The 56,533-nt window shown below is 70.3% G+C and carries 54 protein-coding genes and 3 pseudogenes (1 of these 57 cut by a window edge); 40 read left to right on the top strand and 17 right to left on the bottom strand.

The annotated features are described in order from the left end of the window. Nucleotides 1-495: the 3' portion of a hypothetical protein gene (locus ABZY11_RS09265; protein ID WP_356478538.1), read on the top strand. It extends 462 nt beyond the left edge of the window; 495 of the gene's 957 nt are visible here — the last part of the coding sequence; its start codon lies beyond the left edge, outside the window; its stop codon occupies nt 493-495. Between the two features lie 37 nt (nt 496-532). Here the strand turns inward: ABZY11_RS09265 and ABZY11_RS09260 are convergent, their stop codons facing one another. Further along, nucleotides 533-988: a DUF3093 domain-containing protein gene (locus ABZY11_RS09260; RefSeq protein WP_356478537.1), complete on the bottom strand. Its 456-nt coding sequence runs from the start codon at nt 986-988 to the stop codon at nt 533-535. Between the two features lie 58 nt (nt 989-1,046). Here ABZY11_RS09260 and ABZY11_RS09255 point away from each other — a divergent pair, with 58 nt between their 5' ends. From ABZY11_RS09255 to ABZY11_RS09225, 7 genes are all read left to right on the top strand, one after another. Continuing rightward, the gene (locus ABZY11_RS09255; protein ID WP_356478536.1) at nt 1,047-1,631 is read left to right on the top strand and encodes a PaaI family thioesterase; all 585 of its coding nucleotides are present in this window, start codon (nt 1,047-1,049) and stop codon (nt 1,629-1,631) included. Beyond that, nucleotides 1,631-2,164 (top strand): dUTP diphosphatase, encoded by a 534-nt coding sequence (gene dut / locus ABZY11_RS09250; RefSeq protein ID WP_356478535.1) that lies wholly within the window; start codon nt 1,631-1,633, stop codon nt 2,162-2,164. The genes ABZY11_RS09255 and dut overlap by 1 nt, the downstream gene beginning before the upstream one ends. 1 nt (nt 2,165) lies before the next feature. Beyond that, complete coding sequence (locus ABZY11_RS09245; RefSeq protein ID WP_356478534.1) at nt 2,166-2,939, top strand: DUF3710 domain-containing protein; 774 nt, start codon at nt 2,166-2,168, stop codon at nt 2,937-2,939. Nucleotides 2,940-3,306: 367 nt separating this feature from the next. Next, nucleotides 3,307-3,396, top strand: coding sequence for a K(+)-transporting ATPase subunit F (gene kdpF, locus ABZY11_RS09240; RefSeq protein ID WP_078075662.1), 90 nt, complete (start codon nt 3,307-3,309; stop codon nt 3,394-3,396). A 7-nt stretch (nt 3,397-3,403) separates the two neighbouring features. Then, nucleotides 3,404-5,068, top strand: coding sequence for a potassium-transporting ATPase subunit KdpA (gene kdpA / locus ABZY11_RS09235; protein WP_356478533.1), 1,665 nt, complete (start codon nt 3,404-3,406; stop codon nt 5,066-5,068). Next, nucleotides 5,065-7,191: a potassium-transporting ATPase subunit KdpB gene (kdpB, locus tag ABZY11_RS09230; protein WP_356478532.1), complete on the top strand. Its 2,127-nt coding sequence runs from the start codon at nt 5,065-5,067 to the stop codon at nt 7,189-7,191. The genes kdpA and kdpB overlap by 4 nt, the downstream gene beginning before the upstream one ends. A gap of 23 nt (nt 7,192-7,214) precedes the next feature. Beyond that, the gene (locus ABZY11_RS09225; RefSeq protein ID WP_356478531.1) at nt 7,215-7,883 is read left to right on the top strand and encodes a potassium-transporting ATPase subunit C; all 669 of its coding nucleotides are present in this window, start codon (nt 7,215-7,217) and stop codon (nt 7,881-7,883) included. Nucleotides 7,884-7,938: 55 nt separating this feature from the next. Here the strand turns inward: ABZY11_RS09225 and ABZY11_RS09220 are convergent, their stop codons facing one another. After that, nucleotides 7,939-9,366 (bottom strand): M1 family metallopeptidase, encoded by a 1,428-nt coding sequence (locus ABZY11_RS09220; protein ID WP_356478530.1) that lies wholly within the window; start codon nt 9,364-9,366, stop codon nt 7,939-7,941. Nucleotides 9,367-9,389: 23 nt separating this feature from the next. Beyond that, entirely contained in the window at nt 9,390-10,292 is a 903-nt protein-coding gene (locus ABZY11_RS09215) for a M20/M25/M40 family metallo-hydrolase (protein WP_356478529.1), read from the bottom strand. A gap of 414 nt (nt 10,293-10,706) precedes the next feature. Between ABZY11_RS09215 and ABZY11_RS09210 the strand changes: the two genes are divergently transcribed. The 5 genes from ABZY11_RS09210 to ABZY11_RS09190 all read left to right on the top strand — a co-directional run bounded on the left by ABZY11_RS09210 (nt 10,707) and on the right by ABZY11_RS09190 (nt 16,319). Beyond that, the gene (locus ABZY11_RS09210; RefSeq protein ID WP_356478528.1) at nt 10,707-11,456 is read left to right on the top strand and encodes an ABC transporter ATP-binding protein; all 750 of its coding nucleotides are present in this window, start codon (nt 10,707-10,709) and stop codon (nt 11,454-11,456) included. Nucleotides 11,457-11,665: 209 nt separating this feature from the next. Continuing rightward, on the top strand, nt 11,666-14,209 hold the full coding sequence (locus ABZY11_RS09205) for a sensor histidine kinase KdpD (RefSeq protein ID WP_356478527.1): 2,544 nt from the start codon (nt 11,666-11,668) through the stop codon (nt 14,207-14,209). Between the two features lie 136 nt (nt 14,210-14,345). Further along, complete coding sequence (locus tag ABZY11_RS09200; RefSeq protein WP_356478526.1) at nt 14,346-15,038, top strand: response regulator; 693 nt, start codon at nt 14,346-14,348, stop codon at nt 15,036-15,038. Between the two features lie 99 nt (nt 15,039-15,137). Next, on the top strand, nt 15,138-15,554 hold the full coding sequence (locus tag ABZY11_RS09195; RefSeq protein WP_356478525.1) for an OB-fold nucleic acid binding domain-containing protein: 417 nt from the start codon (nt 15,138-15,140) through the stop codon (nt 15,552-15,554). A gap of 3 nt (nt 15,555-15,557) precedes the next feature. Then, nucleotides 15,558-16,319 (top strand): DUF3159 domain-containing protein, encoded by a 762-nt coding sequence (locus ABZY11_RS09190; RefSeq protein WP_356478524.1) that lies wholly within the window; start codon nt 15,558-15,560, stop codon nt 16,317-16,319. 112 nt (nt 16,320-16,431) lie between these two features. Here ABZY11_RS09190 and ABZY11_RS09185 read toward each other — a convergent pair whose 3' ends face one another. Together ABZY11_RS09185 and ABZY11_RS09180 are read right to left on the bottom strand one after the other, a co-directional pair. Further along, a complete protein-coding gene (locus ABZY11_RS09185; protein ID WP_266357069.1) occupies nt 16,432-17,109 on the bottom strand; it encodes a TrkA family potassium uptake protein in 678 nt (225 codons plus the stop codon). Next, complete coding sequence (locus ABZY11_RS09180; protein WP_072485889.1) at nt 17,109-17,777, bottom strand: TrkA family potassium uptake protein; 669 nt, start codon at nt 17,775-17,777, stop codon at nt 17,109-17,111. Before ABZY11_RS09180 ends, ABZY11_RS09185 begins: the two co-directional genes overlap by 1 nt. Nucleotides 17,778-18,050: 273 nt before the next feature. Between ABZY11_RS09180 and ABZY11_RS09175 the strand changes: the two genes are divergently transcribed. From ABZY11_RS09175 to ABZY11_RS09160, 4 genes are all read left to right on the top strand, one after another. Then, nucleotides 18,051-18,707 (top strand): GntR family transcriptional regulator, encoded by a 657-nt coding sequence (locus ABZY11_RS09175; protein ID WP_356478523.1) that lies wholly within the window; start codon nt 18,051-18,053, stop codon nt 18,705-18,707. A 56-nt stretch (nt 18,708-18,763) separates the two neighbouring features. Next, complete coding sequence (locus ABZY11_RS09170; protein WP_356478522.1) at nt 18,764-19,813, top strand: 1-aminocyclopropane-1-carboxylate deaminase; 1,050 nt, start codon at nt 18,764-18,766, stop codon at nt 19,811-19,813. A 113-nt stretch (nt 19,814-19,926) separates the two neighbouring features. After that, nucleotides 19,927-21,975, top strand: a complete 2,049-nt coding sequence (locus tag ABZY11_RS09165) for an APC family permease (RefSeq protein WP_356478521.1) — start codon at nt 19,927-19,929, stop codon at nt 21,973-21,975. A gap of 100 nt (nt 21,976-22,075) precedes the next feature. Then, a complete protein-coding gene (locus ABZY11_RS09160; RefSeq protein WP_356478520.1) occupies nt 22,076-23,404 on the top strand; it encodes a class I SAM-dependent RNA methyltransferase in 1,329 nt (442 codons plus the stop codon). A 597-nt stretch (nt 23,405-24,001) separates the two neighbouring features. Here ABZY11_RS09160 and ABZY11_RS09155 read toward each other — a convergent pair. The 3 genes and pseudogenes from ABZY11_RS09155 to ABZY11_RS09145 form a co-directional block, all read right to left on the bottom strand. Further along, nucleotides 24,002-24,210 (bottom strand): annotated as a pseudogene (locus ABZY11_RS09155) (IS5/IS1182 family transposase); the annotation flags it as partial. A 335-nt stretch (nt 24,211-24,545) separates the two neighbouring features. Further along, nucleotides 24,546-25,388: an ATP-binding cassette domain-containing protein gene (locus tag ABZY11_RS09150; RefSeq protein WP_356478519.1), complete on the bottom strand. Its 843-nt coding sequence runs from the start codon at nt 25,386-25,388 to the stop codon at nt 24,546-24,548. Then, nucleotides 25,355-25,711, bottom strand: coding sequence for an oligopeptide/dipeptide ABC transporter ATP-binding protein (locus ABZY11_RS09145; RefSeq protein WP_356478518.1), 357 nt, complete (start codon nt 25,709-25,711; stop codon nt 25,355-25,357). Before ABZY11_RS09145 ends, ABZY11_RS09150 begins: the two co-directional genes overlap by 34 nt. A 49-nt stretch (nt 25,712-25,760) precedes the next feature. Between ABZY11_RS09145 and ABZY11_RS09140 the strand changes: the two genes are divergently transcribed. Beyond that, nucleotides 25,761-26,210, top strand: a complete 450-nt coding sequence (locus ABZY11_RS09140; RefSeq protein WP_356478517.1) for a substrate-binding domain-containing protein — start codon at nt 25,761-25,763, stop codon at nt 26,208-26,210. 17 nt (nt 26,211-26,227) lie between these two features. Here the strand turns inward: ABZY11_RS09140 and ABZY11_RS09135 are convergent, their stop codons facing one another. After that, nucleotides 26,228-27,862, bottom strand: coding sequence for an amidohydrolase (locus tag ABZY11_RS09135; RefSeq protein WP_356478516.1), 1,635 nt, complete (start codon nt 27,860-27,862; stop codon nt 26,228-26,230). 93 nt (nt 27,863-27,955) lie between these two features. On the opposite strand from ABZY11_RS09135, the gene ABZY11_RS09130 reads away from it, so the two are divergent. Beyond that, entirely contained in the window at nt 27,956-28,666 is a 711-nt protein-coding gene (locus ABZY11_RS09130; protein WP_356478515.1) for a helix-turn-helix domain-containing protein, read from the top strand. Nucleotides 28,667-28,694: 28 nt separating this feature from the next. Here the strand turns inward: ABZY11_RS09130 and ABZY11_RS09125 are convergent, their stop codons facing one another. Both ABZY11_RS09125 and ABZY11_RS09120 read right to left on the bottom strand, forming a co-directional pair. Beyond that, nucleotides 28,695-28,976, bottom strand: coding sequence for an IclR family transcriptional regulator C-terminal domain-containing protein (locus tag ABZY11_RS09125; RefSeq protein ID WP_356478514.1), 282 nt, complete (start codon nt 28,974-28,976; stop codon nt 28,695-28,697). Then, on the bottom strand, nt 28,973-29,413 hold the full coding sequence (locus ABZY11_RS09120; RefSeq protein WP_356478513.1) for an IclR family transcriptional regulator C-terminal domain-containing protein: 441 nt from the start codon (nt 29,411-29,413) through the stop codon (nt 28,973-28,975). The genes ABZY11_RS09125 and ABZY11_RS09120 overlap by 4 nt, the downstream gene beginning before the upstream one ends. A gap of 24 nt (nt 29,414-29,437) precedes the next feature. Here ABZY11_RS09120 and ABZY11_RS09115 point away from each other — a divergent pair. Continuing rightward, nucleotides 29,438-30,031: pseudogene (locus ABZY11_RS09115) on the top strand (carboxylesterase family protein); the annotation flags it as partial. 164 nt (nt 30,032-30,195) lie between these two features. After that, nucleotides 30,196-30,753 carry a hypothetical protein gene (locus ABZY11_RS09110; RefSeq protein ID WP_356478512.1) on the top strand — a complete coding sequence of 186 codons (558 nt, stop codon included), beginning with the start codon at nt 30,196-30,198 and terminating at the stop codon, nt 30,751-30,753. A gap of 132 nt (nt 30,754-30,885) precedes the next feature. Here ABZY11_RS09110 and ABZY11_RS09105 read toward each other — a convergent pair whose 3' ends face one another. Beyond that, complete coding sequence (locus ABZY11_RS09105; RefSeq protein WP_356478556.1) at nt 30,886-31,089, bottom strand: DUF397 domain-containing protein; 204 nt, start codon at nt 31,087-31,089, stop codon at nt 30,886-30,888. Beyond that, entirely contained in the window at nt 31,089-31,952 is an 864-nt protein-coding gene (locus tag ABZY11_RS09100) for a helix-turn-helix transcriptional regulator (protein WP_356478555.1), read from the bottom strand. The genes ABZY11_RS09105 and ABZY11_RS09100 overlap by 1 nt, the downstream gene beginning before the upstream one ends. 160 nt (nt 31,953-32,112) lie before the next feature. Between ABZY11_RS09100 and ABZY11_RS09095 the strand changes: the two genes are divergently transcribed. The 4 genes from ABZY11_RS09095 (at nt 32,113) to ABZY11_RS09080 (ending at nt 36,224) form a co-directional block, all read left to right on the top strand. Then, complete coding sequence (locus tag ABZY11_RS09095; protein WP_356478511.1) at nt 32,113-32,589, top strand: ATP-binding protein; 477 nt, start codon at nt 32,113-32,115, stop codon at nt 32,587-32,589. 225 nt (nt 32,590-32,814) lie between these two features. Beyond that, complete coding sequence (locus tag ABZY11_RS09090; RefSeq protein ID WP_356478510.1) at nt 32,815-34,131, top strand: DUF262 domain-containing protein; 1,317 nt, start codon at nt 32,815-32,817, stop codon at nt 34,129-34,131. A 2-nt stretch (nt 34,132-34,133) separates the two neighbouring features. Further along, nucleotides 34,134-35,261: a DUF3696 domain-containing protein gene (locus tag ABZY11_RS09085; RefSeq protein ID WP_356478509.1), complete on the top strand. Its 1,128-nt coding sequence runs from the start codon at nt 34,134-34,136 to the stop codon at nt 35,259-35,261. Nucleotides 35,262-35,294: 33 nt separating this feature from the next. Next, a complete protein-coding gene (locus tag ABZY11_RS09080) occupies nt 35,295-36,224 on the top strand; it encodes a hypothetical protein (protein ID WP_356478508.1) in 930 nt (309 codons plus the stop codon). Between the two features lie 70 nt (nt 36,225-36,294). On the opposite strand, the gene ABZY11_RS09075 is transcribed toward ABZY11_RS09080, so the two are convergent. Continuing rightward, nucleotides 36,295-40,164, bottom strand: coding sequence for an AAA domain-containing protein (locus ABZY11_RS09075; protein WP_356478507.1), 3,870 nt, complete (start codon nt 40,162-40,164; stop codon nt 36,295-36,297). Beyond that, entirely contained in the window at nt 40,161-40,574 is a 414-nt protein-coding gene (locus tag ABZY11_RS09070) for a hypothetical protein (RefSeq protein ID WP_356478506.1), read from the bottom strand. The genes ABZY11_RS09075 and ABZY11_RS09070 overlap by 4 nt, the downstream gene beginning before the upstream one ends. A 1,191-nt stretch (nt 40,575-41,765) precedes the next feature. Here ABZY11_RS09070 and ABZY11_RS09065 point away from each other — a divergent pair. The 4 genes from ABZY11_RS09065 (at nt 41,766) to ABZY11_RS09050 (ending at nt 45,303) form a co-directional block, all read left to right on the top strand. Beyond that, nucleotides 41,766-42,626, top strand: coding sequence for a Gfo/Idh/MocA family oxidoreductase (locus ABZY11_RS09065; protein ID WP_356478505.1), 861 nt, complete (start codon nt 41,766-41,768; stop codon nt 42,624-42,626). A gap of 141 nt (nt 42,627-42,767) precedes the next feature. After that, complete coding sequence (locus ABZY11_RS09060; RefSeq protein ID WP_356478504.1) at nt 42,768-43,445, top strand: 4'-phosphopantetheinyl transferase superfamily protein; 678 nt, start codon at nt 42,768-42,770, stop codon at nt 43,443-43,445. A gap of 66 nt (nt 43,446-43,511) precedes the next feature. Continuing rightward, a complete protein-coding gene (locus ABZY11_RS09055) occupies nt 43,512-44,654 on the top strand; it encodes a P1 family peptidase (protein ID WP_356478503.1) in 1,143 nt (380 codons plus the stop codon). A gap of 82 nt (nt 44,655-44,736) precedes the next feature. Continuing rightward, nucleotides 44,737-45,303, top strand: a complete 567-nt coding sequence (locus ABZY11_RS09050; protein WP_356478502.1) for a hypothetical protein — start codon at nt 44,737-44,739, stop codon at nt 45,301-45,303. A gap of 55 nt (nt 45,304-45,358) precedes the next feature. Here the strand turns inward: ABZY11_RS09050 and ABZY11_RS09045 are convergent, their stop codons facing one another. Both ABZY11_RS09045 and ABZY11_RS09040 read right to left on the bottom strand, forming a co-directional pair. Next, nucleotides 45,359-46,156 (bottom strand): acyl-CoA thioester hydrolase/BAAT C-terminal domain-containing protein, encoded by a 798-nt coding sequence (locus ABZY11_RS09045; protein WP_356478501.1) that lies wholly within the window; start codon nt 46,154-46,156, stop codon nt 45,359-45,361. 151 nt (nt 46,157-46,307) lie between these two features. Next, on the bottom strand, nt 46,308-47,192 hold the full coding sequence (locus ABZY11_RS09040) for an SIS domain-containing protein (protein WP_356478500.1): 885 nt from the start codon (nt 47,190-47,192) through the stop codon (nt 46,308-46,310). 185 nt (nt 47,193-47,377) lie between these two features. Here ABZY11_RS09040 and ABZY11_RS09035 point away from each other — a divergent pair, with 185 nt between their 5' ends. From ABZY11_RS09035 to ABZY11_RS08985, 11 genes and pseudogenes are all read left to right on the top strand, one after another. Next, nucleotides 47,378-48,178, top strand: coding sequence for a DeoR/GlpR family DNA-binding transcription regulator (locus tag ABZY11_RS09035; RefSeq protein ID WP_356478499.1), 801 nt, complete (start codon nt 47,378-47,380; stop codon nt 48,176-48,178). Nucleotides 48,179-48,579: 401 nt separating this feature from the next. Continuing rightward, nucleotides 48,580-48,846, top strand: coding sequence for a hypothetical protein (locus ABZY11_RS09030; protein WP_356478498.1), 267 nt, complete (start codon nt 48,580-48,582; stop codon nt 48,844-48,846). Nucleotides 48,847-48,925: 79 nt separating this feature from the next. After that, complete coding sequence (locus tag ABZY11_RS09025; RefSeq protein WP_356478497.1) at nt 48,926-50,098, top strand: Gfo/Idh/MocA family oxidoreductase; 1,173 nt, start codon at nt 48,926-48,928, stop codon at nt 50,096-50,098. Nucleotides 50,099-50,456: 358 nt separating this feature from the next. Next, nucleotides 50,457-51,458 carry an MBL fold metallo-hydrolase gene (locus tag ABZY11_RS09020; protein ID WP_356478496.1) on the top strand — a complete coding sequence of 334 codons (1,002 nt, stop codon included), beginning with the start codon at nt 50,457-50,459 and terminating at the stop codon, nt 51,456-51,458. Nucleotides 51,459-51,520: 62 nt separating this feature from the next. Beyond that, entirely contained in the window at nt 51,521-52,891 is a 1,371-nt protein-coding gene (locus tag ABZY11_RS09015; protein WP_356478495.1) for an ATP-binding protein, read from the top strand. Further along, nucleotides 52,888-53,313 carry a roadblock/LC7 domain-containing protein gene (locus tag ABZY11_RS09010; RefSeq protein ID WP_356478494.1) on the top strand — a complete coding sequence of 142 codons (426 nt, stop codon included), beginning with the start codon at nt 52,888-52,890 and terminating at the stop codon, nt 53,311-53,313. The genes ABZY11_RS09015 and ABZY11_RS09010 overlap by 4 nt, the downstream gene beginning before the upstream one ends. Then, on the top strand, nt 53,310-53,663 hold the full coding sequence (locus ABZY11_RS09005) for a DUF742 domain-containing protein (protein WP_356478493.1): 354 nt from the start codon (nt 53,310-53,312) through the stop codon (nt 53,661-53,663). Before ABZY11_RS09010 ends, ABZY11_RS09005 begins: the two co-directional genes overlap by 4 nt. Beyond that, entirely contained in the window at nt 53,641-54,255 is a 615-nt protein-coding gene (locus ABZY11_RS09000) for an ATP/GTP-binding protein (RefSeq protein ID WP_356478492.1), read from the top strand. Before ABZY11_RS09005 ends, ABZY11_RS09000 begins: the two co-directional genes overlap by 23 nt. Further along, a complete protein-coding gene (locus ABZY11_RS08995) occupies nt 54,252-55,526 on the top strand; it encodes a cytochrome P450 (RefSeq protein WP_356478491.1) in 1,275 nt (424 codons plus the stop codon). The genes ABZY11_RS09000 and ABZY11_RS08995 overlap by 4 nt, the downstream gene beginning before the upstream one ends. Before the next feature lie 104 nt (nt 55,527-55,630). Then, nucleotides 55,631-56,029 (top strand): cell division protein SepF, encoded by a 399-nt coding sequence (gene sepF / locus ABZY11_RS08990; protein WP_356478490.1) that lies wholly within the window; start codon nt 55,631-55,633, stop codon nt 56,027-56,029. A gap of 145 nt (nt 56,030-56,174) precedes the next feature. Continuing rightward, nucleotides 56,175-56,533 (top strand): annotated as a pseudogene (locus tag ABZY11_RS08985) (ATP-binding protein); the annotation flags it as partial.

Raw genomic sequence — 56,533 nt, 5'->3', positions numbered from 1 at the left:
GTCGGCGCCGGAATCGGTGCCGCGGCGATGATGCCCGTACCGCCCGCCATGCTCGCCGAGCTGGCGGCGGAGATCACCGGTGTGGCCGCGATCGAGATGAAGCTCGTCGCCGAGCTGCACGAGGTCTACGGGCTGCGCCCGCCGGGCGGGCTCGGTCAGCGTTCCACCGCCTATCTCACGTCCTGGACGGAGGAGCGCGGGATCGATGTCGCCCGCCCCCTGACGGTCAACGCCGCGCTGGGCGGCCAGATGAAGCGTGAGCTGCGCCAGCAGATCATGAAGCGCATGGTGCGCGATGTGCCGAATCTGATCCCGTTCATGGTCGGCGCCGCCGTCGGCGCGATGATGAACCGGCGCGACACCAGAAAGCTCGCCGAGCGGGTCAGGAAGGACCTGCGCGAGCGCCAGATCCCCTGGGACCGGCTCCCCGAGCTGCCTCCGCTGACGCGGCAGGTGGGCCCGCGCAAGGACCTGCTGGGCGAGCTGGAGGCTTAGGGCGGGTCCGTGAACCCCCCGGGGCCTCTCGGCCGGATCAGGCCCGTACGGCCGTGAGCGCCGCCACCAGGGCCTTCGGCTCGCGTGTCGACAGATAGACGTACGGGGTCGGGTCCTGCGGGTCGGTGACCTCCACCCGGACCGCCGTCGGGATGTAGCTGCGCAGCAGCATGAACGCGCGGGTGTCCGCCTTGTACGAGCGCCACGCGCGCGCCTCCTCCCCGTCCAGCACCTCGGCCTCGCCGAGCGCCGTCAGCGGAATGCGCGCGTCCCCAGCGACCAGGGCGCCGGCCACGACTCGGATCCTGGCCGAGCCGTAGGAGCTCACCGCGACCGCCGACAGGGCCGTACCGCCCACCAGGCCGGCCAGCAGCGGCAGGCCGCCGAGCGGCAGCAGCATCAGCGCGCAGGCGATGCCGACCAGAAGGGCGATGAGCCACCATGAACGGGGTGCGGTCAGTCGTTCGTCGAAAGGCGGGGTGGAAGGCTGCATGCACCCAAGCTTGGCACGGCGCGACCCGCGGGTAGCCGCGCGGGTAAGGTCTGCGCCTGTGAGTGGAACATCTGCGGCTCTGAAGCCCCCGGCCGACGCGGTGAAACCGGTCCGGCACCCCGAAGCCCCGGCCCCCGGCGAACTCCTCGGCGCGCACTACGAACACTGTTTCGGTTGCGGCGACGGACAGCAGCACGGGCTGCACCTCCAGGCGCGGGCCGGTGACGGCGTCAGCGTCACCGCCGAGTTCACCGTGAAGGCCGCCCATCAGGGCGCCCCGGGGCTGGCGCACGGCGGCATCCTGACCACCGCGCTGGACGAGACGCTCGGCTCGCTGAACTGGCTCCTGCGGGTGATCGCCGTGACCGGACGGCTGGAGACCGACTTCGTGCGTCCGGTACCGGTGGACACCGTGCTGCACCTCGACGCCGAGATCACCGCGGTGCACGGCCGGAAGATCTACTCCCGGGCGACCGGCCGGATCGGCGGCCCGGACGGGCCCGTGGCGGTCCGGGCCGAGGCCCTTTTCATCGAGGTCAAGGTCGACCACTTCATCGAGAACGGCCGCCCGGCCGAGATCCGGGCGGCGATGGCCGACCCGGACCAGGTCCGGCGTGCCCGAGCCTTCGAGGTGAACCCCTGATGCGCCGGCCCGTGGACGTACTGATCCGCCGGGTCGACCCGGAAGTGCCGATTCCGGCCTATGGGCACCCGGGCGACGCCGGAGTCGATCTGGTGACCACCGAGGCCGCCGAGCTCGCCCCGGGCGAGCGGGCGGTGCTGCCCACCGGGGTGTCGATCGCGCTGCCCGACGGATACGCCGCCTTCGTGCACCCGCGCTCCGGTCTCGCCGCGCGCTGCGGAGTCGCCCTCGTGAATGCCCCGGGGACGGTTGATGCCGGGTACCGTGGAGAGATCAAGGTGATCGTCATCAATCTCGACCCGCGTGAGCCCGTGCGGTTCGAGCGGTTCGACCGGATTGCCCAACTGGTCGTCCAGCAGGTCGAGAAGGTGCGCTTCCACGAGGTGGCGGAGCTGCCCGGCTCTGCTCGCGGCGAGGGAGGCTTCGGATCCACCGGAGGGCATGCTTCCGGTGATGTTGATGGCGTCAGGAGCGGGATTACCCAGGGCGGGAACAGCTACGCTTCGGTCGTACCCGACCGGGAAGGACAGTGACGTGTTCGGACGTCGCAAGAAGAGTGGTTCCGCCGAGGACGTGGCGGACGAAGCGCGCGAGGCCGAGCAGGTCGTCGACGAGCTCGATGACACCGACGGTGCCGACAGCGGCTCGCGTCGAGTGAACCTCCCGCCGGCGCCGCGGCCGGACGGGCCGTGGGACGTCTCCGAGGTCTCCCAGCCCGGCGAGGGCCGGGTCGACCTGGGCGGCATCTTCGTGCCCGGCGTCGAGGGCATGGAGCTGCGTGTCGAGGTGGCCGGTGACGCGATCGTCGCCGCGACCGTGGTGCTGCGCGACAGCGCCGTCCAGCTCCAGGCCTTCGCCGCGCCCAAGAAGGAAGGCATCTGGGGCGAGGTCCGTCAGGAGATCGCCTCCGGCATCACCCAGCAGGGCGGGATCATCGACGAGGTCGAGGGCCCGCTGGGCTGGGAGCTGCGTGCCCAGGTCCCCGTACAGCTCCCGGACGGGACAAACGGCGTGCAGCTGGTGCGCTTCGTCGGCGTCGACGGGCCGCGCTGGTTCCTGCGCGGAGTGATCTCCGGCCAGGGCGCCGTGCAGCCGGAGGCCGCCGGACTGCTGGAGACGATCTTCCGGGACACCGTGGTCGTCCGGGGCGAGGGCCCCATGGCTCCCCGCGACCCGCTCGTCCTCAAGCTGCCCAACGACGCCCAGATGGTGCCCGAGGGGGTCCAGCAGGAGAGCCAGGAGAGCTCGAAGTTCTCCGGTGGCATGGGCCAGCTCCAGCGCGGCCCCGAGATCACCGAGGTGCGCTGAACGGGCACGGGCAGCCCCGGCACAGCTGCGGCCGGTGGGCCGTATCCCCTTCCGAGGGGGTACGGCCCACCGGCCGTTCCGCGTCACCGGCGAGTTCCGGACAGTGCGCGAGGCGGGTTCCGGGCGGCGCGCGAAGGGGGCGCGTATGGGGCGCGTATAGGGCACGTATGCGCGCCGTCAAGGGCTCACGGTTCTTCGTAAGGAAGCCATCAACGCAGGCCAGGACGCCCGTGGCGAGAGGTTTGCTCAAGAGGTCCGAGAATCCGTACCTCATCTAGGAGCACACGATGGCCGATGTGGCCTTCGTCGTCACCACGATCGCGGTCTTCGCGCTGGTGGCTCTCGTCGCCAAGGGGGTGGCGAAGCTGTGACTGCCGAGAACATCGTCGGTCTGGTAGTGGCCGTCGCCCTGCTGGGCTATCTCGTCCTCGCCCTTCTGTACCCGGAGAGGTTCTGAGCGCGATATGAGCCCCGTCCTCGCTGGTGTGCTCCAGGTCCTCGCGCTCGTCGTGGCGCTGGGGCTGGCGTACCGTCCGCTCGGCGACTACATGGCCGGTGTCTACTCCTCGACGAAGCACCTCCGCGTCGAGAAGTGGATGTACAAGGCCGTGGGCGCCGACCCCGACACGCAGATGCGCTGGCCCGCGTATCTGCGTGGAGTGCTCGCCTTCTCCGCGGTGAGCGTCCTCTTCCTCTATCTGCTGCAACGGCTCCAGGGCGCGCTGCCCGGTTCGCTCGGCTTCGCCTCGATCGATCCGGACCAGGCGTTCAACACGGCGGCGTCGTTCGTCGCCAACACCAACTGGCAGTCGTACTACGGCGAACAGGCCATGGGCCACGTCGTGCAGACCGGCGGCCTCGCGGTGCAGAACTTCGTCTCGGCCGCCGTCGGCATAGCCGTCGCGGTGGCCCTCGTACGAGGCTTCGCCCGCTCCCGCACCGGTGAGCTCGGCAATTTCTGGTCCGACCTGGTGCGTGGCACCGTACGGATCCTGCTGCCGATCGCCGTGGTCGGCGCGCTGGTGCTCGTGGCCTGCGGTGCGATCCAGAACTTCGCCGGCATCCACGAGGTCGGGCAGTTCATGGGCGGTTCGCAGCAGTGGAACGGCGGCGCCGTGGCCTCCCAGGAGGTCATCAAGGAGCTGGGCACGAACGGCGGCGGCTACTTCAACGCCAACTCGTCCCACCCGTTCGAGAACCCCAACGGGCTGTCCAACCTGTTCGAGATCTTCCTGATCCTGGTCATTCCGTTCGCCATGACGCGGACGTTCGGCCGGATGGTCGGCTCGCTCAAGCAGGGTTACGCGATCCTCGCGACGATGGGCGTCATCTGGCTGGGCTTCACCACCCTGATGATGTGGACCGAATTCGCCCACCACGGGCCCGCGTTCGACATCGCGGGCGGATCGATGGAGGGCAAGGAGACCCGGTTCGGGATCGCCGGGTCGTCGATCTTCGCGGTGGCCACGACGCTAACCTCCACCGGTGCGGTGAACTCCTTCCACTCCTCGTACACGGGCTTCGGCGGCGGGATCACCATGCTGGGCATGCAGCTCGGCGAGATCGCGCCCGGAGGTGTGGGTTCCGGTCTCTACGGCATGCTCGTCATGGCGATCATCGCGGTGTTCATCGCCGGGCTGATGGTCGGCCGTACGCCGGAGTACCTCGGCAAGAAGATCGGCACCCGTGAGATCAAGCTCGCGGCCTGCTACATCCTGATCACCCCGGCGCTGGTCCTCTGCTTCACCGCCGCGGCGATGGCGCTGCCCACCCCGCCGCACTCGATGACCAACACCGGCGCCCACGGATTCTCCGAGATCCTCTACGCCTACACCTCGGGCGCCAACAACAACGGTTCGGCGTTCGCCGGGCTCAACGCGGACACGCAGTGGTTCAACACCACGATCGGTCTCGCGATGCTGCTCGGCCGGTTCCTGCCGATGGTGTTCGTCCTCGCGCTGGCCGGCTCGCTCGCCGAGCAGCGGCCCGTGCCGGCGACCGTGGGAACCCTGGGCACGCACAGACCGCTCTTCAGCGGACTGCTGGTCGGCACGATCCTGATCATCACCGGGCTGACCTACTTCCCGGCCCTGGCGCTGGGGCCGCTGGCCGAAGGGCTGGCGTCATGACCACTCGTACGGAGCAAGAGGACTCGATGTCCACTGTCACCCCCACCCGGGCACCGCACCAGGACGCGCCCACGGGTCACCAGAGCGAAGGGCGCGTCGGCGGGGGCCTGTTCGACCCCGCGCAGCTGATCCGGTCCTTCCCCGACGCCGTACGCAAGCTCGACCCCCGGGTGATGGTCAAGTCCCCGGTGATGTTCGTCGTGCTGATCGGTTCGGTGTTCACCACCGTGCTGGCGTGCCTGAACCCGGGCGAATGGTTCGGCTGGGCGATCGCGGCCTGGCTGTGGCTGACCACGGTCTTCGCCAACCTGGCGGAGGCGGTCGCCGAGGGCCGCGGCAAGGCGCAGGCCGACACGCTGCGCAAGGCCAAGACCGACACCGTCGCGCGGCGGCTGACCGGCGGGAGCGAGGAGCGGGTGCCCGGCACCGAGCTGGGCATCGGTGACCTGGTCGTCTGCGAGGCCGGTGACATCATCCCCGGCGACGGAGATGTCGTCGAAGGCGTCGCGAGCGTCGACGAGTCCGCGATCACGGGCGAGTCCGCGCCCGTCATCCGGGAGTCCGGCGGTGACCGAAGTGCCGTCACCGGGGGTACGAAGGTGCTCTCCGACCGTATCGTCGTCAAGATCACCACCAAGCCCGGCGAGACGTTCATCGACCGGATGATCGCCCTCGTCGAGGGCGCCGCCCGGCAGAAGACACCCAACGAGATCGCGCTGAACATCCTCCTCGCGTCCCTCACCATCGTCTTCCTGCTCGCCGTCGTCACCCTCCAGCCCTTCGCGATCTACGCCGGGCAGAAGCAGTCGATGATCGTGCTGACCGCACTGCTGGTCTGCCTGATCCCGACGACCATCGGCGCACTGCTCTCCGCGATCGGAATCGCCGGCATGGACCGCCTCGTCCAGCGCAACGTCCTCGCGATGTCGGGGCGCGCCGTCGAGGCCGCCGGAGACGTGTCGACCCTGTTGCTCGACAAGACCGGCACCATCACGCTCGGCAACCGGCAGGCCGCCGAGTTCGTACCCGTGAAGGGCACGACCGAGGCCGAACTGGCGGACGCGGCCCAGCTCTCCTCGCTGGCCGACGAGACGCCGGAGGGCCGCTCGATCGTCGTGCTCGCCAAGGAGAAGTACGGGCTGCGCGAACGCCACCAGGGTGAGCTGCGGCAGGCCGAGTGGGTGGCGTTCACCGCCCAGACCCGGATGTCCGGCGTCGATGTGGACGGACGCAAGGTCCGCAAGGGCGCCACCGGTTCGGTCGTCGCCTGGGTCCAGGAGCGCGGCGGTACCGTCGCACCGGACGCGCAGGCGCTCACCGACACCATCTCCGAGGCGGGCGGCACCCCGCTGCTGGTGGCCCTGGAGGACGAGCACGGCGCCCGGGTCCTCGGCGTCATCCACCTCAAGGACGTCGTCAAGGAGGGCATGCGGGAGCGGTTCGACGAGCTGCGCCGCATGGGCATCAAGACGGTCATGATCACCGGCGACAACCCGCTGACCGCGAAGGCCATCGCCGAGGAGGCCGGTGTCGACGACTTCCTCGCCGAGGCCACGCCCGAGGACAAGATGGCCCTCATCAAGCGGGAGCAGGCGGGCGGCAAGCTCGTCGCGATGACCGGCGACGGCACGAACGACGCGCCGGCGCTCGCCCAGGCGGATGTCGGGGTGGCCATGAACACCGGCACCTCGGCCGCCAAGGAGGCCGGGAACATGGTGGACCTGGACTCCAACCCCACCAAGCTGATCGAGATCGTCGAGATCGGCAAGCAGCTGCTCATCACCCGTGGTGCGCTGACGACGTTCTCGATCGCCAACGACGTCGCGAAGTACTTCGCGATCATCCCCGCGATGTTCGCGGTGGTCTATCCCGGTCTGGACAAGCTGAACATCATGCAGCTGTCCTCGCCCCAGTCCGCGATCCTGTCGGCCGTGATCTTCAACGCGCTGATCATCGTCGCGCTGGTGCCGCTCGCTCTGAAGGGCGTGCGCTACCGGCCCAGCAGCGCCGACTCGATGCTCCGGCGCAACCTCGGGATCTACGGACTCGGCGGCCTGGTCGCCCCGTTCATCGGCATCAAGATCATCGACATGGTCATCTCCCTCGTACCCGGGCTGAACTGAATCTAGGAATCGGCTGACCTGCCATGAACAACTCCGTAGCAAACACCGCCCGGTTGCTCTGGGCCGGGCTGCGCGCCCTGCTCGTCCTGACCGTCGTCTGCGGCGTGCTCTACCCGCTCGCCGTCACGGGCGTCGCCCAGGGCCTCTTCCCCAGTCAGGCCAATGGCTCCGAGATCACCGCGAACGGCAAGGTCGTCGGCTCCGAACTCATCGGCCAGCGTTACGACCTGCCGCTGAAGAAGGGGCAGGAGACCGCGGCCCCGGACCTCAAGTGGTTCCAGCCGCGCCCCTCCAACGGCCTGGGCACCAACAGCGTCAACACCCAGTACAAGCTGATCCTCTCCGGCGCGACCAACCGCTCCGGCGACAACAAGGAACTCGTCGACTGGGTCACCGCCGCCAAGGCCGCCGTGGTCAAGGACAACTCCGTCCCCGGCCACCCGGTCAGCCCCTCGGACGTGCCGGCCGACGCCGTCACCTCCTCCGGCTCCGGCCTCGACCCGGCCATCTCCCCGGCGTACGCACAGCTCCAGGTGCGCCGGGTGGCCGAGCGGAACCACCTCGCCGTCGACCGGGTGGAGAAGCTCGTCGAGCAGCACACGGACGGCCGGATCCTCGGCTTCGTCGGAGAGCCGAGGGTCAACGTCCTCCAGCTCAACATCGCGCTCAAGCAGCTGGTGGACGGGGCTTGAGGAAGCCTGCGAGGCAAGGCGCCGGGGCCGGCCCCCCGCGCCTTGCCTCGCCCGTTCACCGACCCGGCGTGCCGAGGGTGCCCGGGTACAGGTACTGCTGCGGCGGGATCACCGTGCCGTCCACCCACGCAGCGAAGAAGCCCTTCAGGTCCTTGCCCGAGACCTTCGCCGCCAGCGCCTCGAACTGCCGGAACGAGGCATTGCCGTACGCGTGGTCGTGGGTCCAGGTCCGGAGCGTCCGGAAGAACGCCTCGTCGCCCACCGTGCGGCGCAGCGCGTGCAGCATCAGCGAGCCCTTGGAGTACAGGGCCGGGTCCAGTTCCCTGCCCGGTCCCGGGTCGTAGAGCCTGACGGACCAGAACGACGGGTCGTTCCTGGCCTCCTCCACCTCGGACCGGTAGTAGCCCCGGTCCAGATCGGCGCCCTTGTGCTCCTCCCACAACTGCCCCGCGTACTGGGCGAAGCACTCGGCGACGCAGCCGTCCCGCCAGTCCTTGAACGAGACGCTGTCACCGAACCACTGGTGGGTGTTCTCATGGACCATCGAGGCGTCGAAGAGCATGCCGCCGTAAGTGGGGCGGCTCTGCGTCTCCAGGGCGAGAGGGCCGTTCGAGGGCTCCTTCGAGGCCCCGACGACGATGGCGCCCGCGGAGGAGAAGGGGTACGGGCCGAACTTCGCGGTCAGGAAGTCCAGAATCTCCGTCTGCTGGGTCTCCGCCTCCGGGTCGATGACGGCGTCCGGGCTGTACGCCGTGATGACCGGTGTCCCGGCGGCCGTCCGTCCGCGGTGGACGGTGAACCGGTCGATGGCGACCGTGCTGAGGTACGTGGCCATCGGCCTGTCCTCGGACCAGCGGAAGGTCCTTCTGCCGTCCTTGACGCTCTGGGGGCCGGGCAGGCCGTTGCCGATGGCCGTCCAGCCGTCGGGGACCGTCGCGGTGAGGGCGAAGGTGGCCTTGTCGGACGGGTGGTCGTTGGCGGGGTACCAGGAGGTCGCGGAGTGCGGTTCGCCCGTCACGCTCGCGCCGCCGGTCCGCAGGGTGTGCCAGCCCTCGGGGTCGGGTTTGCCCGCGTATTTCACCCGGACGGTGAACGTCGTGCCCTTCGCCACCGGGCGGGCCGGGGTGATGACGAGTTCATGGGCGCCGGCCCGGGAGAACGTCTTCGCCGGGGCGCCGTTCACCTCGACCGATGCCACGGTGAAGCCCTTGAGGTCCAGGCTGAACCGGTCCAGGCCGGTCAGGGCGCGGGCGGTGACGGTGGTGTCGCCGTCGAGACGGTCGGTGCGTGCCGGGTCGTAGGCGATGCGGACGGCGTAGTGGGAGACGTCGTAGCCGGAATTGCCGTCGTCGGGGAAGTACGGGTCGCCGATCCCCGGGCCGCCGACGGCGGCCGAGGCGGGGACGGTGGTCAGTACGAGGCCGCTCACGAGGGCGGCCGCGAGGGCGGCGGCTCTGCTGCGGTGGTCGGGCAGTCTGGGCATGTCTCGATTCCTGGGGTGGCCGGTCAGTGCCGGGGTGCGGTGGCGGCGAGCTTCCAGAGCACGCCGACGATGGCGTCGGTGCTGGTCGTCTCCGTCTTCGGATCCACGTTGGAGAGGTCGTCGCACGCCTCGTGGATGCAGTCCGAGATGCCGGTGCTGAGGCCGGACGACGGGATGCCGGCGTTTCCGAACGACTCGTGGTCCGAACCGCCGACGCCGATGTCGAAGGTGGGGATGTTCCGTTCGGCGAACCACGCCTCGAACGCCTGCTGGGCCTCGGTCTCGCCGTGCTCGTCGTCGTGGATCACGAGCCACTGCCGGGTGTTCCTGCTGCCCGCCTGATCGAAGTTGAGATAGACGTCGACCCTGCGGCGATCGGCCTCGGAAAGCTTGCCGACGTAGCTCTTCGAGCCGATCAGGCCCTGCTCCTCCGCGCCCCACCAGGCGAAGCGCAGGTGCCGTTCGGGCTTCAGACCGGACTGTGCCACCTGGAGGGCGGTGGCCAGGACCGCGGCCGAACCCGAGCCGTTGTCGTTGATTCCCGGGCCCTCCTTCACGCTGTCGAGGTGGGCGCCGGTCAGCAGCACATGGTCCGGGTCGCCGCCCGGCCAGTCGGCGATCAGGTTGTTCCCGGTGGCGCCGTCATGGGTGAAGGGGACCAGTTTCGTGCGGAATCCGGCCCGGTCCAGCGCGTTCTTCACGTACGCCACGGACTGCGCGTACCCCTTCGTGCCGTGCGCGCGATTGCCGCCGTTGCGGTCCGCGATGCGCTGGAGGGCGCGCAGGTGAGGCATCACCTGCTGCTCGGAGACGGTGGGGGCGGCGGTGGGCCGCGCGGCCGCGGTGGCGGCGGGGACCGCGGACAGGGTCAGGGATATCCCGAGAACCCCGGCCGCCAGCCGGGGAAGGCTCCTGCGTGATGTCATACGCAACCTTTCAAGGACGGGGCACTCGCCCCGGTGGACCTCGGTCAGGCTGGTCAGCCGGTGTCAGGAAGTTGTCGGGAAGTTGTCGGGAAGCGGTAGCGCTTCGACGGAGAGGGGCAACTGACCGACTGTTCAGCCGAGTTGACGAGGGGTCAGGCCGGTGTCGGGCAGGGCGAGATCCCCGGAGCCGTCGTCCAGGTCGGGGCCGGGACATGGCCTCGACGGGCTGTCGCAGCACACCTGAGCCGCGTCCCGGGTACCGGCGGTACGGGCTCCGCCACCGGGTGCGGCTGACCGCCGAGGGCGGCCACATCGGCATTGGGCCGGACGCCCGACAGCCCCGGCCATTGTCCAGCCCTGTGCGCATTGCACATACTGGCGGCCGACGGGGACCGAGCACGTACGGGGAGAGACATGACCAACAGCACCGGCCGGACCGGCACCGACGGGCAGGGGGGTACCGCAGTCGTCGAGGAGCGGTCCGGCGGGCCCATGGTCCGGGTCGAGGACCTGCACCGTTCGTACGGCTCCGGCGCCGGAGCGGTGCACGCGCTGCGCGGGGTGTCCTTCGAGGTGCCGCGCGGCGAGCTGGTCGCGCTCAAGGGGCGCTCGGGCTCGGGCAAGACCACCCTTCTCAACCTGCTCGGCGGGCTCGACAGCCCCGACGCCGGCCGGATCACCGTCGACGGCACGGACCTCGCCGAGCTCGGCGAGAACGGGCTCCTGGAGCTGCGCCGGGACCGGATCGGCTTCATCTTCCAGTCGTTCGGCCTGATCCCGATCCTGACCGCGGCGGAGAACGTCGGCGTGCCCATGCGGCTGCGCAAGGCGGATCCGCGCGAGCGCGAGGACCGGGTGGCGCTGCTGCTCGCCCTGGTCGGCCTCGCCGACCACGTCGCCCAGCGTCCCGGCGAGCTCTCCGGGGGGCAGCAGCAGCGCGTCGCGATCGCCCGCGCACTCGCCAACCGGCCGGCGCTGCTGATCGCGGACGAGCCGACGGGGCAGCTCGACGCGGAGACCGGGCTCGCGGTGATGGAGCTGCTGCGGGCGGTGGTGCGCGGCGAGGGCGTCACCGCGCTGGTGGCGACGCACGACGCCCAGCTGCTGGGGCTGGCGGACCGGGTGCTGGAACTGAGCGACGGACACATCGTCGAGCACGCGTAGGGGCCGGGGCGGGGCGGGGCCGGGGGAGAGGTTCTCCGAGGAGGCGTCCGCGGGCCGACCAGGGCCGTCCCGCGTCCGTCCGAGGCGTCAGAATCCTGTCAATTCGGCCCCTCGCTCCTCCCTCAGTCCCATTTGTCGACAATCCGCGGGGTAGCTTCGAAGCGGCTGCCGCATCGGACGCAGCCGGTTCAAGAGAAGACAATGGGGCCATGGCACGCGGCAAGCTTCGGATCTACCTGGGTGCGGCACCCGGCGTCGGCAAGACGTACGCGATGCTCTCCGAGGCCCATCGACGCGTGGAGCGGGGCACCGACTGCGTCGTCGCCTTCGTGGAGCACCACGACCGGCCGCGCACCGAGGTCATGCTGCACGGCCTGGAACAGATCCGGCGCCGCGAGATCGAGTACCGCTCCGCCGTCTTCACCGAGATGGACGTCGACGCGGTCCTGGAGCGCGCCCCGGCCGTCGCCCTGGTGGACGAACTGGCGCACACCAATGTGCCGGGCTCCCGCAACGCCAAACGCTGGCAGGACGTCGAAGAACTCCTCCAGGCGGGCATCGACGTGGTGTCCACCGTCAACATCCAGCACCTGGAGTCGCTCGGTGACGTGGTCGAGGCGATAACCGGCGTGCGACAGCGCGAGACCGTCCCCGACGAGGTCGTCCGCCGGGCCGACCAGCTCGAACTCGTCGACATGTCGCCCCAGGCGCTGCGTCGCCGGATGGCCCACGGCAACATCTACAAGCCGGACCGGATCGACGCCTCGCTGTCCAACTACTTCCGCCCCGGGAACCTGACCGCCCTGCGCGAGCTGGCCCTCCTCTGGGTCGCCGACCGGGTCGACGAATACCTCCAGCAGTACCGCGGCGAGCACAACATCCGCACCACCTGGCAGGCCCGCGAACGCATCGTCGTCGGACTCACCGGCGGCCCCGAGGGCCGTACGCTCATCCGCCGCGCGTCCCGGATGGCGGCCAAGGGATCCGGCAGCGAGATCCTCGCCGTCTACATCGCCCGCAGCGACGGGCTCACCTCCGCGTCGCCCAAGGAACTCACCGTCCAGCGCACCCTCGTGGAGGACCTCGGCGGCACGTTCCACCACGTCATCGGCGACGACATACCGTCGGCCCTCCTCGAATTCGCCCGTGGGGTGAACGCCACGCAGATCGTCCTCGGCTCCAGCCGCCGCAAGGCCTGGCAGTACATCTACGGACCGGGTGTGGGCGCCACCGTCGCCCGCGACTCCGGTCCCGACCTCGACGTCCACATCGTCACCCACGAAGAGGTGGCCAAGGGCCGGGGGCTGCCCATCGCACGCAGCGCCCGGCTGGGCCGGGTCCGGATCATCTGGGGCTGGCTGGTCGGCGTGGGCGGCCCGGCCCTCCTCACGCTGCTCCTGATCCGCCTCGACAGCGGCCCCGGGCTCGCCAACGACGTCCTGCTCTTTCTCTTCCTGACCGTCGCAGCGGCCCTGATCGGCGGGCTGCTGCCCGCCCTCGCCTCGGCCGCCGTCGGCTCGCTGCTGCTGAACTACTGGTTCACCCCGCCCACCCACACCCTGACGGTGCAGGACCCGGAGAACTTCGTCGCGATCGTGATCTTCTTCGCGGTGGCGGTCTCGGTCGCCTCGGTCGTCGACCTGGCGGCCCGCCGCACCCATCAGGCGGCCCGGCTGCGCGCCGAGTCGGAGATCCTCTCCTTCCTGGCCGGGAGTGTGCTGCGCGGCGAGACGACTCTGGACGCACTCCTGGACCGGGTCCGTGAGACGTTCGGAATGGAGTCCGTCGCCCTGCTGGAGCGGCGGAGCGACGTCGATCCGTGGACGTGCGCGGGGAGTGTCGGACCGAGCCCGGTGGCCCGGCCGGAGGACGCGGATGTGGACATGCCCGTGGGCGACCACATGGCGCTCGCCCTCTCCGGCCGGGTGCTGCCCGCCGAGGACCGCCGGGTGCTCGGTGCGTTCGCCGCGCAGGCCGCCGTCGTACTGGACCGGCAGCGCCTGGTCGACGAGGCGGAGGAGGCCCGGCGGCTCGCCGAGGGCAACCGGATCAGGACGGCGCTCCTCGCCGCCGTCAGCCACGATCTGCGCACCCCGCTCGCCGCCATCAAGGCCGCCGTCAGCTCGCTGCGCTCCGATGACGTCGCCTGGTCCGACGAGGACCAGGCCGAACTCCTGGAGGGCATCGAGAACGGCGCCGACCGCCTCGATCACCTCGTGGGCAACCTCCTGGACATGTCCAGGCTCCAGACCGGCACCGTCACCCCGCTGATCCGCGAGATAGACCTCGACGAGGTGGTCCCGATGGCGCTCGGCGGTGTCCCCGAGGACAGCGTCGACCTGGAAATCCCCGAGACCCTGCCGATGGTCGCGGTCGACCCCGGGCTGCTGGAGCGGGCCGTCGCCAACATCGTCGAGAACGCCGTGAAGTACAGCCGCTACGCGGAACGCGTCACCGTGGCCGCCAGCGCGCTCGGCGAACGCGTGGAGCTACGGGTGGCCGACCGCGGCCCCGGCGTCCCCGACGATGCCAAGGAGCGCATCTTCGAGCCCTTCCAGCGCTACGGCGACGCCCCGCGCGGCGCGGGCGTCGGACTGGGGCTCGCCGTGGCCCGCGGCTTCGTGGAGTCCATGGGCGGCACGCTGGACGCCGAGGACACCCCCGGCGGCGGCCTCACCATGGTGCTGACGCTCAAGGCGGCATCGGGATACGTTCCGGCCAGCCCCGACCTGCCCGCGCGGGTCACCTCGTGATCACGCGGGACACTTCATGACTACGCGGGTCACCTCGTGACCACGCAGGTCACCTCGTGACCACGCAGGTCACCTCATGATCGCCGGTACGTCCGCGTCCCGGGCGATCGCCGTACAGCAGAAAGGCAGGGCCCCCATGACCCGGGTGCTTGTGGTCGACGACGAGCCGCAGATCGTACGCGCCCTCGTGATCAACCTGAAGGCGCGCAAGTACGAGGTGGACGCGGCGCCCGACGGCGCGACCGCCCTCCAGCTCGCCGCCGCCCGACACCCCGATGTCGTCGTCCTCGACCTCGGGCTGCCGGACATGGACGGCGTCGAGGTGATCAAGGGGCTGCGCGGCTGGACCCGGGTGCCGATCCTGGTGCTCTCCGCCCGCCACACCTCCGACGAGAAGGTGGAGGCCCTGGACGCAGGCGCGGACGACTACGTCACCAAGCCGTTCGGCATGGACGAGCTGCTGGCCCGGCTGCGCGCCTCGGTCCGCCGCGCCGAACCCGTGGGTCAGCACGGCTCCGACGACGTCGTGATCGTCGAGACCGAGCAGTTCACCGTCGACCTGGCGGCGAAGAAGGTGCACCGCGAGGGACGCGACGTGAGACTCACCCCCACCGAGTGGCATCTGCTGGAGGTCCTGGTCCGCAACAGCGGCCGGCTGGTCAGCCAGAAGCAGCTGCTCCAGGAGGTCTGGGGGCCCTCGTACGGCACCGAGACCAACTATCTGCGGGTCTACATGGCCCAGCTGAGGCGCAAACTGGAGGCCGACCCCTCGCACCCCCGGCACTTCGTCACCGAGCCGGGCATGGGATACCGCTTCGAGCGCGGCTGAACGGGCCGCCGGGCACTCTTCCGCGACCCGGCCGGTATACCCGTTCGAGTGAGACCGCGGACACCCACTCGGAGCAGCCGGGACCGGTACCCTTCGGGTATGAGTGCTGTTCCTCGATCCGACAAGCCCGGCAAGGCGGAGAAGCCGTCGGGCCGCTTCCGGCGGATGCTCGACCGGCTGTCCAGCTCCCAGGAAGACCTTGAGTCCGAGGAGCTGAAGGAGGACTCGCAGGCCTCGGGTTGCACGCGGATCTCCGAATGCACCGACCGCCAGATCGTGAAGGTGACTGGTACCTTGCGGACCGTCACCCTGCGGCCGCGCGCCGGAGTGCCCGCCCTTGAGGCCGAGCTATTCGACGGCACCGCGCCGCTGGACGTGGTCTGGCTGGGCCGGCGCTCCATCGTGGGCATAGAACCGGGCCGCAAGCTCATCGCCTCGGGCCGGATCGCCATGAGTCACGGGCGCCGGGTGCTGTTCAACCCCAAATACGAACTCCGACCGCTCGGCAAGGAGTAGCCGGTGACGTCTCTCGACAAGCCGACGTCCGACACGGACCGCACCACCCGCACCGACCAGCAGGAGGCCGACGCGAAGACGGTCACCGAGGCCGCGCTCTTCGAGGCGTTCGGCGGTGTCCGGGGCATGGTGGAGACAGTCGTCCCCGGGCTGCTGTTCGTCACCATCTTCACGATCAACAAGGATCTGCACGTCTCGGCCATCGCGGCCCTGGTGGTGTCCCTGCTCCTTGTCGCCGTACGGCTGATCCGGAGGGACACCGTCAAGCACGCCTTCAGCGGTGTCTTCGGTGTGGCCTTCGGTGTGGTCTTCGCGATGATGACGGGCAACGCCAAGGACTTCTATCTGCCGGGCATGCTCTACACACTCGGCCTGGCCCTCGCCTATCTGATCACCACCCTCGCCGGGGTGCCGCTGATCGGTCTGATCCTGGGGCCGGTGTTCAAGGAGAACCTCTCCTGGCGCACCAGGAACCCCGGCCGGAAGAAGGCGTACGCCAAGGCCAGCTACGCCTGGGGACTGATCCTGCTCGCCAAGTGCGCGATCCTCTTCCCGCTGTACTGGTGGGCCGACACCACGCAGTTCGGCTGGGTCCTGGTCGCCCTGAAGATCCCCCCGTTCCTGCTCGCGGTCTATCTGACCTGGGTCTTCCTCGCCAAGGCGCCGCCGCCCATCGACGTCTTCGCCGAGATGGAGGCCGAGGAGCAGGCGGAGAAGGAGCGCAAGGCGGCCGCGGCCGCCGCGGCGCGCAACCAGGAGTTCTGAGCTCCGGCGCAACCAGGACTTCTGAGAACCGCGTCCGTCCGACATATGGGGAGGGCCCGGAACCGTGTGACACGGTTCCGGGCCCTCCCCATATGTCCGCCCGCCCTGCGGGTCAGTCCTCCGGGTCGCCCCGGCGCACCGACAGCAGGTCCTCCAACTGCTCCTCGCGTGCCTGCGCGGCCACGAACAGCAGCTCGTCACCGGCCTCCAGGGTCTCCTCGGTGCTCGGCGTCAGCACCCGCTGCCCGCGGATGATGGTGACCAGCGAGGTGTCCTCGGGCCAGGCCACATCGCCGACCTGGGTGCCGGCCAGCGCCGACTCCGGGGGCAGCGTCAGCTCGACCAGGTTGGCGTCGCCGTGGCTGAAGCGCAGCAGCCGGACCAGATCGCCGACGCTCACCGCCTCCTCGACCAGGGCCGACATCAGACGCGGCGTCGAGACCGCCACATCGACGCCCCAGGCCTCGTTGAACAGCCACTCGTTCTTCGGGTTGTTGACCCGGGCGACGACCCTCGGCACGCCGTACTCGGTCTTGGCGAGCAGTGACACGACCAGATTCACCTTGTCGTCGCCGGTCGCGGCGATCACGACGTTGCAGCGCTGAAGCGCCGCCTCGTCGAGCGAGGTGATCTCGCAGGCGTCCGCCAGCAGCCACTCGGCCATCGGCACCCGCTCCACCGAGATGGCGGTCGGCGCCTTGTCGACGAGCAGCACCTCGTGCCCGTTCTCCAGCAGCTCGCCCGCGATGGAACGGCCCACCGCACCGGCCCCGGCAATCGCGACACGCATCAGTGACCGCCCTCCTCAGGACCCTCGGCGAAGGCCGCCTCGACCTTCGCGATCTCGTCCGTACGCATCATCACGTGGACCAGGTCGCCCTCCTGCAGCACCGTCTGCGAGGTGGGCAGTATGGCTTCGCCCAGCCGGGTGAGGAACGCCACGCGGACGCCCGTCTCCTCCTGCAGCGTGCTGATCTTGTGACCGATCCAGGACGGTGTGGTGTGCACCTCCGCGAGCTGCACACCGCCGCTCGGGTCCCGCCACAGCGGCTCGGCGCCGGACGGCAGCAGCCGCCGCAGCATCTGGTCCGCGGTCCAGCGCACGGTGGCGACCGTGGGGATGCCGAGACGCTGGTAGACCTCGGCACGCCGGGGGTCGTAGATCCGCGCCGCGACATTCTCGATGCCGAACATCTCGCGGGCCACCCGGGCGGCGATGATGTTCGAGTTGTCGCCGCTGCTCACCGCGGCGAACGCACCGGCCTCCTCGATACCCGCCTCGCGGAGGGTGTCCTGGTCGAAGCCGACACCCGTGACGCGCCGTCCGCCGAATCCGGACCCGAGGCGGCGGAACGCCGTCGGGTCCTGATCGATGACGGCGACCGTGTGCCCCTGCTGCTCCAGGGTCTGCGCGAGAGCGGCTCCTACTCGCCCGCAGCCCATGATGACGATGTGCACCTTGCGCCTACCTCGCAGTCCTGGTCGTCCGGCTGACCTGCGAAAACACCCTGCTCACACTTCTTTCTCAGCTTGCCGGGCAAACAACGGGGCAACGGTCTGTCCCGTTGCCCAGGATGAGCTTATGCGGCCCGGAGTGCGAAGCCTCATCCGAGTGGGCTTTCGCCGCGCCCCGCGCGGTGGACGGCGAAGACCGCCGATCGCCGCTGCCGAAGGACGGATCTTGGACGGACCCTTGAGTGCGAAGCTCACAGACATCTAACATGTCAGTTCATGGAGACCCTGCGCCCCGTCCGACGGACCCTGCTGCGGGACACCGCCTACGAGGCGATCCGTGACGCCATCGTCCGCGGCGACATCCCGCCCGGTGCCCCCGTCCGCGACGCCGACCTCGCCGAACGCCTCGGACTCTCCCGGGCCCCGGTCCGCGACGCGCTGTCCCGGCTCGCCGGCGAGGGCCTCGTCGAGTCCAAGCCGCAGAGCTACACCCGGGTGACCCGGCTGGTGCCGCGCGACGTCCGGGACGCGGCGGCCGTCGTACGGGCCATGCAGGAACTGGCGGCCAGGACCGCCGTACCCCGCCTCACGGATGCGGACGTCACCGCGATGCGCGCGGCCAACGACCGGTTCCGGGACGCGACCCGCCGCGGCGACGTGGCGGACGCGCTGCGCGCCGACGACCTGCTCCACGACGTCCTCGTCACCGGCTGCGGCAACCGCGCCGTGGCCGCCACCGTCGAGCGCTACACCCCCCTGATCCGGCGGCTGGAGTGGCGGCAGTTCGGCACGGCGGGCTCCGCCCACGGCTCCGCGGAGCTGCACGAGCGGCTGATCGAGGCGTGCGCCCGGCGCGACGCCGAAGCCGCGGCCGGGATCACCGCAGAGATCTGGCGGGCGCTCGAAGAGCTCGCCGACGAACCGCCCGAGTAGCCCGACGACCCTGCCTGTCACAGCACCCCACCCCACCACCGAGCCAGGGAGCTCCCGTGACCACCGAAACGCCAGCCTCCCCGTCCCTCTCCTCCTACGACCGCTACCCCCTGCTCTTCGGCCCCTCGCCCGTGCACCGGCTCGACCGGCTCACCGAGCACCTCGGCGGCGCCGCGGTGTGGGCCAAGCGGGAGGACTGCAACTCCGGCATCGCCTACGGCGGCAACAAGACCCGCAAGCTCGAATACCTCGTCGCCGACGCCCTCGCGAAGGGCTGCGACACCCTCGTATCCATCGGCGGTGTCCAGTCCAACCACACCCGCCAGGTCGCGGCGGTCGCTGCCCGCGCCGGTCTCAAGTGCGTACTCATCCAGGAGAGCTGGGTCGAGTGGCCCGACGCCGTCTACGACAAGGTCGGCAACATCCTGATCAGCCGGCTGGCCGGTGCCGACGTCCGTCTGGTGCGCGCCGGGTTCGGCATCGGGGTCAAGGAGAGCTGGGAGCAGGCGCTGCGCGAGGTGGAGGAGGGCGGCGGCAAGCCGTACGCCATCCCCGCGGGCGCGTCCGACCACCCGCTGGGCGGGCTCGGCTTCGCCAACTGGGCATACGAGGTCGCCGAGCAGGAGCGCGCACTCGGCGTGTTCTTCGACACCGTGGTGGTCTGCTCGGTGACCGGCTCCACCCAGGCCGGCATGGTCGCGGGCTTCGCCGCGCTGGAGGAGGCGGGCGCCCGTCCACGGCGCGTGCTGGGCATCGACGCCTCCGCCGAGCCCGCTCGTACCCGCGAGCAGATCGCCCGGATCGCGTCCGCCACCGCACGGCTCATCGGTGTGCGCCGGGAACTCACCGTGGACGACATCGAGCTCGACGAGCGCTACCACGCGGGTACGTACGGCATCCCCGACGACACGACCCTCGACGCCATGCGGCTCGCCGCCCGTACCGAGGGCATGGTCACCGACCCGGTGTACGAGGGGAAGTCCACGGCGGGAATGGCCGACCTCGTGGCGCGCGGCGAGATCGCCCGCGATTCCACCGTCCTATACGCACATCTCGGCGGCCAGCCCGCATTGAATGGTTACAGCGCCCTTTTCGCGGACGCCTGAGTGCAAGGATTCCGTTAAGGATTTCGTGGCTTTTTCGGCCGAGCGCAGGAGATTGCGGGGCCATGGGGGTGGTGCGTCTGCGGCTTCCATACGGAACGCTTACGATCCTCTGCGTGTCCAAACTGACCGACGTGCCCAAACGGATTCTGATCGGACGGGCGTTGCGCAGCGACAAGCTGGGAGAAACGCTCCTCCCCAAGCGCATCGCACTTCCCGTCTTCGCATCCGACCCGCTGTCCTCGGTGGCCTACGCGCCCGGAGAAGTCCTCCTGGTGCTCTCCGTCGCGGGCGTGTCGGCCTACAGCTTCAGCCCCTGGATCGCGCTCGCCGTCGTGGTGCTGATGTTCACGGTCGTCGCCTCGTACCGGCAGAACGTGCACGCCTACCCGAGCGGTGGTGGCGACTACGAGGTCGCCACCACCAACCTCGGACCGAAGGCCGGGCTGACCGTGGCGAGCGCCCTGCTCGTCGACTACGTGCTCACCGTCGCCGTGTCGATCTCCTCCGGGGTGGAGAACCTCGGGTCCGCGATCCCGTTCGTCGTCGAGCACAAGACGGCGTGCGCGATTGCCGCCATCGTGCTCCTGACGCTGATGAATCTGCGCGGCGTCAAGGAGTCCGGCAAGCTCTTCGCCATTCCCACGTACCTCTTTGTGGCCGGCGTATTCATCATGATCATCTGGGGTGCATTCCGGGGACTGGTCCTCGGTGACACCATGCACGCCCCGACCTCGGGCTACGAGATCAAGGCCGAGCACGAGGGGCTCGCCGGTTTCGCGCTGGTCTTCCTGCTGCTGCGGGCCTTCTCCTCCGGCTGTGCCGCCCTCACCGGCGTCGAGGCGATCAGCAACGGCGTGCCCGCATTCCGCAAGCCGAAGAGCAAGAACGCCGCGACCACGCTGGCGATGATGGGCCTGCTGGCCGTCACCATGTTCTGCGGCATCATCGCCTTGGCCATGGCCACCGATGTGAAGATGGCCGAGAACCCGGCCAAGGAGCTCATCAACCACGGTGTCCCGGTCGGCTCCGGTTTCGTCCAGGACCCGGTGATCTCCCAGGTCGCGGCAGCCGTCTTCGGCGACGGGACGTTCTTCTTCATCGTCCTCGCGGCGGCCACCGCACTCGTTCTGTTCCTGGCCGCCAACACCGCGTACAACGGCTTCCCGCTGCTCGGCTCGATCCTCGCGCAGGACCGCTACCTGCCCCGCCAGCTCCACACCCGCGGCGACCGGCTCGCCTTCTCCAACGGCATCGTGCTGCTGGCGGGTGCGGCGATCCTGCTGACCTGGATCTACGGGGCGGACTCGACCCGGCTCATCCAGCTCTACATCGTCGGTGTGTTCGTCTCCTTCACCCTCAGCCAGACCGGCATGGTCCGGCACTGGAACCGCCACCTGGCGACGGAGAAGGACCCGGCCAAGCGCCGTCACATGGTGCGCTCCCGCGCGATCAACACCTTCGGTGCCTTCTTCACCGGCCTGGTGCTCGTCGTCGTGCTCGCGACCAAGTTCACCCACGGCGCCTGGGTCGCACTCCTCGGCATGGTGATCTTCTACGGGACGATGACCGCGATCCGCAGGCACTACGACCGGGTCGCCGAGGAGATCGCCGCCGACGAGACCCCGTCCGACGAGACGATCCGGCCCTCCAGGGTCCACTCGATCGTCCTGGTCTCCAAGCTCCACCGGCCCACCCTGCGCGCCCTCGCCTACGCCAAGCTGATCCGCTCGGACCGGCTGGAGGCGCTCTCCATCAGCGTCGACCCGGCGGAGACCAAGGCGCTCAAGGACGACTGGGAGCGGCGCGGCATCGACATCCCGCTGAAGATCCTCGACTCCCCGTACCGCGAGGTGACCCGGCCGGTCATTGACTACGTGAAGAGCCTGCGCAGGGAGAGCCCGCGCGACGTCGTGAGCGTGTACATCCCGGAGTACGTGGTCGGCCACTGGTACGAGCACCTCCTCCACAACCAGAGCGCCCTGCGCCTCAAGGGGCGGCTGCTGTTCACCCCGGGCGTCATGGTGACCTCGGTGCCGTACCAGCTGGAGTCCTCCGAGGTGGCCAAGAAGCGCGCCAGGAAGCGCGCCGAATGGAACGCGCCGGGCTCGGTGCGCCGTGGCCCCGTGGAGAGCAGGCCCAAGGAACCCAGCAACAAGAGCTGACCGCCCCCGCCCGCTCGTGGTAAGCGGCCGGACGACACCCACGTAGACTCGTGGGTTGTTGTCCGGCCGTTTTTCCCTTGATCTCTGGAGCCACCCCCTCATGCAGAACGAACCCACGTCGTCGCTGGTCGGGGAGGAGTACGAGGTCGAGGTCGGCCCCGTCGCACACGGCGGCCACTGCATCGCCCGCACCTCGGAGGGCCGGGTCCTCTTCGTACGGCACACGCTCCCCGGCGAGAAGGTCGTCGCCAGGGTCACCGACGGCGAGAGCGACTCCCGCTTCCTGCGCGCCGACGCGGTACGGATCATCGAGGCGTCCAAGGACCGCGTCGAGGCGCCCTGCCCGTACGCCGGCCCCGGCAAGTGCGGCGGCTGCGACTGGCAGCACGCCAAGCCCGGCGCCCAGCGCCGGCTCAAGGGCGAAGTGATCGCCGAACAGCTCCAGCGCCTCGCGGGCCTCACCCCCGAGGAGGCGGGCTGGGACGGCACGGTCATGCCGGCCGAGGGCGACAAACTCCCGGCGGGCGAGGTACCCGCCTGGCGCACCCGCGTCCAGTACGCCATCGACGAGGACGGCAAGGTCGGCCTGCGCAAGCACCGCTCGCACGACGTGGAGCCCGTCGAACGCTGCCTGATCGCGGCCCCCGGCGTCACCGAGCTCGGCATCGAGAAGCGGGAGTGGCCCGGCATGGCCACGGTGGAGGCCATCGCCGCCACGGGTTCCCACGACCGCCAGGTCATCCTCACCCCGAGGCCCGGCGGCCGGCTGCCCCTGGTCGAGCTCGACAAGCCCGTCTCGGTGATGCGCGTCGACGAGCGCGACGGCGGCGTCCACCGGGTGCACGGCCGCGCCTTCGTCCGCGAGCGCGCCGACGACCGCACCTACCGGGTCGGCTCCGGCGGCTTCTGGCAGGTCCACCCGCAGGCCGCCAACACCCTGGTCCGCGCCGTCATGCAGGGCCTCCTGCCCCGCAAGAACGACATGGCCCTCGACCTCTACTGCGGCGTCGGCCTCTTCGCCGGTGCCATCGGCCAGCGCATCGGCGAAAAGGGCGCCGTCCTTGGCATCGAGTCCGGCAAGCGCGCCGTCGAGGACGCCCGCCACAACCTGAAGGACCTGGACCGGGTCCGCATCGAACACGGCAAGGTCGACCAGGTCCTCCCGCGCACCGGCATCACCGAGTGCGACCTGATCGTCCTCGACCCGCCGCGCGCAGGCGCCGGCAAGGCCACGGTCAAGCAACTGGTCGCCTTGGGCGCCCGCCGCATCGCCTACGTGGCCTGCGACCCGGCGGCCCTGGCCCGGGACCTGGCGTACTTGCGGGAGGGCGGGTACAAGGTGCGGACGCTGCGGGCGTTCGATCTGTTTCCGATGACGCATCATGTGGAGTGCGTGGCGATCCTCGAACCGGCGGCCAAGGGTTCCTGACCTGCAAGTTTGTTGCCGGAACGGGTCGCTCGACCTGTTTCCCTACGTGCACTGGATCGAGCGGACAGGCTGACCCTGGGGGTGGCTTGACCTGCGATTCCCTGGTGGATGCAGCGACAGCGGCGACGATTTCAGGGCCTCGCTTGAAGATTCTTGACGCTCGGATGACGCTTGCTCCGAGGCTCTGGCCCAGCTGCTCCGGTGCGTCACTCTTTGCGGGGTTTCGGAGCGAACGAGGGTCCAGGGGCTCGGGGGACCATTTCCGATGGGTATTTGCGGGCCTACCTGTGCGTGGGTGGAGCTGGGCCGGGTCCTGGCCATGACTGGCTGGCCATTTTTGTTCGTTGCTCTTGGAAAGCGTGCCGTGACAGCATTCGGCGCGTGTTCGCTAACGGGGATGACGTAGCGGAGCCGCCTGTTCGGCGTTCGAAGATCGCTGACTTGGTGGACTGGCCTGCTCCCGAGGCGCCGATGGCACCGTGTGAGGCACTGGAACCGGTCCCTGCCGTGGCGTCGGAGCGTGATCTGGCGGTGGTGGCTCGGCGTGAGTTTGCTGTGTTGCTGGGGGAGTTCCGGCGTACGGCGGTGCTGGTGCCGCTGCCAGGCGTGGGTGCGCTCCACGTGCCGCCTCTGGCTTGCCTGGATGGGCGCCTTCTCGCCCTTGTGCGCGATTCGACCGTGCAGGCCGCGCTCATCGAGCAGGGCGCGAGTCCTGTCGGATTCGTAGCCGGCGTCCAGGTGGACGGTGATGCTGTCGGGAGCGGTCCGAGCTCGTCCAGGCGGTCCAGGGGCGGGGCGAGCAGCGGGTGACGTGAAGACGGGCAAGGGCGGGTAGTGCGGATCGTGGGGCCCGCATTCGTGGTGCCAAGCGGTCATGCTCAGCCACATGCGCGAAGCGCCCATTGGTCTGACATACCACTGCCCGGCCCGGCGCTGCCTGCCTCACGACTTTCCGCTGCGTCAGAGCGTCTGCGACTACTTCGCCCCATGGCAGACCGGCGGAAGTCCACGTCATGTGCACGGAGCCCGGCCTCCCCGCCGAACAAGGACCACCCGACACGGGGACGGGTGGATCCTGCCGGCGTCGGGATGGGCGTCGGCCGGGCGGGAGTGCGGTGGTCGGGTTCCGTACCCGTGTCGGTCAGTCGAGCGCTCGGCGCCCCGCCACCGCCCGGTCCGGGTCCCAGCCGCGCCGGGGCACGGAGTCGAGCAGCAGACGTGTGTAAGGGTGTTCCGGGGTGTCCAGTACATGGGCGGTCGGGCCGGCCTCCACGACCCTTCCCGACCTGAGTACCAGCACCTCGTCCGCGATGTGCCGGACCACGGCGAGGTCATGGGTGACGAAGAGGTAGCCGATCCCCTCCTCACGGCGAATCGTGGTGAGAAGATCGAGGATCTGGGCCTGGATCGATACGTCGAGTGCCGCGACCGCCTCGTCGAGGACGAGAACCCGGGGCTGCACCGCGAGAGCACGCGCGATGGCCACGCGCTGACGCTGCCCGCCGGAGAGATGCCGGGGCAGGGCAGCGGCCTCGCGCTCGCCGAGGCCGACCTGTTCCAGGAGCTCGACGACCCGCGACCGCCGGGCGGCGGCGTCCAACTCGGTGTGGAGGCGGAGTACTTCGTCCACGCAGTCGGCCACCCCCACCCGCGGGTCCAGCGACAGGTACGGATCCTGGAAGACCATCTGGATCTCCCGGGCCCGGGCCAGCCGTTCGGCCCGGTTGCGAGCCCGCGCCGAACGGTCCCGGCCGTCCAGGCGGATGGTGCCGTCGTCCGGGCGTTCCAGGCCGACGAGCATGCGGACCGTCGTGGTCTTGCCGCTCCCGGACTCTCCGACCAGGGCGAGGGAGGCTCCTGGTGCAAGGGTGAACGACACGCCGTCCACGGCCGTGTGGTTCCCGTACTGCTTGCACAGGCCCTCGACCACGAGTCCGTTCAGCGTGGCGGTCACAGTGTGATCCCTTCGTCGGCACGGTGGCATGCGGCGAGACCGTCGCCGAACCGCGCAAGTGCGGGCGCCTCCTCGAAGCAGCGCGGCAGCGCGTGGGCGCACCGCGCGGCGAAGGCACACCCAGGTGGTGTCTCGGCGAGGGAGACGGGGCGGCCCGGGATCGGCCTGGGAGCCGGTGCGCCCGGTTCGACGCGCGGGGTACTGGCGAGCAACCCGGCCGTGTACGGGTGACGTGGCCGGTCGAACAGTTCGTCCGTGCCCCGGGTCTCGACGATCCGGCCCGCGTACAGTGGACGTCGACGCCGGCGCGGCGGTGCGCGAGACCCTGGGCCACCTCGGGAAGCAGGGGGCACGGCGGCCCGTGCTCGTTCTGCCCGACAGCAGCACCCGGTTCCAGAGGGGGTGCTCGCCGCCTATCGCGACTGGTGCACCGAGCACGGTCTGCCGGAGCGGGTCGTACGAGCCGAGGCCGCCGGCAACGGACCGGTCGTACGCGCCGTCGAGACGGCTCTGGCGGGGTCCGCGGCGGGTGACCGGGAGGGAGACCGCGAGCGGCCCGACGCCCTGTTCGTCGTCGCCGAGGCGAGCCCGCCCCTCGTTCTGGAGGCAGCGCGCCGCCATGGCTACGAGGTGCCCCGCGATCTGCTCCTCGTCTGTGTGAGCGAGGACATGACGGCCGAGCACACCGAGCCGCCCGTGACGACGCTGAGCCTGCAGCCCGGGAAGGTCGCGGAGGCCGGCATCGAACACCTCGTGGCCGTCCTGGAGCATGGCCGGCGGGAGTCTGCCGGGGTGCTCGTGCCGACCCGCCTCGACGTACGGGCGTCCTCGTTGCGGACGGGGCCGGCCTGATCCCCGCGGCGGCGGGCTCAGACGGAGTGCACGAGCCTGCCGCCGACATAGGTTCGCTCCACCCTGGCCTCGGCTATCTCCTCCGGGGGCGCGGTGAGGATGTCCCGGTCCAGCACGACCAGGTCGGCGAGGTGGCCGGGGCGCAGACTGCCCGTGTCGTCGAGGCCGTTCACATGGGCGGAGCCGGCCGTGTAGGCGGCCAGGGCGGAGGTGAGGTCGAGGCGCTGTTCGGGCAGGAAGACCCGCTCGTCGGTGGCCTCGGGATCCCTGCGGTTGACGGCGACGTGGATGCCTTCGAGGGGGTCCGGGCTGCTGACGGGCCAGTCGCTGCCGGCGGCCAGGGTGGCTCCGGCCCGCAGCAGATCGCCGAACGGGTACTGCCAGGCAGCGCGTTCGGGGCCGAGGAAGGGGATTGTGAGTTCGTCCATCTGGGGTTCGTGGGCGGCCCAGAGGGGCTGGATGTTGGCGATGGCGCCGAGGCGGGCGAAGCGGGGGAGGTCATCGGGGTGGACGACCTGGAGGTGGGCGAGGTGGTGGCGATTGCCGCGGTGGCCGTTGGCGGCCACCGCGGCTTCGACGGCGTCGAGGGCCTCGCGGACGGCGCGGTCGCCGAGGGCGTGGAAGTGGACCTGGAAGTCGAGGGCGTCGAGACGGGTGACGTATCCGCGCAGCGCCTCGGGGTCGACGAAGCTCAGCCCACTATTGGTGGTGGCGCAGCCGCAGCCGTCGAGATAGGGGGCGGTCATGGCGGCGGTGAAGTTCTCCGCGATGCCGTCCTGCATGATCTTCACCGAGCCCGTCCGGAACCGCCCGATGCTCAACTTCTCGCGCAGCGAGACCAGTTCGTCGAGCTGTTCGGCCCCTCGCTCCCGGTCCCACCAGAGAGCGCCGGTCACCCGGGCGGTGAGCGAGCCGTCGCGGGCGGCGGTCACATAGGCGTCCGACGGATCGGGTTTGCCGCCGAACACACCGAGCAGTGCGTCCTGCCAGCCGGTGATGCCGAGGGAGTGCAACAGTTCCTGGGCCCGGAGGAGGCCGGCCAGCCGGTCCGCGGGGGTGCTTGCCGGCACCAGTCGGGCGACCAGTGCCGCGGCGCCCTCCTGGAGCATGCCGCTGGGAGTGCCGTCCGGTTCCCGTTCGATCCGTCCGTCGGCGGGATCGGGGGTGGCCGCGGTGATCCCGGCGAGTTCGAGCGCCCTGGTGTTGGCCCAGGCGCCGTGGTGGTCCCTGTTCGACAGCAGGACCGGGCGGTCCGGGACGACGGAGTCGAGCAGGTGCCGGGTGGGCAGCCCGCCCTCGAAACTCTCCATCGACCAGCCGCCGCCGGTGATCCACATGTGGTCCGGGTGGGCATCCGCGTACGAACGGATGCGGGCCAGGTAGTCCGCGACCCCAACGGTTCCGGTCAGATCGCACTCGGCCAGCTCCGTCCCGCCGGAGACGGCGTGGATGTGGGCGTCCTGGAACCCGGGGATCAGCAGCTTCCCGGTGAGGTCGACGACCTCGGTGCGGGGGCCGACGAGCGCGCGTACCTCGTCATGGCCGACGGCCACGATCCGCTCGCCGACGACGGCGAGCGAGGTGGCCCGGGAACGCGCAGGATCCATGGTGAGAACGGGGCCGCGGGTGAAGACCAGGTCAGCCGTGGTCATGTGAGGCTCCAGAGCGTGAGGTGACGGGTCGGTGGACCTCATGGAAGCGGGGCGGCCGTTTACACGTCAATGGTGTTGACGTAACGTCCGGGCATGGCTGAGCGGGTGGTACCCCAAGGCAGACGACAGCGTCGCAGACCGACCAAGTGCGGGGCTGTCCTCTCGGAACGGTTGATCGTCGAGACCGCGCTGCGTCTGGTTGCGGAGCACGGCGCCGAAGCGCTCTCGGTACGGAGACTGGGCGCCGCACTCGGCGCGGATCCCAGTGCTCTCTATCGCTACTTCCGCAATACCGACGCGCTGCTCCTCGCCCTCGCGGACGAACTCATCGGCCGTGCGCAGGAGGGCTGGACGGCCACCGGCGACTGGCGGGCCGACCTCCGCGCGATCGGTCTGCGCATTCACGCCTCCTACCGGTCCAACCCGCAGGCCGCCCTCCTCGCGGTGCACCGTACGACAGGGCGTCCCCATGAGATCCGGGCCGTCGGGACGATCCTCGGCATTCTCCGCTCCGGAGGCTTCCCGGACGCCCTCGCGGTGCGGATCTACCACGCCTTCGTCGACCAGGCCCTCGCTTTCGCCGCCCAGGACGCCGCCGCGCTCGCCCTTCCGAAGAAGGCCCAGGAGGCAGACGCGGAGGTCTGGCACGCGGTGTACGGGAGGCTTTCGCCCGATACCCACTCGAACATCGCCGCTGCCTTCCCGCTCCTCGCCGCCGACATGCGCGACAGCGGCTATCCCTTCGCCCTGGAGCTGATGCTCGACGCGGTGGCGGTGCTCCGTCCGGCGACGGACGGGGACTGAGCGGCCGTCGGGGGCGTGTCCGGGGCGTTCAGACGGCCGTCAGCGGGGAGAAGCGGCCCACGGCGGCGAGGTCGGCGCTGATACGGGCGGCGGTCTGCTGGAGGTGCGGCAGCAGGGCGGCCAGGCTCTCCTCCGGGGCGGCCCGGCCGGCGTGCAGAGCCACGTTGACCGCTGCGACCACCCGCCCGCCGCCGTCCGTGACCGGCGCCGCGAGCGAGCGCAGCCCGTCCTCCAGCTCCTGCTCCACCCATCCGTAGCCGCGCCGGGCGGTGGCTGCCACGGCCTCGCGGAGTCCCTGGGGTGTCGTCACCGTGCGGGGGTCAGTGCCTCGGTCGCCGCCCGGGTGAGTCGCGTGGCGAGCTCCGCCTCGGGGAGCGTGCTGCCGGACATCTCCGTCTGCGACGGAGCGCCGCAGGGGTCCGCCGCTCCGGCCTTCTCCGCCGGGGCGGTCGAGGTCGGGGAGGCCAGGGCCGCCTCCATGGCGGCGAGCGCGCGGTGCAGCGGGGCCAGTGCCTGCTCCGCCAGTGACCGCGCACTGTGCCCACTGGTGTGGCTGACCACGCTGACCGCGCAGACCACCGCGCCGGCCGGGTCCCGTACGGGCAGGGTGACGGCGATCAGTCCCGGCTCGATCAGCTGGTCGTCCATTGCCCAGCCGTTGTCGTGAGCCTTGCGAACCCGGTCGAGGAAGTCGGCCTCGATCTCCTCGGCGGAGGGCGCCGACGCATCCTCCGGCCGGGGCGGCACGGACGGGAAACCGCTGTCCAGCGGATCCTTCGCGCGCCGCGTCCCCTTCGCTTCCTCGGCATTCCCTACGCGCAGCCCCCGGTGGGTGAACTGCGGTTCGCGGCCCCAGTGCCGCCGGCCCCCTGGACGGAGCCGTTGGATGCCATGGCGTACGGACCGACGGCGCAGCGCCGTGCCTTCGCCGAGGTCACCACGATTCCGGAGCCCTCGATCCCGGGAGAGGGGGTACTGAACCTCAATGTGTTCACCCCGGCCGCCGACCCGGAAGCGGGTCTGCCGGTCCTCGTGTGGATCCATGGGGGTGGTTACGTGGCCGGATCGGCGGCCAGCCCGTGGTACGACGGGGCGGCGTTCAACCGGGACGGCGTGGTGCTGGTGTCCATCGGCTACCGGCTGGGAATCGAGGGCTTCCTGCAACTGGAGGATGCCCCCGACAACCGGGGGGTACGGGACTGGATCGCGGCACTGGAGTGGGTACGGGACAACATCGCGGCGTTCGGCGGCGATCCGGCGAAGGTGACCATCGCCGGACAGTCCGCGGGCGGTGGCGCCGTCCAGACCCTGCTCGCGGTTCCGGCCGCCCAGGGCCTCTTCCGGGCCGCTCTCTCGGTCTCCGGAGCGGTCATGCGGCCCCAGGGACGGGACATGGCCGAGAAGGTGTCGGCGCTGTTCACCTCCCGTACTGGCGTCCGGCCACCGCCGCCGCCCTGCGCGACCTGACCGACGACGAACTCCTCGACCTTCAGGACCGATTGGGCGAGCAGGGTCCCGATAGCGACGCGATGCCGATGCTGCTCCTCGCCCCCTTCGCGGACGGCGAGCTCGTCCCCGAGCCGGTGCACGAGGCACTCGTCGACGGCGAGGCCGGTGCGGACATTCCGTTGATGCTGGGCTTCACCGCCCACGAGTTCCACATGATCGAACCCCCCGAGCTGGGTGCGGCCCTCACCGACGAGTTGTTCCGTGCTCCCGCCCTCGCGATCGCCGAGGCCCGCGCTCGCACGGGACGCCCGACCTGGCTCTATCAGTTCGAATGGCCGGCCACCGCGCCTGCCTTCGAGGGCCTGGCACACCACTGCGTCGACCTCCCCTTCGCCTTCGATCTCCTGAACGCTCCCGGCGTTCCCGAAGCCCTCGGCGACCACCCTCCTCAGCCGCTCGCCGACGCTCTCCACGAGTCCTGGGTGCGGTTCGTCCGCGACCTCGATCCGTCCTGGCCGAGCTACACCCCCGGCACCCGTGCGACCCGGATCTGGTCCGCCGAACCCCAGATCGCGCACGACCCCCTGCGTGCCCTGCGGGAGAGCTCTTGTGAGCGCGACGGGCGCCCGGTGGCCTGACCGTGCCACACGTTCGATCAAGGATTCGTTCGACCGGGGCAAGTGGACTCCGCCGTCCACCTGACCCGGATGCGCCAGCGCCCCGCGCCCGGTACAGAACCGGACGCGGGGCGTCAGCGTGGTCGTCGTGCGTCAGTGATCGGTGGCGTAAGAGACGAAGGCGGCCCACTCCTGGCGCCCGAAGGCGAGCTGAGGGCCCTGCACATGCTTCGAGTCGCGTACGTGGATGGTCCTGGGGGCGAAGGCGACCTCCACACACTCCGGGCCGTCATTCGTGCTGTAGCTGCTCTTGAACCACTCCAGCGCGGAACCGTTCCCCGTCGAGGGGTTGGTCATCATGTTTCTCCCAGCACTTTCTCGATGAAGGCCAGCGACTCACGGGGCGTGAGGGCCTGGGCCCGGATGATGCCATAGCGGATCTCAAGGATCTGGAGCTCCCTGGGGTGGGAGATCAGCCGATTGGTGAGCTGGACCTCGTTGTGCCCCACGGTGTCCCCTTCCTCGAGCCGGAGCAGCTGAAGCGATCCCGCGAGGCCGGCGTGGTCCTCACGATCCGTGGGCATCACCTGGATCTCCACGTTCCGTCGCCGACCGACACCCAACAGGTGTTCGAGCTGCTTCCGCATCACCATTCTGCCCCCGAGCGGACGGCGAAGCGTCACCTCTTCCAGGACAAAACTGAACACGGGTGCGGGCTGCCGGTCGAAGATCTCCTGGCGTCCCAAGCGCGCTGCGACAAGGTGCTCAATCTCCTCCTCGGTGAAGGGCGGACGCCGCATCCCGTACAACGCCCTCGCGTACTCCGTCGTCTGAAGCAGGCCGTGGACGACGGAGTTGGCGTAGGCGCACAGCTCAACCGCCTTTGACTCCAGCTTCGCCAGATCCCGCACCTTCTTCGGGTACCGAGCCTCCTCCGCATCCTTCTTCAGCCCGGCGATCAGCCCACCGGCCTCCAACACCCTGTCGGCCTTCTCCAGAAACGTCTCACTCGGCGCCCGCCGCCCCCGCTCCACCGAGGAAACCTGCTCCTCGCTGTAACCGATGGCCGCCCCCAACTCGGCCTGGGTGAGCCCCTTCCGCTCGCGGCACGTCTTCACGATCCTGCCGATCGTCCGCAGTACGGCCGCCGACTCCTCGTCGTCACTGTCGTACGGCTCCGTCCCGTCGCCGCCCTGCGTTGTCTGACCCGTCGCACCCACGTTCGCGCACCTCCGCGTCGCCCCGTCCGTACCCAACTCCTCGTCGGCGCACCGCGTAACGCCACGTCGCCCGGACAGAGCCGGACAGCACCCGGACAGTGACGCTGCGTACCGCCGTCGTTACTGGTCAGGGTAGAGGTGGCCGACCACGCTGAGTGACATGAATCGCGATACTGCCCACTCACCGGCACTCCGCCCCGGGCTCACGCAACACACCGCTCCCGCCCGCCACTTCACCATCCTGCTCTCGGCCACCCCGCGCGGCGCCCGCCTCGCCCGCCGCCTCGCCGCCGAGGAACTCCATTGCTGGGGCTGGCCGTACGACACCGAGGCCAACCGGACGGCGACGCTCCTCGTGGCCGAACTCGCCACGAACGCGGTGCGGCACGGCCGAGTGCGAGGCCGCGACTTCCGCCTGCGGCTCGCCCTCCGTCCAGGGGGTCCAGCTCTCCGTATCGAAGTCACGGACGCGCATCCCGAGCGCCGCCCACCCGCTCCCGGCACGATCCCTCCGCCGTGCCCCGACCTCGACTCCGGCCGGGGCCTTCTCCTCGTGGAGGCCCTGTCCACCCACTGGGGAACCAACGATGGCGACCCGTACACCAAGACCGTCTGGTGCGAGGTCGCCCTGACCTGACTGTCGGTGTCGGATGCGACGCTGATTGTCATGGCGCCCGCCCGCCGCCCGCGAGCGCATGCGGGAGACCACGGAACGCCTGATCGCGGCACTTGCCGAGGGCAACCGCCGCTCGTCCACTACCGGGGAACCCGAGGAGGCGGGTGACGAGCCGAGTCACCCGGCACCGTCCTGCCCCCACTGCGCCGAGCGCTCGGCCGTCACCGCGGGGTCACGGCCGGTAGGGTGAGGAAGGGCCAGGACCGAGAGACGACCCGGCACGAGACGAGGGCGAGGGCGACGGGCGACATGGCCGCGCTGGAGGACAGCAGCCAGGGACGAACACGGGACCGGCGGTCGGTCTACGAGCGGTACCAGGAGGCGCCGGGGGAGCACTTCGTCAGCCTGGACGAGCTCTTCGGCCGGGAGACCACTTCCGACGGGCAGCCCACCGATGTCGAGCGGGAGGTCGTCGAGGAGGGCGTCGACGAGATCACCTCGCCCTTCGACCCCGAGCACATCGACATCGAGACCCGCACCACCACGGTCGACCTGCTGATCTCCCGGCTCCGCAACGAGATGATCGACCTCGCGCCCGACTTCCAGCGCCGGGCCGGCATCTGGACGGACGAGAAGCAGAGCCGCCTGATCGAGTCGCTGCTGCTGCGCATTCCCATCCCGTCCTTCTACGCCGCCGAGCAGAAGGACGGCAGCTGGGCCATCGTTGACGGCATCCAGCGCCTGACCTCGATCGCCCGCTTTTTCGATGCCCAGACGGTTGACGCCCCGCCGTTGAGGCTCAAGGGACTGGAGTACCTGCGCAACTTCGCGGGGGCGGGCTTCCACGACCTCTCCGGCAAGCTCCAGATCCGGTTGCGCGAGACCGAGGTCGTCGTCCACGTCATCAGGCGCGGCACCCCCGAACCGGTCATGTTCAACGTCTTCGCCCGCATCAACACCGGGGGCGAGCCCCTCACCCGGCAGGAAATCCGGCACGCGCTGATCCCGGGCCGCTCCAGGACCCTCCTCGCGGAGCTCGCCGATTCCCAGGAGTTCCGCAGCGCCACCGGGTACAGCGTGGTCGGGGACCGGATGGCCGACCGCGAGATGGTCCTTCGCTTCGTGGCCTTCCGGCTCACTCCTCCGGACGGGTACCGCAACGGTGACTTCGACGGGTTCCTGGCGGATGCCATGCACCGCATCAACCGCTTCGACCCTGCGGACGAGGAGCACCTGCGGTACGAGTTCACCAGCGCCATGACGGCGGCCCAGACGATCTTCGGTGTCCATGCCTTCCGCAAGTTCCGCTCGGGCCAGCAGCGCAAGTCGCCCATCAACAAGGCCCTGTTCGAGACCGTCGCGGTGAATCTGGCCGGGCTCGCCCCGTTCCAGCACGACAGACTGAGGCAGTTGGACGCACTGGATGCCTTCGCGGACCTCATGGAGGACACCGAGTTCGAAAGGTCCATCTCCGTGGCCACCGGCGACCCCAAGAAGGTACGGAAGCGGTTCGAAGCCGTGCAGGAACTCTTCGAAGACCTCCTCGAACACGGAGACGCCTGACAGTGATCACCCAACTCACGCTGGTCAACTTCAAGGCGTTCCGCCGCCTCGAACTCCCCATGGGACCGCTGACCCTCCTCACCGGCCTGAACTCGTCCGGCAAGAGCAGTGTTCTCCAGGCCCTCGCCCTGCTTCGCCAGTCGTTCGGGCCTGATCGAACGACGTCCCCCGAAGGGGGGCTGCTGCTCAACGGTGAGCTGGTCGAAATGGGCACAGCGCGAGACCTGCTGCATGACGATTTCGGCCCTGCGGACGACTTGCTCGCAACCGGGGCTCCAGTGGTGGGCTTCGTGGTCGAAGCGGACAACCTGCCCAGTCGGTTCATCGCCCGCTACGATCTCGGGCAGCCCGACGAGGACGTGATGGAGGCTTATGACTTCCCCGCGTTCCGATCGTTGCTCCGGGAGCCCTTCCAGTACCTCCACGCAGACCGCATCACCCCTGCGGTCACCTACCCGCGTTCCCGTCAGATCGCCATCGACCGCGGCTTCCTCGGTGTGCGAGGCGAACACACTGTCAACTACCTCCGTCACAATGCCGAGCGTGAGATCCCCGACGGCCCGCTCCGCCACCCCGGCGCGACCTCCCCTCAACTCCTCGACCAGACAGTCGCCTGGATGCAGGAACTCTGCCCCGGCGTGAACCTCCAGACCTCCGCGATCGAGGGCACCGACTTCGTCCGCCTCTCCTACGGCTTCGGCGGCACCGCCGGTATCAACGCCACCCGCCGTCGCCGCCCCACCAACGTCGGCTTCGGTCTCACGTACGCCCTGCCGATCGTGGTCGCCTGCCTCACCGCGACCCCCGAGAGCCTGATCCTGCTGGAGAATCCCGAGGCTCATCTGCACCCCAAGGGGCAGAGCAGGATGGCGGCTCTGATTTCCGCGGCCGCCGCCACCGGGGCGCAACTGGTGGTCGAGACCCACAGCGACCACGTCCTCAACGGCGTCCGCCTCGCCGTCAAACGGGGGGGCTTGCGGCCGGACGACGCCGTCATCCACTTCTTCCGGGGCAACGGCTCGGGCGCCGAGGTCATCAGCCCCCGCGTCGACAAGGACGGCATGCTCGCCCAGTGGCCCGAAGGGTTCTTCGACGAGTGGGAGAACTTGCTGGATCAGCTGCTGGACTGACGGAAAGTCGCCGGAAATCGAGGGGGGAAGAGTGTGCCGCTGTTGTTCTTGAACGAGAAGTCCTGTGCCACCGCCTGCGACCTGGCCCGTGCCGATGCGGCCATGGCAGGCCTCGTCGATGCGGTGCGCGCCGTGGCCAGGGAGGACCCGGGCGAGACCGCCCTGGTCAGCGAGGTCGAGCTCAAGTCGCTGGAAATCGCGGAGGGTTACCCGATCGGCAAGTGGATCGGAGCCAGCCCGAAGAACCACGTCCGCTGGCAGCGCCTCCTGAGCCTGCGGAACAGATCCCCGGTCCGCAGCGTCTACCCGGCGCCGGACGCCGACGGTGGTCTCGAATACCGGCACGAGGGCGAGGAGGCCCTGGCTCTGGGCGCCGCGCACTTCATGGACGGCATCGCGGTCAGCCTTCCGGTCGCCCACGAGTGGCAGACATCGGCCGTCGGTCTCGAACGCAGCGAACTCGTCGAACTCGACGACGGGTCCCTGGAGTTCGAGCACGACAGTGTCGACGTCCGGCACATCTCGGCCCCGCCGCACGTTGACGAACACCTCGGCTGGATCAGGGAGTCGAGCCTGGCCAGGGCGGCCACCGGCCACCAGATCTGGGAACGCAAGGCCGACCTGTACCCGAGCCTTCAGTTCCTGCCCCGCACCGAGGCCCAGCTCTGCGACCTCGACCCGCGCTGGGTCGTGCCCGTAAGGCGCTGCCTGGAGCGGCTCGATGCCGCGACCGCAGCATGGGACCCGGTCACGACGGCCGAGCCGGAATGGCAGACCAGGGTGACTCCGGAGGGCGAGACGCGCAAGCGGGTGTGCCGGTTCGAGGACGACGGGCAGTGGGAGACATTCCATCTCCACGCCCGCTTCACCCCCGGAGCCGGCCGTATCCACTTCCGGCTCATCGGGGAAGAGGGAAAGATCCGCATCGCGCACGTCGGTGGCAAGATCCGTCCGGACCTCTGACCGGACCTCTGACCTCCTCAGAACAGCGCTTCCTGACACCGGCCCCGCTGTGCCGGTCCGCGACACCGCTTCAGGGGAGAAGCGGTTCCACCATCGCGGCCCCGGCCATGATCCGCCAGGCCGGCACACGGACCGTCCGGGTCACCGCACCCGGCTTCGCCCCGGAGCCGCCGGACGGCAGCCCTGTCAGCAGGTCACCGCGCGCGTGCATGAGCCGCAGATACCGGGCCGGATCAAGGCCGTGGGCCGGGCCGGCGTCGATGAGTACCGCGGTGTTTCCCACGTCCGTGGTGAACAGCACGTCCACGCTGTGCCCGCCGACCACGGCCGCACGTTCGAGATCGGTGAACCCGCGCTCGCCGAGATACTGCTGAAGTCGGTCCGTGAGCTCTTCGTGAAAGCCGGTCGGCGGTTCCGTCCCCGAGATCGCGTCGGGGACCGTGGAGGACCGAGCGCCCAGAGCCTCCGACCGTTCCGCGAGCAGCGCCGGGAGCCCCGCCTGGCCCTGCCAGAAGGCATGACTCCCCACCGTGATCAACTGCGACTTCGCCCTGGTGACCGCGACGTTCCACAGGTTGACCTGGCCGGCCACCCAATGCGTCGTACGCGGCGGAGTGTTGCCGGTGGCGACCGGACTCAGCACCATGACGTCACGCTGCCCGCCCTGGAAGGCGTGCACGGTGCCGACCCGTACGCGATCGTCATCCGCCCACGCCCGCGCCAGTGACTCCTTCTGGGCCTTGAACGGTGTCACCACCCCGACCGTCGCGCCCTCGGGCAGCCGGGCGAGCAGCTCGTCCACGGTCTCCCGCACCTGCTGGGCCTCCGCCGGGTTGCGCCAGGACTGACCGTTAGCGCCCCGCGCCGACTCGCCGTGTGGCACATCCACCCATCCCAGCACCGGGGCCGGGTCGGCCGCCCCCACGGGGTCGAGCGCCGGGACCTGGTTCCGGACGTCGGTGAGCACCTGCAACTGCCCCGCGTAGCAGTAGCCGTTGACGACGTCCGCGATCCGGGGATGGCACCGGTAGTGCTCGTCGAGCAGCAGAGCCGCCTCGCCGTGCTGGGCGGCCGCGTGGTACGACGCGTAGACGTGGTACGTGAGGCGGTGGTCCTCCAGCTGCGCTGCGCTCAGCCCAGCCCGTACGTGTGCCTGACGCTCCTGCTCGGCGGTGATCCCCGGGATGTGTCCAAGCTGCATGGGATCGCCGATGATCAGCGCTCGCTCGGCCCGGAAGAGCAGCGGCAGCACGGAGGGAATCGAGCACTGGCTCGCCTCATCGATCACCACGAGGTCGAAGAGTTTCGGGGTGAGTTCGAGCTGTCGCACCGAGTGAGTGCTGATGGCCCAGCCCTTCAGGTGTGCCATCAGGTTTCGCTGGCTCTTCTGGAAGCCGGAGCGCCGGCGCAGGGCCTGGAGCCGCTGGCTCATCAGGGAACGGCCACGGATCACGGCCTCGGTGGCCACTGCCACGGCCAATTCACCGGAGGCCTCCGACAGACTTGCGCTGCTCTCCAGCCGCGCACGCTTCAGCGCCTCCTCGTCCCTGGCGAGGTGCTGCGGTACGAGCTCCCGGAGCTGCCCTTCCACGGCCGTGGCCGCTGCCAGGGCGAGCAGGAGCTCGGGCGACACTGGCCGCTCCGTGGCCCAGGACGGCCAGGCGCTCGCCACCGAATCCCCGGACGAGGCAACGAAAGCGGACAGGGCCCGCCCTCTGCGCCACCGGCCGAACATGAACCATCGGGCGGCGGCTGCCTGCCGCGCACGCTCCTCCCATCGGGCCGGCACGGCCCCGCTCCCGGCCCACGCCCCTTCGAGCAGCTCCACGGGAAGCCCGAGCTCCTCCGCCCGACGGGCCCGGTCCCGCAGCAGCTCAAGGAGTTGTGCCTCCTCACCGACCAGCCGGGCGGCTTCCGCCCGGTGTGCGGCGGCTCGGGCATGGCGGTTGCGCAGGTCACCGGCCACTGTCGCCGAGCCGCGAGCCGTGGCCTCGACGGGCCGGGCGAGCAGCGACTCCAGTTTCGCGGCCTCGCGCTCCAGGGCTTCGGCGTTACCGGTTCGCATGAGCAGCCCGGGCGAGATGGCGTCGCAGCGCTCGGCCACCACGTTCACGGCCTCGTTGTTCGTGGAGGCGACGAGCACGGACTGCCCGGCGGCGACCGCCGTGGTGACCACTGCGGTCACGACCTCACTCTTTCCCGTCCCCGGAGGTCCGGTCGAGACGGTCAGCGGATGCGTCATCGCCGACAGAACCACCTGCTCCTGGCTCTCGTTGCACGGCCCCGGAGCCACCACGACCGCCGACCCGGCACGAGGGGCATCGCCACCGCCGCCCCCGCCCGTGAGGAGCGCGTCCAGCGCCGTGCCGGGGATCTGCCCGCTCCGGGCGGAGATCTGGAGCAGGTTGTCCACCAGGGCTTCGGTCGCGAGGCGCTCCACGCCCGAGGGAGCGAGGAGAACGGCGGCGTTGTGCGCACCGGGCCGCAGCGAGTCCATGACGGAACGGTCGCTGAGCGCGGACAGGTCGAGGGGTTCCAGCTCGGGAAGTCCGAGCGCCGTCAGGAGTTCCCGTACGGCCTTGACCATCTGGGCGCCGTTGCCCTCCTGCCAGGTCGGTTGCCAGTGCGCGATGAGGTCCGCGGCATCGTCGTCGGCGAGCAACTCCGTGACCACACCGGTGTGCAAGGACGGCACTCCGCTCGGACGGAGCAGATCCTGGCCGTTCTCGTCGGGGGCGAGTTCCATCGGCTGGATCAGCAGAGGCGCGATCCGCACCGCCGCCCTCCGACGGCCGTCCCCGTGCTCGGGGAGCGTGACCGCGGGGAATCCGTACCAGTACTCCTGCGTTCCCGCCCTCTCCACCTGGGCGCCCCTGTTCTTCGGCCCGGGCAGCTGTGCGGGGGCACGAATTCCGGACCCGAGACCGGACTGGATCGTCTCCGAGCCCTGGCCCAGCAGGAAGTATGCGGACCCTCGGCTGCCGTCCCGGTCGGGCAGCATGCCGGAAGCCGCCTGCGCGCCGAGACAGTGTGCGTAGTAGCGCAGGAGCCGCTGCCGGTCGATGCCGTCCCGGGTGTCCTGGTCGGCGAGCTGTCGAGCCTTCAGCAGGGCGTGGGAGGGCGGTGCCGCCCCGGCGGAGCCGTTGCCGAGCGGAGAAGGAAGGTTCACGGACCGGGCCACCGAGCGCGCCAGGGGCAGGGAGCGCGTCGCGCGGAACGTGGACTTCGTCGGGCGCTGCTCCTCGGGTACTCCCTTACGTACCATCTGCGCGGTCAGGTACTCGAACAGGTCGTCCGGAGTGATCCAGCCGCCGTCCTTGATCCGACCGCTTCGCAGCCCCTCAACGATCTCACCGGTGAACCGCGAGGTGCCGAGCGAGGAGCCTTCAGGGGCCATCGCCGAGGCTGCCTGGAGGGCGTCGGAGGCGGTGATGAAGTAGACGCCGGTCGGCCGCAGCAGGGTGCTGGGCGCGGGCCGGTCGCCGGTGTCCGCCGAACCCTTGGCCGTCCACCCCTGGACGACCGATCCACTGGAGCAGCAGTCAAGCAGCACGACCTTCGAGGAGGCCCGGCAGGACTGGAGCATCCGCTCCAGGAACTCGGCGGGGACAGCCGTACCGGGCAGGTCGTCCGGGTCGGCGTCCCGAGTGAGGAAGTACAGCTGTCCGTCGGCCTCGCAGAACTCCCCGTGGCCGCTGAAGTAGAGCAAGGCCGTCTCACTGGGTTGCCGCGCCTCCAGATACTCCTCGATGGCGTGCAACATTTCTGCGCGGGTCGGTTCGGGGACCATGGCGCAGTCGTTGAACATGCCGATCTCGGTGCTCTCCAACACGGCCTGCATGTAATGGAGATCGGCCCGGACAGGCGGGAGATCGTGGTAGCGGTCGCTGTCGTACGTGGATACGCCGATCAGCATGGCGTACCGGTCGTTCTGGCTCACTCCGCGCCCGGTCCGTCCTCGTCCGCGTTCGCCTCGCCACTGTTGCCGCCGCTGAGGAACCGCTCGATCAGCCGGTCGTCGGCGCGGGCCTCTCTGCCGGAGACACGGAGCGTCGTGCCGTCGGGCCGGGTGACGACGACGGTCCGCTGCGGCACTCGTGCCAACCAGATCTGGATGCCGGCGGCGACGAGGGAGCCGCCGCTGAACACCAGGCCGATCAGGTCCGCGACCGGCCCGCCCTTGTCGGTGTCGGCAGCGGTGTGCTGACGCGGGATGTCGAGAGCGGCCCGTGGATCGTCGTCGGTGAGGGCTGCGAGGAGTTCGCGGGCTTCCCGCCGGGCCCGCAGCGGATCCTCGTCCACGAGACTGATGCGATACCCGGCGGTCGCTTGGGTGTGGGTGGTGCTCACGTGCGCTGTCCCCCTTGGATCCCTCGTGTGATGCACACACGAATCGACGACGCTATCGCCTGCCATTGACAGCCGGGCTCCCCAAGCCGAAACCGGCTGGTCAATGGCGTGAAATGCACAGGTCCGCCCACGGTTCGGTGGTACTGGTCGCGCCGACGCGTGGCTCGCCGTCACTCTGTACGGCCTGCCGACACCTCACCGCTCAGCAGGGCCGCCCGGCGTGCGGCGGGCGTCGCGCGCTCGAACCACTCCGCGGTGGCGATCGCCCTGATGGGCGTACCACTCGCCGAGCCCGCAGGTCGCCCGCGGTCCGTGGTTGGGGTGGCCGGAAGCGGCTGCTTCGTGGAGCAGCGCCATCCCCTGCTCGATACGGCCCTGCGGGTGCGGCACGACGGCCAGCAGGATCTTCGCGTACGAGGTCAGCGGCAGGTTCCCGGCGCTGTTCAGCTCCCGCAGGATCTGCTCGGCCTCCTCGCCCGCGTACCATCAGCGGTTCGCCCAGGCCCACCTGGGCCAGCGGCACCGCGTGGGACTGCCCGCCGGCCAGTACCGAGCGCAGTACCTCCTCGGCCCGGTCCAGCTTGCCCTGGCCGGCCAGCACGCCGCCGAGGTTCGCTCGGGCCACCGCGGTGACCTGGCTCGCCATCGACTCGCCCATCGCCCGAAGGCCCTGCTGCCGCTGCGCGGAGTCATGCGCCGGGAGGTTCCCCGGGGAACGGGGCCACCGCGCCGGATTCCGTTCGCCGGGCCGGGCCGGTCCGCCCCGCAGCACCGACTGCGCCCCCTCTCGAATCGCTCGGTTCCGGAGGCTTCATGCTGGCACAGGGCGAGTGAAATCCGTGAGGGTTTGGATGCGAAGAGTCAGCCGAACCATCTCCGGGTTCGAAACGGCTTGAAATGGGTGCGCAATATCTCCTCAAAATGGTTCATTGATCGAAAGCGCATTGATCGAAAGCGTCGCCATTCATCCCATTCCGTCGAATCGAGCCGGAGGCCGATTTCGGTGAAGCAAGGGCACGGGCGGCTCGGCAGGGGCCCCTGGCCTGCCCTTCGACCGGCCTGCCGGTGGCTGGACGCCTGTGGGAAACTCGATCCCGCGCCGCGCCGCGCCGACCGGGCCGCCAACCCCCGTCCGCCGGGTTCCGGTCAACCGGGTGCGACGGGCCGTCACCTCGAAGGGAAGCTCCCAGGATGCGCATCGGGATCGTCGGCACCGACAACAGCCATGTCGACCAGATCGTCCGTCACCTCAACGTCGAGGAGGCCGGCGGCGACGCACGCGTCGTGGCTCTCAGCGGCGGGCGTGGCCGGCGCAACGACACACTGGCGGCCACCGGAGGGATCGCGCGGATCGTCGACGAGCCCATCGGTCTGCTCGGGCTGGTCGACGCCGTCATCGTCGCGGACCGGGACGGCGCGCACCACCGTGACCAGGCGATCCCCTTCCTGGCCGAGGGCCTTGCGGTCTTCGTCGACAAGCCCCTCGCCCGCACCGTCGCGGACGCCCGCGCCATGATCGACACCGCCCGCGCCCATGACGCGCCGCTCACCTCGTCCTCGGCGCTCCGCTGGATTCCCGACACCGACGCTCTGGTGGCCCGGTCGGCGCCGGGTGAACAGCCGTACCTGGTCGTTGTGTCCGGGCCCGCCGACCCCGCCGGAGGCCACGGCGGGATCTTCTTCTACGGCATTCACGCGGTCGACATCGCCCTCCGGCTCGCCCCCGGTGAGATCTCCGGCGTCCGCACGGACGTCACCGACACCACGGTCATCGCGTCGTTCACCGCCGGCGGCACCCGCGTCGTCGTGAACTTCGTCAGGCCGGGCGGCACGGATCAGATCCCCTTCCATGGAATGACGTTCACCCGGGAGAGCATGGTCCAGCAGACCCTCACCCCGGGCGCGGACTACTGCGTACCCGGCCTCGAAGCGTTCCTGGAGATGGTGCGCACGGGCAGGCCACCGATCGGCTACGGGGACCTGCTGCGCCCCATCGAAGTCCTGGAGTCCGTCGCCACCGCCCTGCGCGAGGCGTCGGCCGACGCCCCGTGAACGCATGGGACGCCGAAGAGGCCGCTCACGACGGCATTGTGGCCGATGCAACACCGTGAAGTCGGCGTTCCTGCCACCGGGCGGTGGGGAGATCCCGCGGCACCAGGCAGGATGGGGGCGTCCAGCCGGTAGGGGGAGATCATGATCGAGAAAATTCTGCCGTCCCAAGTAGCGGTGGCAGAGGCGTTCTCCGACCTGCCCGATGCCGTACTCCTGCCCGCTGAGGAGGAGCTGACCCGCGGCTTCGTGGAGAAGCGGCACAGGGAGTTCGTCACGACGCGTCATTGCGCCCGCCGCGCCCTCGGATCGCTGGGCATCGCTCCCGTCCCCATCCTCAAGGGCGAACGAGGTGCCCCGCTCTGGCCGGAGAACACGGTCGGAAGCCTGACCCACTGCACCGGCTACCGCGCCGCCGTCGTGGCCCACCGGGCGGATGTGCTCAGCGTTGGCATCGACGCGGAAGGGGACGCGCCGCTGCCCGGCGATGTGCACGGCAGCATCGCACTGCTGACGGAGCAGCGGCGTGAGCGCGAACTGCGCCTGGAGCACCCGGGGATCCACTGGGACCGGCTGCTGTTCAGCGCGAAGGAGGCCGTGTACAAGGCATGGTTCCCGCTCACCCGCCGCTGGCTGGGCTTCGAGGAGGCCGACATCGAGCTCCGCCTTGACGGCAGCTTCACCGCCGAACTGCTGCTCTCCGACCCGGAGCCGGCGTTCCCCACGGGTTTTCACGGCCGCTGGCTGGCCGAGGGCGGTCTGCTGCTGACCGCGATCGTCGTCGAGAACACCCCCGGCGCTCCGCGGGGAACGGGGTTCTGAGCGACTGGGAAGGATGGCGTCGCGGGTCTCGTCCGGCGAGTGGGTGTTCCCGTAACCTCTGTCCGCATGAGCGAAGATCACCCGGGCGAAGAGCGCAGGCGGGCACGTGAGTTGGGCATCTCCCTGACCGGTGAGCCGGGGCCGTGGAACGCGATCACGGACGTGCCCGGTGTCGAGGTCGGGTACGTCACCCTCGTCGACGGCGACGACGTACGCACCGGGGTGACCGCGCTGCTGCCGCGCGGCCGGGACGGTGTGGGCACGCCCTGCGCGGCCGGCTGGCACTCGTTCAACGGCAACGGTGAGATGACCGGGACCGCGTGGATCGAGGAGACCGGCTCGCTGGCCGTTCCGGTGGTCATCACCAACACATACGCGGTCGGCCCCGTGCACCGGGGCGTGGTCGAGTGGGTGCGCGCCAACTGCCGTGGCATGGCGCCGGAGTGGCTGCTGCCGGTCGTCACGGAGACCTGGGACGGCCATCTCAACGACATCCACGGCCCGGCCGTGGAGTCCCGCCACGCGGCGGCCGCGATCGAGGCGGCGGCGTCCGGCCCGGTCGAGGAAGGATGCGTCGGCGGCGGAACGGGCATGCGCTGCTACGGCTTCAAGGGCGGCTCGGGCACCGCGTCGCGCGTGGTGGAGTACGGCGAGGACCGGTACACCGTCGGCGTCTTCGTCCAGGCCAACTTCGGCGCACGGCGCGAACTGGTGGTGGCCGGCGTGCCGGTGGGGCGCGAACTGTCCGACCCGGTCGGGGCGCCGGCCCCCGAGGCGGCGCCCGACGGCGAGCGCCCGGTGCCGCCCGGCGCGGGCTCGGTGATCGTGGTGGTGGCGACCGACGCCCCACTGCTGCCGGGCCAGTGCAAGGCGCTGGCCCGTCGGGTGACGCTCGGCCTGGCCCGCACCGGCACCACCGGCAGCCACTTCTCCGGAGACCTGTTCCTGGCCTTCTCCACGGCCAACCCGTCCGCGCTGACCAGTACGTTCCCCGAGGGCGACGGCAGCGCGCCGTACGAGTCGATGCGCTTCGTGCCCTGGGGCCGGATGGACCCCTTCTACGGCGCGGTGGTCGAGTCGGTGGAGGAGGCGGTGCTCAATGTGCTCACCGGCGCGCAGGCGATGACCGGCCGGGCCGGACACCATGTCCCGGCGCTGCCGCTGGACCGCGTGAGCGAACTCCTGGCGGCGCGGGGAGCGATGTCGTAACCCGCAGGTCCGGGGCGGCATGGCCGCTCGAACGAGCGTCCCTGGCTGGCCCGGCACAGGTTCGTCGGCCATACTGCCCGCCGTGGAGCAGCGCATAGATCCGAACACTCAGCCCGGATACGCCGCAGGGACAGACCCGGCGTTCATCCCCGGTCTCACGGCCCCCGTCACGGCCAGGAAACCGGATACGAGCCTGGAGCAGGCAGACCTGGAGCAGACAGAACCGGAACAGGCGGAGCAGGAACGGCCGGAGCCTGAAGGCGCGGAGGAGCGGGCGGCCGACGCCGTCGCTCCCGAGGACGAAGACGGCGCGGAGGCCGGGGCCGACGGGGCAGCGGCCCCGGCGGCGGACGAGAAGGCGGCACCGGACGGGCCCTCGTTCGAGGTGAGTGACCGTCGCGGGTCGATCACCGCGGACCATGAGGGAGTCCGGTTCCGGCTGGACGACCAGGAGGCCGAGTTCCGGTGGGACGAGATCGGCGCGGTCGAGGTGAAGATGCCCCGGTTCGGCCGCCGGTTCACCGTCACCGTCCATATGTCGACCCGCCGGTGGTTCAACGCCGAGGTCGAGGCGTCGGCCAGGAGCAGCCTCAAGGGGTGGGCGGAGGAACTCGACGCGGTTCTGGACGCCTACTTCGAGGAGTCCTGACCGCGGCGATGCCGTTCGAGAGGTTGGGTCGGCGGACGGACGACCGCCGGCCTCCTCACGGAGCTCCGGTCCCGTCGCGCGGGCCGCGGAGCGCGTCGAGGATGTGGGGCCAGGCGGCTGCCCCGAGCGCCGTGTCAGCCGCGGTCGAACCTCCGTACCGGAACTGCGCGGAGGCGGGCGCCGGACCCTCGCCCGGAAGTCGCGGACGGTGGCCGGCGTCGGGGCCGCCGATGACCCGTACGGGCAGGCCGGCCGCTCTGCGGCGGGCGGCCAGCTCCTCGGCGTAGGGCAGCGAAGGCCACATCGCGTCGTCGCCGCCCGCGACGAGGACGAGTTCGGCGCCGGACCTCTCCACCGGGATCCTCGCCGCGTCGACGCGGTCGGCGAACGTCCGCCTGCTCCGCTCGTACCAGCCGCGGATGGCGACGGGATCGCCCGCGGTCCGTGCGGGCGACGGTGCCCAGGAGTCGTCGTAGGGGACGAACGGCAGCGGTTCACCGCGCCAGGTCCAGGAGGACCGGTACGGCCGGGTCTGCCCGTCCTCGCCGGGGCCCACGTTCGCCCAGGTCAGAGAGGTGGGGGAGAGCGCCACCACGGCGTCGGCACCAGGCAGGAGCACGGACAGGTGCAGCGCGGCTTCCGCGCCCTTGGACGTGCCGAGGACGCCGATCCGCCGCGCGCCGCCCGCGCGGAGCACCTCGATCGCGGACTCGAACGTCTCCAGCGGGATCTCGCAGATGCCCGGCGGCTGTCCGGCACCGCCGAACCAGCGGATCGACAGGGCGGCCATGCCCTCCCTGGCCAGCAGCCTGCACCGCTCGTCCTCGATGCGCCCACCGGACCCGGAGAGCACGAGCACCCCGACCTCGGCCCCGCCCGCGGGCCTTGCGAGAAACCCCTCGCGAACGCCTTGGTGAGGGGCTTCATGAGGGGTTTTGCGAGCAGCCTCGCGAGCGCCTTCGCCGGGATCGTTGAATCTGCGCTCGACGATGTGCATCAGCCGGTCAGGCGTCCGTGAGCACGACCGAGCGGGTCAGGTGACGGGGGCTGTCCGGGTCCAGGCCGCGGGCGGCGGCACGGGCGATGGCCAGACGCTGCACGCGCACCAGCTCGGCCAGCGGGTCCAGGCCGCTCTCCACCCAGCGGGCGCCGGTCGCCAGCACCTGCTCGGCGAGCCCCTCGGGGGCGGTGCCGAACATCCAGGTCGCGGTGCCGGTGGTGGCGATGCTGATGGGACCGTGGCGGTACTCCATCGCGGGGTACGACTCGGTCCAGGACAGCGACGCCTCCTTCATCTTCAGCGCCGCCTCGTTGGCGAGCCCGGCCGTCCAGCCGCGGCCGAGGAAGGTGAACTGGGCGCAGTCCACCAGGCCTTCGGGCAGAGGCTCGGCCAGCGCGGTCTCCGCGTCGCGCACCACGTCCTCGGTGTGCAGACCGAGGTGGGCGCGGAGCAGGGTGAGCAGGGTGGTGGCGAACCGGGTCTGCACGACGGACTGCTCGTCGGCGAAGTCGAGCACGACGACGTCGTCGGCGGCCGTCATGACAGGGGTGTTCGGGTCGGCGGTGATGGCCACTGTGCGGGTGGCACCACGCAGGCGGTCGAGCAGTTCCAGCACCTCGGTCGTGGTTCCCGAGCGGGTCAGGGCGACGACCCGGTCGTAGCCGCGGCCGAACGGGAACTCAGAGGCGGCGAAGGCGTCGGACTCGCCCTGACCGGACTCCTCGCGGAGTGCGGCGTACGCCTGAGCCATGTAGAACGAGGTGCCGCAGCCGACGACCGCGATGCGCTCGCCGGTGGCGGGCAGAGCGGCCGACTGCGTCTGGGCCAGCTCGGCGGCGCGACGCCAGCATTCCGGCTGACTGGCTGTCTCGATCTCGACAAATGACACTTTTGCACTCCGTACTCGTAGTGGGATGCTCGTTTCCGCACGTTATACGCGATGTACGAGCATTATCAAGCATTCTGTTTGCAGAAGGCTTGACTGGGCGGAGCCTTGTGCGACGCTTGCGCGTGTCCGGTGACCGTACCCAAGGGGATGGGTGCCCGAAGCCCGGCCTCGTAAGGAGAGTTGCCTTGTCCAGGGATGCCCGGTGGAACGCGCTGCTGGAACTCGTCGGTAAGAACGGCCGGGTGGACGTCGAGGACGCCGCCACGACGCTGGATGTCTCGGCCGCGACCATCCGCCGCGACCTGGATCAGCTCGCCGAGCAGCAGTTGCTCACCCGTACCCGCGGTGGCGCGGTGGCGCACGGCGTCAGTTACGAACTGGCCCTGCGCTACAAGACCGGCCGCCACGCCCCCGAGAAGCAGGCCATCGGCCGTGCGGTCTCCGAACTGGTGGCGGTGGGCGAGGTGGTGGGGCTGACCGGCGGTACGACGCTGACCGAGGTGGCCCGTTCGCTGGCGGTGCGCTCCGACCTGGTCGGTGACAGCGCCGCCGGGATGAGCGGGCAGCCGAGCCTGACCGTGGTCACCAATGCCCTCAACATCGCCAATGAGCTGGTGATCCGGCCGCAGATCAAGATCGTGGTGACCGGCGGGGTGGCCAGGCCGCAGTCGTACGAGCTGACGGGCCCGCTGGCCAGCGGGGTGCTGGGCGAGATCACGCTGGACGTCGCCGTGCTGGGCGTCAACGCGATCGACACCGAGCGCGGTGCGTACGTCCACCACGAGGGCGAGGCCAGCATCAACCGGCTCCTGGCCCAGCAGGCGCAACGGGTGGTCGTGGCCGCCGACTCCTCGAAGATCGGCAAACGGGCCTTCGCCCGGGTCTGCGATCTGGGGCAGGTCGACTTCCTGGTCACCGACAAGGGGATCACCCCCGAGGCGACCGCCCGCTTCACGGAGGCCGGCGTCACCGTCATCGCTGTGTGAGCTGACACCGAGCTTCGGAACGGTGAGGATTGTTGCTTGAAATCGGTGGGTGATGCGCCCATCAGTACAAGGCCAAGCACGTCCATGTATCCCGCTCTGCGATCAACAGGCGGGCAAGAGGTCCGGTGATCGCATCGAGGCGCCTGCGCCTCCCGTTCCATGCCCCTGGCGTGCGTGATTGCGGGCTTCAACGGGCCAAATCGGACCTTCGGCAGGCTCGAATGTCCTTAGTTGTTCATTACCCCTGTGAAATGAACAACTCTTGCCATCTGGATGCATGTCGTGAACTATGTGGCTGTCGCCGCGAGGGAGTAACGGCCGCACCGCCACCGGTGTGTGTCGCCGCCGTGATCGCGGGATGCTTCCCCCTTGCTCCATCAGCTCTGGAGGTGCCTGTGACGATGGCAGATGCGCCGGTCCCGGCCGTGCGGTCGCCTGTGCCGCAGCCCCAGCTCCTCAAGATCAACCGGACCGACCCGACGGGCGGCCACTTCTCCGACACGTCCACCAGCAAGAGCGCCTCGCTCACCACCGCCATGAGCGACTGCCAGAAGGACATCATCGCGGGCCGGGGGCCGATCTCCGCCCACAAGGAGGAGCTGCGCAAGTGGCGCTCCGGCGGCGGCAAGATGCGCGCCGAGTTCGAGGCCTCGCTCGCCGGCAAGTAGCCGCAGTCGGCAGTCTCCGCCCGCACCACAGTCTCCGCCCGCACCACCGGCACCACCCGTACAGACAGAAGGGACCCCCGTGTCAGACCTGCGACTCGGCGTCATCGGGCTCGGCCTGCGCCGGTCCATCGCGACGTCCGCCCACCACCCCGGACAGGGTTCGGCGATCACCGCCGTCTGCGACCTCGACCCCGAGGTGCGCCGGCGCGAGGCCGAGCGGTTCGGCACCGATGTCGCGGTCGAGGACTACAAGCTGCTCCTCGGCCGGGACGACCTGGACGCGATCATCGTCGCGACCCCGGACGACACCCACGAGACCATCGCCATCGACGCGCTGCGGGCCGGCAAGGCCGTCTTCGTCGAGAAGCCGCTCGGGATCACCGTCGAGAGCTGCGACAACATCCTGCGCGCCGCGTACGAGACCGGGACCCGGCTGTACGTCGGGCACAACATGCGCCACATGGGCGTCGTGCGGCTGATGCGCGACATCATCGCCCGCGGTGACATCGGCGAGCCCAAGGCCGTGTGGGTGCGGCACTTCGTCGGCTACGGCGGTGACTACTACTTCAAGGACTGGCACGCCGACCGGACCCGCACCACCGGCCTGCTGCTCCAGAAGGCCGCGCACGACCTCGACGTCCTGCACTGGCTGGCCGGCGGCTACACCCGCCGCGTCAACGCGCTCGGCGACCTCCTCGTCTACGGGGACCTGCCGCGCCGTGAGCCGGACACCCCGCGCCCGGCGAACTGGCTGCGCGAGTTCGACTGGCCGCCGACGGCCCGCAAGGACCTGCACCACATCGTGGACGTCGAGGACGTCTCGGTGATGAACATGCAGCTCGACAACGGCGTCGTGGCCGCCTACCAGCAGTGCCACTTCACCCCCGACTACTGGCGGAACTACACCGTCATCGGCACCGAGGGCCGGCTGGAGAACTTCGGTGACGGCCCCGGTGACGAGGTCAAGGTCTGGAACACCGGCCCCAGCGGATACCGCGCCGAGGCCGACATCACCTACCGGGTGCCGGAGGCCGAGGGCTCGCACGGCGGCGGGGACAGTCGGATCATGGAGGAGTTCTGCCGGTTCGTGCGCGACGGGGGCGTCACCGACACCTCGCCGGTCGCCGCCCGGATGAGCGTCGCCGCGGGGGTGCTCGCGACCCGGTCGCTGCGCGAGGGCGGTGCGCCGTTCGAGGTGCCGGCCCTCGACCCCGAGCTGATCGCCTACTTCGAGGGCGGTCAGGTCCGCTAGACCGTGTCCGGCGCGACGGGTGCGACCGGTTCGCCGCCCGGCGGCCTTCCGGGGACGGTGCCTTCGGGCACCGTCCCCGGAGGTCTCTCTGTACGTCTGTTTTCAGTCATGCTCGGTGGGTAATCGGCTCATTCCGGTTTGGCGACCGCTCGACAGCTGTCCGCCGCGGCGTGTGACACCTCCGGGTGAATTGAGCAGGATCATCCGGAAGGTGACAGGTGGGGGTGGGGTGTGCCGGTCTCGCAGGGTCACCGCGGCCCCGTCGGCGGGGAGCGTGAGCGTCGAATTCGCGCCAATGGAGCCTCATGGTGGCCGAGTTCGAACGCATGGCCGGATTTCGGTCGGCATAATCGCGTCCATGTCGATCACGGGTGGAGACGTCGTTGACCTGGGGCGGGGCCTGTACGCATGGCTCCCGCCGAAACGGGGCTGGGGGCTGGCCAACTGCGGTCTGCTCGTCTCACCCCGGGGTGCGCTCTGGATCGACACCCCGTACGACGCCGTGCTGGCCGGCCAGTTCCTGGCCGAGTCCACGAAACGGCTGCCGGACGGCGTCGACATCGACCGGGTGATCGTCACCCATGCGAACGGGGACCACTTCTGGGGCGCGGGCGTACTCCCGGACGCGGAGATCATCGCGACCCGCGAGGCCCGCGAGCACATCCACTACGAACCCACGCCGAAGCAGCAGCACGCCCTCGTCGCCGCCGGCGATCCGGCCACCCCGCTCGGCGGCTATCTCACGCGTCACTTCGGCCCCTTCGACTGGTCGCAGACCGAGCCGGTGGTGCCGACCACCTATTTCACGGGCGAGCTCGAACTGACCCTGGGCGAGTACCCGGTCCGGATCACCGCGCTGCCGTCCGCGCACACCACCGGCGACCTGATGGTCCATCTGCCCGCGCAGGGTGCCGTGTTCACCGGGGACGTCATCTTCTCCTCCACCCCGGAGCAGCCGGGCGACCACCCGGTGCACTGGGCGGGGCCGCTGAGCAATCTGATCTCGGCCTGCGAACGGGTACTGGCCACCGGCGCCGAGACCGTCGTCCCGGGACACGGCCCGCTCCTCGACCGGGCCGGGGTGCGCGACCACATCGTGTATCTGGAGTACGTGCGCGAGCGCGCCCACGCCTTCCACGCGGCCGGGATCCCCGCCGTCGAGGCCGCCCGCCGGGTCATCGGCGAGGGGCGCTACCCGGAACTGGGGCTTCCCGAGCGGCTGGTGGTGACCATCGGCAGCGAGTACCGGCAGCTCGACGGCTCCGAACTGCCCGGAGTGCTCCAGGTGATGACCGAGGTCGCCGTGGTCGCCCGAGAACTGGAGCAGCCGCATGAGCCGGCCGGACCCGCGGAGCAGTAGGCGGAGTTCCCGCCGCCGCTTCGGCCGGAAGACCGATCCGACAACAGAAACACGGTGACGGCATGGGATGGATAGTGGCGGTGATCGCCGTCGCCGCTGCCGTGGCGGCAATGGTCCACGCGGAGAACATGGCGCGCGCCCAACGTATCGCCGTGGCCCGCGCCGAGCTGGCCGAACGTCAGTCGAAGGCCGCCGAGGCCCGTACCGCCGCCCTCACCGACGAGATCCGCCAGCTGGCCCAGGAGCGGATACCCGCCGCCGCGCTCGCCCTCTCCCACCGCACCGCCAAGGTCCCCGGACTGCGGGGGGCGGCCGAGATCGACGGCGGCTCCGCGCGGCTGCTCACCGAGGCGGTGCAGGCCGCCCGCGCGGCCGTCGTCGAGGAGCGCGGGCGGGTCGACGCGGCCGCCCGCGCGGCGATGCGCGGCACTTCCGCCAAGATCCAGTCCCTGCTCAACCAGTCCCAGCAGCTGTTGCACGAGCTCCAGCACGAGTACGACGATCCGCGCATCCTGCAACTCGACTTCCGCAACGAACTGGCACTGCGGCGCACCCAGGCCACCGCGGTGCTCTGCGACGCCTGGCCGGGCCTCGCCCGGCAGAACTCGCCGCTCGTCGAGATCGTGCTCGGCGCCCAGTCCCGGGTCGCCGGCTACGAACGCGTCAAGGTCGCCAACCATCTGCGCGACGAACGGCTCGCCCTCGTCGCCCGCGCCGCCGAACCCCTCGCCATCGCCCTGGCCGAACTGCTGGCCAATGCCACCGCCTACTCGCACCCCGACACCGATGTCCAGGTCACCCTCCAGCAGAGCGGCGGCCGTGGCGCGTTCCTGGTGGTCGACGACGCGGGCATCGGCATGGACGACGACGCGCTCGACCGGGCACGGGCGCTGCTGGCGGGCCCGCCCGAAGTCCTGCTGACCGAGCTCGGCGATCCGCCGCAGACCGGCTTCGCCGTCGTCGGCCGGCTGGTGCTCCAGTACGGCTTCAACTGCCACATCGAGGCATCTCCGTTCGGTGGCATGCGGACGATCCTGCGCGTCCCCGCCCATCTGCTGACCGTGATGGAGGAGGACCACAGCCTCTCCGCCCTCGCCCCGAAGCCGGTGCAGGCGCACGCCTCGCCCAGCGTTCCCGCCCCGACCGAGCAGGAGACCGCCCCCGTGCCGCAACCTGCCGACGGGCAGGCACCCGCGCTGCCCAGCCGACGCCGACGCGCACCACGTCCGGCCCCGGACCGCCCCGCGTCCGCCGACGCCGTCCCGGACCGCGAACAGGTGCCCCGTACACCCGAGCAGGCCGGGGCTTCCTGGGCGGCGCTCCAACAGGGCACCCTCAACGGCAGGAGCGTCGCCGGGCCGCCATCCCCACCGGCGGCGGACGACCACGACCACCCGGACGACCGGGACGACGAAGGAGACGACCAGACGTGAGCGCCCCCACTTCCACCACCGGTGACCTCGCATGGGTGCTGACCCCGCTGCTGGAACTGCCCGGGGTCCAGCACGCCGTGGTCGCCACCGGTGACGGCCTCGTCGAGGGCGCGTCGCCCGGCCTGGACCGGGCGTCCGGCGAGCGGGTCGCCGCCATGACCGCCACCCTGCACGCTGCCGCGCGCGCGTTCACCACGGCCTTCACCGATGTCGAGGCGCCCCGCCTGGCCCAGACGGTCGTCGAGTCCGACCGGGGCTTCGCCATCGTCGTACCGGCCGGGAACAACACCACACTCGCCCTGTTCGCGGAACCCGGAGCCAAGCTCGGCGACATCGCGTACCAGATGCAGGTGCAGGTCACCGCCCTGACCCGGGCGATGAACGCACCCGCCCGCCAGCCGGACACCGCCGCCCGGCCATGACCTCCGGCCCGGGGCGCCGTCTGATACCCGCTTATCTGGTCACCGGCGGCCGGACCCGGCCCGCCGGTCCCTCGCTCGACCGGCTCGACGTACTCGTACGCGCCGACACCGAGCTGCCCCCGGACACCGGCTCGGAACAACGCAGACTGTGCGAGCTGCTCGAACCGGGGGCGCTCACCGTCGTCGAGTGCGCGGCCCATCTGGACCTGCCGGTCAGCGCCACCGTCTTCCTGGCCACGGACCTCGCGGCCGCCGGACATCTGCACATCCGACCGCCCATCCCCAGCGCCGGGGAGATCGACCGGTCGCTCGTCGAGAGGCTGCTCGTTGGACTCCGCTCCCTCCACTGACCGCACCGGCATCGGCTATCTGCCGCCTGCCGCCCGGACCCTGATGAAACTCGTCGTCACGGGTCCGTTCGGCGTCGGCAAGACCACCCTGATCCGTACGCTGTCGGAGATCGCCACGCTGCACACCGAAGAGGCGATGACCCAGTCCAGCACCCGGCTCGACGACACCGCCGGACTGCCGGACAAGACCACGACCACCGTCGCCATCGACTTCGGCCGGCTGACCGTCCTGGACGACCTGGTGCTCTACATGTTCGGCACCCCCGGCCAGCAGCGCTTCCTGCCGCTCTGGGAGGACATCGCCCGCGGCGCGCTCGGTGCACTCGTACTGGTCGACACCCGTCGGCTCGCCGACTCCTTCGCGGTCATGGACATGGTCGAGGAGCAGGGCCTGCCGTACGCGATCGCGGTGAACCGCTTCCCGGACGCCCCCGCCCACGCCGACGAGGTCCTGCGCAAACACCTCGACCTCGCCCCCGAGACCCCGCTGGTGCAGTGCGACGCCCGCGAACGCCGCGGCAGCATCGACGCGCTGATCGCGCTGGCCGAGCACGTACTCACCCGGATGCCCAGGCCCGAGGACCCGTCATGACACCGTTCGCACAGCCGCCGGAACCCCTCGCCCTGTACGGTCCGGACTTCGCCGCCGACCCGCGGAGCCACTACCGACGCCTGCGCGAACACGGCCCCCTCGCGCCCGTCCGGCTCGCCCCCGGCGTCGACGCCCTGCTGGTCACCGACTACCAGGCCGCCGTCGATCTGCTGCGCGACACCCACACCTTCACCAAGGACCCGCGCGCCTGGCAGGCCACCGTCCCCGACGACTCGCCGGTCCTGCCCATGCTCGGCTACCGGCCCACCGCGCTCTTCAGCGACGGCGAGGTGCACGCCCGCTACCGCGACGCCATCAACGACAGCCTCGCCCTGATCGAGCCGCACATCCTGCGGGCCGAAGTCACCCGGGTCGCCAAGCGGCTGATCGGTGAGTTCGCCGCCACCGGGAGCAGCGATCTCATCGCCCAGTACGCCCGCCGGCTTCCGGTGCACGTCTTCGTCACCTGGTTCGGCGTGGAGCCGGGCGACGGCGAACGCATCGTCAACGGCATCGCCGGCATGTTCAACTCCGCCGAGGACGCCGCCACCGCGTACGCCGATCTCGTCGAGGTCGTCACCGAACTGGTCGCCGACCGGCGTGCCCGGCCGCGCCGCGACCTCACCTCGTACCTCCTGGGTCACCCGGCCGATCTCGACAATGACGAGACTGTGCGTCAGATCACCCTGATCATGAGCGCGGGCCACGATCCGACCACGAATCTGATCGGCAACGCGCTGCTGCACATGCTCACCGACGCCCGCTACGCCGGTTCGCTGCACGGCGGCGCGATGACGGCGCACGAGGCGATCAACGAGGTCCTCTGGCAGGACCCGCCACTCGCCAATCTCGCGGCCCACTACCCGCGGCACGACACGGAGTTCCACGGTGTGCGGCTGCGTGCGGGCCAACTCCTCCTGGTCTCCTACGCCGCGGCCAACTCCCGCTCCACGCCCGGTCTTTCGGACCTCGCGGTCCGTTCCGGGGCCAGCGCCCACCTCGCCTGGTCCGCGGGCCCGCACCGCTGCCCGGCGAAGCAGCCCGCGCTGCTCATCGCCATGACCGCGATCGAGCAGCTCACCAGTCAGCTGTGCGACGCGGAACTGGCTGTTCCGGCCAGCTCCCTGAAGTGGCGTCCGGGACCGTTCCACCGCGCGCTGGTCAGGCTTCCGGTACGGTTCACCCCCGTCGACATGAGTGCGGAAACGCACCGGCAAAGGACCGCCGGGGAAGCGGCGGACGGGCCGTCGGCGGTGTCGATCGGCCCATGAACCGTGTCGGTGGTACGCCGAACGGGTGAGTGGCGAGAGAATTGCCCGATGAACAGCGAGCGCAGCCGGCGCAACGCCAACCGAAGCACAGACGGGGTGGTCCGGTGAGCAGGTACGACAGGTACGACGTCACGGACGAGCAGTGGGAGGGGCTTGCCCAGGTCGTACCTCTGCGCAGCCGCAACGAGTGGCCGTCCAGGGTGGATCACCGCACGGTTCCCGAGGAGACCGAAGCGGCCGAACAGCGACGACTCGTCGTGCTGCGGGTCCAGGTCTTCGCGGACGCACGGGAGGTGGCCGAGTATCTGGTCGCGCAGATTCCGGTGCTGCTCGATCTGACCAGCGCCGAGACGGATGTGGCCAAGCGCATCCTGGACTTCACCAGCGGGGTGGTCTTCGGCCTCGGCAGCGGAATGCACCGGGTCGACCGGAACGTCTTCCTGCTGTCCCCGGTCGGCATGGAGGTCGAGGGAGTCACGGCAGCGGGCCTCCCCGGTTCTTAGGAGGGCCCTTCGGGCGGGCGGTGGCCGGGGGTGAGGCGGTTCAGGTACCCCGATCGCAGGAAGGTCGTTCAGGCGAAACGATTCGCCAGTCCGCGGCCTGCGTACCGTCCGCCCATGACCCCACTCGGCCCGGGGCCGCCATCCCATCACTGCGTTGCGCGACCCGGGGCGCATCACGGTCCAGGCGGCCTGGCACACTGCCGGCGCGGTCCCGGTGACGCGCGCGCCGCTTCCGGACGGCCGCCTCGGTACGACCCCGCTGCCGCTGCCGCTGCCGCTGCGGCTCGCGGGCCGGACCGAGGGGAAGTTACGGGTCCTGGCCGCCGCCGAACATATGGTGGTGGCCCTGCGGCCGGTCTTGGCGTGCGAACCGCAGCCGCAGCGGATGCGTGCCCTCGCGCCGGCCGGCGACGGCAGGCTGCGACGCGGCTGCGACAACCTCGCGGCGGTGCTGGCGGGTACCCACACGCGGTGCGCGCAACGCCATGCCCGGCTGGTCGCCGC

This window comes from Streptomyces sp. NPDC006510 (genome assembly GCF_040611955.1).
Classification (GTDB): Bacteria; Actinomycetota; Actinomycetes; order Streptomycetales; family Streptomycetaceae; genus Streptomyces.
Note: the sequence above shows the minus strand (reverse complement) of the source record. Positions and strands in the feature narration are given on the sequence as shown.

Bases quoted from the DNA above. Each gene is read 5' to 3' on its own strand.
- ABZY11_RS09225 (WP_356478531.1), top strand. From the start codon at position 7,215: ATGAACAACTCCGTAGCAAACACCGCCCGGTTGCTCTGGGCCGGGCTG.
- ABZY11_RS09005 (WP_356478493.1), top strand. From the start codon at position 53,310: ATGACCTCCGGCCCGGGGCGCCGTCTGATACCCGCTTATCTGGTCACC.
- ABZY11_RS09110 (WP_356478512.1), top strand. From the start codon at position 30,196: ATGCCGATGCTGCTCCTCGCCCCCTTCGCGGACGGCGAGCTCGTCCCC.
- ABZY11_RS09220 (WP_356478530.1), bottom strand. From the start codon at position 9,366: ATGCCCAGACTGCCCGACCACCGCAGCAGAGCCGCCGCCCTCGCGGCC.
- ABZY11_RS09130 (WP_356478515.1), top strand. From the start codon at position 27,956: ATGGCTGAGCGGGTGGTACCCCAAGGCAGACGACAGCGTCGCAGACCG.
- ABZY11_RS09020 (WP_356478496.1), top strand. From the start codon at position 50,457: ATGTCGATCACGGGTGGAGACGTCGTTGACCTGGGGCGGGGCCTGTAC.
- ABZY11_RS09185 (WP_266357069.1), bottom strand. From the start codon at position 17,109: ATGCGTGTCGCGATTGCCGGGGCCGGTGCGGTGGGCCGTTCCATCGCG.
- ABZY11_RS09195 (WP_356478525.1), top strand. From the start codon at position 15,138: ATGAGTGCTGTTCCTCGATCCGACAAGCCCGGCAAGGCGGAGAAGCCG.
- dut (WP_356478535.1), top strand. From the start codon at position 1,631: ATGCGCCGGCCCGTGGACGTACTGATCCGCCGGGTCGACCCGGAAGTG.
- ABZY11_RS09060 (WP_356478504.1), top strand. From the start codon at position 42,768: ATGATCGAGAAAATTCTGCCGTCCCAAGTAGCGGTGGCAGAGGCGTTC.
- kdpB (WP_356478532.1), top strand. From the start codon at position 5,065: ATGACCACTCGTACGGAGCAAGAGGACTCGATGTCCACTGTCACCCCC.
- ABZY11_RS09260 (WP_356478537.1), bottom strand. From the start codon at position 988: ATGCAGCCTTCCACCCCGCCTTTCGACGAACGACTGACCGCACCCCGT.
- ABZY11_RS09175 (WP_356478523.1), top strand. From the start codon at position 18,051: ATGGAGACCCTGCGCCCCGTCCGACGGACCCTGCTGCGGGACACCGCC.
- ABZY11_RS09200 (WP_356478526.1), top strand. From the start codon at position 14,346: ATGACCCGGGTGCTTGTGGTCGACGACGAGCCGCAGATCGTACGCGCC.
- ABZY11_RS09215 (WP_356478529.1), bottom strand. From the start codon at position 10,292: ATGACATCACGCAGGAGCCTTCCCCGGCTGGCGGCCGGGGTTCTCGGG.
- ABZY11_RS09095 (WP_356478511.1), top strand. From the start codon at position 32,113: ATGAATCGCGATACTGCCCACTCACCGGCACTCCGCCCCGGGCTCACG.
- ABZY11_RS09055 (WP_356478503.1), top strand. From the start codon at position 43,512: ATGAGCGAAGATCACCCGGGCGAAGAGCGCAGGCGGGCACGTGAGTTG.
- ABZY11_RS09105 (WP_356478556.1), bottom strand. From the start codon at position 31,089: ATGACCAACCCCTCGACGGGGAACGGTTCCGCGCTGGAGTGGTTCAAG.
- ABZY11_RS09135 (WP_356478516.1), bottom strand. From the start codon at position 27,862: ATGACCACGGCTGACCTGGTCTTCACCCGCGGCCCCGTTCTCACCATG.
- kdpA (WP_356478533.1), top strand. From the start codon at position 3,404: ATGAGCCCCGTCCTCGCTGGTGTGCTCCAGGTCCTCGCGCTCGTCGTG.
- ABZY11_RS09210 (WP_356478528.1), top strand. From the start codon at position 10,707: ATGACCAACAGCACCGGCCGGACCGGCACCGACGGGCAGGGGGGTACC.
- ABZY11_RS09150 (WP_356478519.1), bottom strand. From the start codon at position 25,388: ATGCCACCGTGCCGACGAAGGGATCACACTGTGACCGCCACGCTGAAC.
- ABZY11_RS09160 (WP_356478520.1), top strand. From the start codon at position 22,076: ATGCAGAACGAACCCACGTCGTCGCTGGTCGGGGAGGAGTACGAGGTC.
- ABZY11_RS09030 (WP_356478498.1), top strand. From the start codon at position 48,580: ATGGCAGATGCGCCGGTCCCGGCCGTGCGGTCGCCTGTGCCGCAGCCC.
- ABZY11_RS09065 (WP_356478505.1), top strand. From the start codon at position 41,766: ATGCGCATCGGGATCGTCGGCACCGACAACAGCCATGTCGACCAGATC.
- ABZY11_RS09205 (WP_356478527.1), top strand. From the start codon at position 11,666: ATGGCACGCGGCAAGCTTCGGATCTACCTGGGTGCGGCACCCGGCGTC.
- ABZY11_RS08995 (WP_356478491.1), top strand. From the start codon at position 54,252: ATGACACCGTTCGCACAGCCGCCGGAACCCCTCGCCCTGTACGGTCCG.
- ABZY11_RS09015 (WP_356478495.1), top strand. From the start codon at position 51,521: ATGGGATGGATAGTGGCGGTGATCGCCGTCGCCGCTGCCGTGGCGGCA.